A 53,058-nucleotide genomic window follows, 5' to 3' on the forward strand; every position below is an offset into this window, starting at 1 on the left:
TGAGTCGAGCTTGTTTTTGGAAACATCAATTCCGACGAACGCAGAGTCATGGTCCATAGCGTTTTCCTCACGTCCAACCTTGCAGAATCGGGCTTTGCGCCCAGGCAACCGTTCGGACTAGTTTAGGAAGGAACCTGCTCCGACCCATGCTCACTCACGATCTCGAAATCAGAGGGCACTACGGTCTGAAGCAGGTGAAAACAATCTTACAAGGGCACACCGAGCATTAGCGAGGTGCCGAGTGGTGGGGCAAGAGCCTTTTGGTTACTTTTGGGCTCCTTTCAAAAGTGACCCGCTGTAAGAGCGGAACCCATATCAGCCACAACCAAAATAACGGATATGCCCCCGGCCAACTCAGATCACCCCACACACCAATCGCTCACCCCCACCACCCAAAGGCTTGGGCATGTCGGAGTGATTATCCCCCCCGGCATGAATCATCAACGCCCGGCCCTTGATCTGCGCAATGGTCTTCAACCGCGGCGCCAACACCGGGTTAGTCGAAGTCCCGTCCATATTCACATACAGCGCCGGCAAATCCCCCAGATGCCCCTCGGCATACGGCCCCAAATGCTTGCCCGTTTTCTGCGGGTCAAAATGCCCACCGGCGGCCAGCGCCGCCACCTTCACGCCATCCTTCACACCCGCCTCACAGCTGCCGTTCTCATGGATATGAAACCCATGCACCCCCATCGGCAGGGACTTCAAGTCAGGAGTGAAAATCAGGCCGTACGCCGACTCACTGATGGTCACCGTACCAACAGGCTGCGGCGCGCCATCGGCACTGACGAGGTTGACCGGAACTTGCAGGGTCGCCGCCTGAGCGGTGCCAATGACGAGGAGGCTGGCCAGGCTGAGCCAATGAATGCGATTCATGAGAAGTTTCCCGAAAAGTTGATAAAAGTGAGCAGTCTCGGGAAACACAACGACCAGCCAGGCCAAATAATTCCGCTGGAAAAAACATATTTTTCCAACGGAATAATCACCACGGCTCAGCTGTTAAGCCTTTCCTGCCGCACGCTGTGCACCGGCTTCACCTCACTGCCCACACAGCGGCGACAGCTATAAACCCCCAGCACCACCGGTTTTTTCAGCGCCTCGCGCTCCACCCAGGTCGGTGCGACAAACCGATAACCCTGGCCCGTCGCCGTCGCGATATAGACCGAGTCATCGTCCCCCAACGCCCGGCGGATCGCTTTGATCTGCGCCCGCAGGTTGCATTCCTCCACCACCAGCCGTGGCCAGGCGATGTCCAGCAGTTGGGTTTTCTCCAGCAGTTCTCCAGGCCGCGAGGCGAGGGCGATCAGCAAGGTCAGGGCGCGGTTGCCCAGGCTCACCGGTTCACCGTTTTTCAGCAGCAGATGACGTCTGGGCAGCAGTCGATAAGGACCAAAGTGAATTTCAAAAGCGCTGTCTTCAAGGTGGCTGCGTTGTGAATACGTCATGTGATTAACCTTTGTGCGTGTTCAAGACACAGCCCCGCGCGGCTCCCTTTCGCGCAGGGCTGCAAGGGAGGGTCAGGTGTTGATCGCCGGGATCGGGTCGTCCGGATAGTCCCCGGGTTCTGTCGGGCCGCCGGTCAAGCCGTATTGCTTGAGCACTGGCGCCAGCTGGCCGTAGAACGCGTCCTGCGCCTTGCCATGGGCGTCGGCCAGGGCGAAGGGCAGGAAGGCGCTGCCGATGCCGCCGAGAATAGCCGTGGCGCCGCCGAGGATGCCGCTGATGGTCCCGGCCACCGCACCGATTTCCGTGGCGCCGTATAACCCGGCGCCGGCTTCCACCAGGCCGGCCACCGCCGCACCCGTGCCGAGCACGCCGGTGGCGACGGAGAAACTGCCGGTCAGGTAATCACCTTTTTTCAACGAGTCGACACCGCCAATCACCCCGATCACACCGCCGATGATCCCGCCCGCCGAGCCGATGATCTTGCCGGCCGCGCCGAGGTTGGCGATTTGCTGCGGGCTGAGCGGGCCCTTGCCCACCGGCACCTTGCCGGGGAAATCCCCAATGGTGCCGCCGTCCGGACGGTTGACCCAGGTGATGCCGTAGCCCGCTTCCTTGGCGTACTTGGTGCCGCCTTCCATTAACAGCCCGGCAAATTGCAGCCCGGCGGACACCCGGTTGGCGTCCGCCACCGGCGTGTTGCTGCCGCTGGCCGAACGCGCCATCAGCACGCCGCTCATCAGCACCGCACTGCCGATGTGCAGCAGGCCTTGCTTGAACGCCGGGCTGACGTCGCCGAACTTCATGCCTTCGATGGCCTTGGGCAGCGCGTCGGCAATCTTGTCGCCCTGGCGCCCGATGTCCCATACCGAACGCAGCATCGACACCACCTGCGCCGGGTCGATCTTGCCGCCGTCGGAGGTGACGAACATCTCGGGGTCTTTCTGCTGGGCGTCGTTGATCGCGGCGGTCACCTTGGCTTCGTCGAAGTTGCCCTTGCCGTCCCCCAGGGTGATGTTCAGGGTGTCGGTGGTCGCGCCGCCGAGCAGCGCATCGCCGAGGGCTTCGTTGAAATTCACCTGCAAGGTGGCCGCGTCATCCGCCGAGGCTTTGTCGCCAAGGAAGGCCTGGGCCGAGGCGGTGCTGGCGGCGAAGCTGCTGGCCGCCACGGTCGGGTCCATGCCGCCGGCCACCGCGTCGGTGAAGGCTTTGCCGGTCACCAATTCGTTCTTGTAGTACTGCTGGATGTTGTCGCTTTGCCCGGCCTTGTCCGCGATACCGGTCAGGTCCACATGGCCGTTGCCCCCCAGCGCCAGGTTGGCGATGGTCGTATCGTTGGCGGCGTTTTGCAGGCCCATGCCCATGTCGATCTGCTTGCCGTTCTGGTCCTTGGCATTCAGGTTGTCGGTGAGGTTTTTGCCGGTCTCGATATCGTTGGTGTAGTAGTTCTGCATCGCGACTTTCAGGGTCGGGTTGCTGTCGACGATGTCGGCCAGGGCCGGGCCGCGATTGTTTTGCAGGAAGCCTTGCACATCCGGGTCGGCCGAGAGGGTTTCGATGCCGCTTTGCAGCTGTGCCTTGATCTTGTCTTCGTTGGGGTTGAGGCCGTAGTTGGGCGAGGTGTACTTGTCCATCAGGCCGGCGTGGGGCACGTAGTCGCTCACCAGGAGGCGGGTTTGTGCATCGGTCAGTTGCACCAGTACCGCGGCTTTTTGTTCGCCGCTGTAGTTCTGCGGGTTGGCCAGGATGTCGGCGGTCAGGCCCGAGGTGTCGACACCGGCCACGGCATCACGGGTGGCGGCACCGTCGAGGAAGGTCAGGGTGTCGCTGTCGGTTTTCGGCGCCTGTTTTTCCAGCCAGGCGCCGATGTTGTCGCGGGTGCCGATGCCGTCCGACTTGCCGGTGGCCGGGTTGTCGCCGCCGGTTTCCAGGGCGTGGAACATCCCGGGTTTCGACCACATCGCCGCCGCGCCGGTCAGCTCGGTGCTCAGGGCCGAATCGCTGCCCAACGCTGCAAGGTTGTCGTTGCGCAGCATGCCGTCATTGCTGCGCTGGTTGGCGTCACCGGGGCGCATCGCCGAACCGGCGCCGGCGGCCAGGCTCTCGCTGGCCATCAGGATCGCCGCCGACTTGGCGTTGGCCTTGGCCAGGTCGCCGGGGTGGCTGCCGAGGAAACTGCCATAGGATTTCGACGCGGCGCCGAGGTCCTTGCCGGCGTTGTCGATGAAGTGGTCGACATCCGAATGGGTAATGACGTTGTCGGCCTTGCCGCGCCCGCCGGTGTCCAGCGCGGCCATCAGGCTCGGGCTGCTGGCCACGTACTTGAGCACGGCCTGGGCTTCCGGCGGCAGGGTGGTAGGCGGGTTGGCGAAGTCGATCGGTGCACCGTGCAGGCCCCAGGCGTCCCAGTTTTGCGAGAGCAATTGGGCAGCCGCCTTGGGGCGGTTCAGGTCCAGTTCTTCCTTGGTCGGCGTGCCGCTGGTGTTGCCGGTGATGGTGTCCCAGTCCTTGGCGCCCGACACGCCGAACGACGAGGTGTCGATCCAGGAGGTGTCCGAGGCGCCCGCCGCACCGGTGCTGCCGGCATACAGTTTGGCGACCTGGTCGTACAGCGCCGGGGTGATGTCCTGGGACACGATCACCTTGTCGCCGGAGGCGGTGGTGTAGCGAATCAAGCCTGGCCCGACCTCTTCGGGCGGGCCGATGTTCGCCGCCGGGTCCATGGTTTCGGTGGGGCCGGCCAGGCGGTAGCCGTCGGCCTGGCTGGCGTTGATCGCGAACAGCTTGGCCGAGTCGCCGCTGACCTGGGCAAACAGCGCAGGGGTCTCCTTCTGGCTGACCACGATTTTGTCGCCAGCGCTGGTCTCGTAGCGGATCAGCCCCGGGCCCAATTCGGTGGTGCTGCCAATCGCCTTGTAGTTGTCCAGCCCCGGCGCCACGGTGCTGGCGTCGGCTTCCTTGTAGCCGGCGCTTTTGCTGTCGGCCAGGTTCTTTTCAAGGGTCGCATCGCTCTGCTGGGCGTTGTACTGGTTGACCAATTGCTCAAACAGCCTGGGGTTGTCGATCTGCTTGAGGGTCACCGGCTTGTCGCTGCCCAGCGGGGTGTAGGTGATGCTGTTGTTCACCGGTGCCTGGACGTTCTGATAAGGCAGCGGGATGGACGGACCACGGATTTTCGAGGGGTCGAATACCGGCTTGTCGACAGCGGTGAACAGGGCTTTTTCAAACGTGCTCCGGGAGTCATCCGGGCCCTTGTTATCGGCAGGATCAAGGCCATTCGGGATCGCAGTCATAGATCACCTGGAAGTTGTTTTATATAAGTCGATATTTAGTGCAAGTGCACTAACTTGGGCGGGCGAAAGTTACGAAGTGTTATTGAGCAGGCCCGCGCCGAGCTATCAAACGCGATGATCAAGTCGGTTTTGTTACAAATGGCAATATCTGCGAAGTTGGGCAAATGGCTATTAGTTAAAAGTGTGAAGTTGTCGGCTTATTTTCCGAATAATAATGGGCGATCAACGGTTTTGCATGGAATCTGGCGGCATCGAAGTGTTCAAGAACGTTCATTTTAGATGGCGAAAGCCCCGTAATCATTGGGTTGTGGCGTGTATCGGTTTTTCAATAAAAGTTCCGCATCGGCGTGGCGATGAGATTTGCTCAACGGCACGTTGAGCCGGATTTTTCACAGCGCCCGCCGTCAACGTTTCACAAGCTTTCACAGCGAAGGCGTTTTACTCGTGAGTAGTATGGTTCCCATGCAAACCGACGGCTGCATTGCCAACTCACTGTCTGACGCGGGGAGTTCGGTTCGGTTTGCATACCGCTTAACTTCCCTATCGATGCAAGGAGATTGAACATGGCTACTACTCCACCAGTAAGTGCAGGCGGCGCCGACGACGCTATCGCGAAGATGGAAGCAACTTTCAACATGGCCATTGAGAAGTCGGCCAAGATCACCGAGATCAGCACCGCGAAAAAAGCAGAGCTCGACGCCACCAAACAGCGTCCGCAGAACTGATTCGCCATGCGGGCAGCGCCGGCGCTGCCCGCATACCTGCCTCGTCCTGCTTCACCCCGTTGCACCGTTGTTGATCGGCACAGGTGCCGTTGCGGCCTGTGATTCTCAAGGGGGCAAACCCAACCATGACAGCCTTGATTTCCCTGGGCCTGCCCGCCGTGAACGGCGCGCCGACCCTGCTTGTGACCCACGGTTTGCACCAGGGCAGTTCCCTGATGCTCGACCAGCCGGTCTACACCCTTGGCGCCGCACTGGCCGCCGACCTTCAGCTCAGCGATCCCGGGATCGCCGAGTTGCACCTGCGCCTGCGTTTTGACGGTGCCCAGGTGGCCGTCGAAGCCCTCGGCGGCGACGTACTGATCACTGGCACTGCCGGTGATATCCGCATTCCCCAAGGCAGCGGCCATCGCGCGCGGCTGCCGCTGCAACTGCGCATCGGCACGGCGGGTGTGAGCCTGGCGCTGCCGGGCAGCGCTGAAAAACCGCCTGCGGTGACGCGCACCTTCACCCCCTGGATCATCGCCACCGCCTTGCTGTTTGTGTGCGCCGGCGCCCTGGCTTTTCGCAACGATCCGCCTCAAGCGCAAACCGCAAGGCCGGTCGCCGAAAAAGCTGCGGCCAAGCCTTCTCGCGCCGAAGCCAAGGCCTGGTTCGAAGGGCAATTGCAGGCCGCCCACCTGGACGCCGTCAAGGTCAACGACATCGACGGCCAACTCAACGCCACCGGCTCCTTCGAGCGGGCGCAAAAGCCCCAGTGGGTCGCCCTGCAACAAGCGTTCGACCAGCGTTACGGCCAGCAGATCGTGCTCAACCCGCGGGTCGCGGTGCGCGCGGATGCAGCCCGGCCACGGGTGCGCTTTCAAGCGGTGTGGTTCGGCGCCAATCCCTACGTGATCAATGACAGCGGCAAGCGCCTGTACCCCGGCGCGGCCCTGGCAGACAACTGGGTGCTGGAACGCATCGAGAACAATCAGGTGATCCTCGCCCGTGGCGAAGAACGCTTCACCTTCACCCTATGACGCTGCTTTTTTCAGCTAAGGCCCCGGGATGAAAGTCGAACCCCGTCCGTTGATTCCCAGTGAGGTGCGCAGCGCACCGGTCGAGGCGATTCGCCCGGTCAACTCGCGCCAGGCCACTGCTTTTGAAGCGGTGCTGAAAACCCGCAAGGTCCAGTCCCGGCGCTCCCTGCGCAGCGACCTGGAAGAGCTCACCAGCGCTGCCGGTGTCGACTCGCTGCTGTTTGGCAGCGCCCGTTCCCTGGAGCTGCTGGAACACGTGATGCAGCACCTGTTGCCGAACCTCGACGCCGAGCCGGAAATCAAGGCACTGGCCCACGACTTGATCAGCGAGGAAATCGAGATGCGCCGCACCCTCGAACAACAGCGCTCGGAGGTCCAGGCCTGATGCCCCGGGATAACGACGACGCAGTGCAATTGCTCAAGGGCATCGGCGAGTTGTACCGGCGCAACGGCCAGTCCCAGCGCGCCCTGGTGATGCTGCTGATTGCCGTGAGCGTGGCGCCCAACGACGGCCTGCTGCTGCGCTCGCTGGTGCTGGCGTTCACCGACAGCGGTGACGCCACCCGCGCACTGTCGGCCCTGGACCGCCTGGTGGCGCTGGAAGGCGAGTCCGCCAGCCTGTTGCTGCTGCGCGCCCGCGCGCTGTGGTACGGCGAACGCAAGGACGAAGCGCGCCAGTGCTTCAAACGCTACCTGGCTGCACGGAGAGTGACGCCATGAACCTGCTCAATCGCTTGAACGGCATCGCGCGCATGGCCGCCCAGCGCACCGACGTGATCATCGTCGCGTTCATGCTGATGGCGATCGTGATGATGATCATCCCGCTGCCCACCTACCTGGTGGACATGCTGATCGGCCTGAACATCGCCCTGAGCATCCTGATCCTGATCGTCGCCTTCTACATCGGCCATTCGGTGGAATTCTCCGCGCTGCCGCCGCTGATTCTGCTCAGCACCCTGTTTCGCCTGTCGCTGTCCATCACCACCACCCGCTTGATTCTGCTGCACGGCGACGCCGGGCATATCGTCAAGGCCTTCGGTGACTTCGTGATTGCCGGCCAGGTGGTGGTGGGCATGGTGGTGTTCCTGATCATCACCGTGGCGCAGTTTGTGGTGATCACCAAGGGTGCCGAGCGGGTCGCCGAAGTGGCGGCGCGTTTCACCCTGGATGCGATGCCCGGCAAACAGATGAGCATCGACAACGACCTGCGCAACGGCGATATCGACCAGGCCGAAGCCCGCCGCCGGCGTTCGCGCCTGGAGCGTGAAAGCCAGATGTTCGGCGCGATGGACGGTGCGATGAAGTTCGTCAAAGGCGATGCGATTGCCGGGTTGGTGATCCTCGCGGTCAACCTGCTGGGCGGCATGCTGATCGGCATGATCGAGCGCGACATGGCCTTCGGCGCGGCGGTGCACACCTATTCGCTGCTGACCGTGGGTGACGGTTTGATCGCACAGATCCCGGCGCTGTTGATCTCCGTGGCGGCGGGTACCGTGGTCACGCGGGTCAACAGCGACGGCGAGGCGGGCGACCTCGGCAGCGAGATTCTCAAGCAGTTGGGCGCCAGCTACCGGGCCCTCGGTTTGACCGCATTGATCATGGTCGGCGTCAGTGTGATCCCGGGCTTTCCGACCTGGGTGTTCCTCGGGTTGTCGCTGGTGTTCGGCGGCGCGGCGTTCGTGATGTACCGCCGGCATACCCGTGAACATCAGGTAGAGCCTGAAGCCCTGATCGAGACGCTGGAGCCGGTGGTCGAAGCGCAGGCCGAGCAGGACTACGGCGTGGCGCCCGACACCCGCGTGCTGCTGACCCTCGGCAGCGCCCTGGCCCTCAGCGCGCCACGCCAGTTGCTGACCCAGCGCATTGAAGCGCTGTGTCACGACATCCGCAGCGACCTCGGCGTCGACGTGCCGGTGCCGGGCGTGCACATGGACGCCAAGGCCACGCCGGGCAGCTTCCGGGTGTCCCTGGAAGGCGTGCCGGTGAGTGAAGGCGAGATGCCGGTCAACTGCCTGCTGTTGCAGGACGATCCGGTGCACGTGCAACTGTTGGACATCACCACGCTGCACGCCGATTCACCGCTCAACGGCCGCGCTGCGCACTGGATCGAACGCCAGCACGAAGACGTGTTGCGCAACGCCGGCATCGGCTTCCTGCTGCCGGACGAGGTGCTGCGCGGCGTGCTGGAGCGCAGCCTGCGCCGCTACGCTGCAGACTTTTTGGGGATCCAGGAAACCCGCCTGCTGCTCGAACGCACCGAAGCCACGTACGGCGAACTGGTCAAGGAAGCCTTGCGCCTGGTGCCGTTGCAGCGGGTGGCCGAAACCCTGCGCTTGCTGGTGGGCGAGGGCGTGTCGATCCGCAATCAACGGGCCTTGCTCGAAGCCATGGTGGAGTGGGGCGCCCGGGAAACCGATGCCGGCCGCCTGGCCGAACACCTGCGCGCTGCGTTGGCGCGGCAGATCAGCCACCAGTACGCCGACCGCAATCGGGTGATTGGCGCATTGGTATTGGCGCCCGGTCTGGAAGACCAGTTGCGTGCGTCCCTGCGTCGCCAGGAACCCAGCCGTGAAGTGATCCCTGAAGAGGTCAACCGCGCCTTGCTCGCCCAACTGCGCCAGGCCTGCGACAAAACCACCGAAGCCAACAGCGCGGTATTGCTGGTGCACCCGGAATTGCGCCGTAGCCTGCGTCGCCTGGTGCTGCGCGGCGAACTGGAGCTGGCGGTGTTGTCGTTTCGCGAGCTGGCCACTGAATACAACCTGCAAGCGCTGGTGACCATCAGCCTCACCGATATCTCCAACCGCCGTGCACCTGCCGCGGCTTCCGTCACTTCCCTGGCGTCTGCCTCATGATCCGTTTTTGTCTGTTGTTGCTGACGTTGACCTCGTTTTTTTGCAATGCCCAGGACATCGCCAACGGTGCCCAGGGCTCTATCAGCCTGGCTTCCGGTGAAGGCCGGATCCTTCATTTTGTGGCGCCCGTGGAGTCGGTGCTGGTGGCCGAACCGGGGATTGCCGACCTGCAAGTGGTGTCGCCGGGGGTGATTTATATCTTCGGCAAGGCCCCGGGCAATACCAGCCTGATCGCTCTCGGCGGCGACGGCAAACAGCTCGCCAGCCTGACGCTGGCCGTCAGCAGCGCGACCCAGGCGGTGACCGCGCCGATGCAGGAATTGCACCCCGGCAATGGCGCGCAGATCAGCGGTGCCGGCAACCGCCTGATCGCCAAGGGCACGGTGCGTTCGGTGGGCGAAGCGACGGACTTGAACGCGTTGCTCAACCCCCAGGGCCAGGGTTTCCAGAGTGCGGTCAACACCACGGAATATGCCGGTGCGGCCCAGGTCAATTTGCGTGTCAGGTTCGCTGAAGTATCCCGCTCGGAACTGCTGCACTACGGCGTGAACTGGAACGCGATGTTCAGCAACGGCACCTTCTCCTTCGGCCTGATTACCGGCGGGCCGCTGGCAGCAGCCACGGCTGGTGGCCTGGCGGCAGCGGGCAGCGGCTCGGGCAACACCAATATCGACGGCATGCTCGACGCGTTGCAGGCCAACGGGATCCTGCAAATTCTGGCCGAGCCGAATATCACTGCCATGACCGGGCAAACCGCGAGCTTTCTGGCGGGGGGTGAAGTGGCGATTCCGGTACCGGTGAATCGGGACCTGGTGGGCATCGAATACAAGTCCTTCGGCGTGTCGCTGCTTTTCAACCCGACGCTGCTGCCCAACGGCCGGATCGCCCTGCAAGTGCGCCCGGAGGTCAGCAGTGTGGTGAGTGGCGGCACGGTGGATTTCGGCAATTTCCATGTGCCGTCGTTCAGCGTGCGCCGCGCCGATACGCGGGTAGAAGTGGGCAGCGGGCAGACCTTTGCGATTGCCGGCTTGTTCCAGCGCGAGAGCAGCCAGGACATCGAAAAGCTGCCGTTGCTGGGCGACTTGCCGATCCTGGGCAACCTGTTTCGCTCCAAGCGTTTTCAGCGCAACGAAACCGAGTTGGTGATTTTGATCACGCCGTACCTGGTGGAGCCGGTGCGCAGTCGCACCCTGGCCACACCGCTCGACGCGCAGCCCGCGACCGCTGCGGCAACGGGGCCGCGCAGCGGTGGGGCGTTTGGTTTCTACATGAATTGATGAGGGGGCATGGCATGAAAGTTTCGCGTTTGTTGATGTGTTTGCCCCTGTTGGTGATGGGCTGCAAGACGCACCTGGCGCCGGTGTATTACTCGCCGCAGTATCAGGCGGACGGGTTGCCGAGCCAGTGCCAGCAGCCGCCGGCCAAGGATGAGATCGGGCTGGATGAGGATTTCAAGGCGACCTTGCCGTTGGGCTGTGCCAACAATCTGAATCTGATGCAGATGGTGGAGCAGCGCCAGGATTTGAATCAGGGGCGGGCCACCGGGCCTGCGATGGCGGCGCCGGTCGGGCGGGCGGCGCAGGTGTATATCGAGGGGTTTGACCGGGAGCAGTTGCAGCGGCGGCAGGCTCAGCAAGAGGCCAAGGCTGGCGCACCGGGAGGCGAGCAATGACTCCCCGTGCACATTCCCCCTGTAGGAGCTGGCTTGCCAGCGATAGCGGTATTCCAGCCCCAGCAAATCTATCTGTCACACCGCAATTCAAATGTGGGAGCGGGCTTGCTCGCGAAGGCGGCCTAACGGTCGGTGAGTTTCTTGAAGCAGACCGAGTACATATCCATTCCTGCGGTAACGGCCACTTAGGGTTCCGCTCTTACAGCGGGTCACTTTTGGCAAACGCCCCAAAAGTAACCAAAAGGTCTTTGCCCCACCACTCGGTGCCTCGCCCAGGCTCGGCATGCCCGCAATCAGACCCGATTCCGCGGGCCGCCGCGACGGCCCGTCCCTGGCCCGTCGCGGCTAAACCGGCATCCTTGCCGGTTTACCCGCTACACCGGGCCTGCTTGCGGCCATCGTGGTTGACGGGGCCTGATAGATCAAAAGCAACATCAAAAGCAGTGCAACAGCAAGATCAAAAGTTGTTGGGTTTAGTGCGTATCCACCAGCCCCAACTCCCGCGCCTGTGCAACCGGGTCGCTGATGGCTTTGATGCGGTTGGCTTCGGCAACCAGCCGTACTCGCTCAGCCGCCGGGATATCGTCCAGCGGCAAGCTGGCCACTCGTTGTTCGTAACCCGCCAATACCAGCACCAACAACTCATTGCGCTGATGCCGTGGCAAGGCGCGGGGCGATTGGGTGACGGGGGCGATGGTGTCCAACGCCTGCTGCGCCTGGCCGCCCAGGGCGTAGGCCAGGGCCAGGTTGCAGCGGCTGTCGAGGTCGTCGGGTTGCAGGCTCAGGCTTTTGGCGAATGCGGTTTGTGCCGTCATCGCCTGGCCGTTCAGCACGTGGGCAATGCCCAGCCGGGTGTAGGCGACCGGCGAGTGGCTGGCCTCGGCGGCTTGCCCCAGGGCCGTCACGGCGCGCTGGGTTTTGCCCAGTCGCAGTTGCGCGGTGCCCAACCCCAACAAGGCGTCGGCGTTGTGGGCCTGAAGGCCGAGGGCCTGCTGGAAGGCGCGCTCGGCACCGGCCGCATCATTGCCGTCGAGCCGCGCCTGGCCGAGTTTGAGCCACAGGTCGATGCCGGCGCCCGGTTGCTGGGCCGCACGTTCATACAGCGCCGCCGCGCTGGCGTAGTCGCCACGTTTGTTCAGGTCGTTGGCCAGCTTTACCGAGCGGTCGGAATCGCTCGGCGCGGTGCTGGAACAGGCGGCCAGCAGCAGGCTGCCGGCAAGCAAAAAGTGTTTGGTCATCGTCACAACTCGTTGGGCGAAGGCGGACGCCATGTAAGCATATTTTCCATGGCGCTCCTATGTCTGTCGGTGCTGTTTGGCGCCTCGATCGCCCACGCCGACGAAGAGCCCGAATGGTTCGCCAAACCCTACGCCTACGTGCTGGTGGACCAGGACGTGCGCGCCGCCCTCGAAGAGTTCGGCCACAACCTCGACATCCCGCTGGTGCTCTCCGACAAGGTTCGCGGCAAGGCCCGCAGCACTGTGCGCGCCGCCACCGCCGGGGAGTTCCTGCAGACGCTGTGCAGCACCAACGGCCTGACCTGGTACTTCGACGGCAACCTGCTGTACCTCAATGCCAGCGACGAAATCACCACCAAGCTGTTCAAGGCCAGCGCCCTGAACCTGGACCAGCTGCAGGCTTATTTGAACAACCTCGACGTCTTCGGCCAGCAGTTGTCGATGCGCAACGGCCCCGAGGGCGATGAAGTCTTCGTGTCCGGGCCGCCGCCGTACCTGGCGCTGGTCCAGCAGCATGTGGATCACCTGCAACCCAAGGCCGCCGCGCCCGTTGTGGCACGCGAGCAGGGCGTGCGGGTATTTCGCGGCGCCCAGGTGAGCACCGAAACCCCTTGATTTACCTCAACCCCAGCAAAGGAGCATGACCATGTCCGTAACCGCCGTAGACAGCAACCTCGCCCCCGGTGGCGCCAGCCCTGAAGCCAAGTTCAACGCCGCGGTGGATAACGCCAAGAGCGCCGACAAACCGGAGATGACCGACGCCGAGTTCACCGATGCCCTGATCACCCAGGCGGTCACCATCGGCGGTCAATTCATCATCATGCCCAAGGCGCAGGAAATGCTGAATGACGCCATGTCCGATGACGACGAAGAGTAGGGCGCACCCATGACCATCAGTCTCGCAGCCAGCGCCACGGCCTTGCCGCCGTCCGCCGGCGCGGGGCCCGCCGGGGCCTCGCAGAATCTGTTCGAGCACATGGCCAATACGGCCAAGGGCATGCCCGAAGGCGCGAGCCCCCATCAGATCGGCTCGGGCCTGATGGAGCGCCTGAACAGTTTTATCGACCGCTCCCGGACCTTTTCCGAGCGCGCCGATTTGCTCACCAATAACCCGTCGGCGCCACCCCAAGTGGCCGCTGCGGACATCCGCACCTCGGGTGCCTCTTCCACTGCAGAACCGGGCAAGAAAGTCGCCGAGCAGCAGGTCGACCAGATCGTCCATTCACTGGGCAAGATGTTCGACTACTCCATCGAAACCCAGATGGTGGTGCGCGGTGCGACGCAGATTTCCGGTTCCGCCAACACGCTGCTCAAGGGTCAATAACGCCATGCCAAGCCCGAATCGTGCCCTGCGCCTGCTGCTGATCGGCCTGCTCGCCAGCCTCTTGCAGGCCTGCGACATGGACCTCTACACCAACCTCAGCGAGCGCGACGCCAACGCCATGGTCGCCGTGTTGCTGCGCGACGGTATTCCCGCGACGCGCAAGGTGCAGGACAACGGCCAGTTGAAAGTGGTGGTCGACGAACAGCGTTTCGCCGAAGCCATGACCCTGCTGGATAACGCTGGGCTGCCGCAGCAGAGCTTTTCCAACATGGGCGAGGTGTTCAAGGGCAACGGCCTGGTGTCGTCGCCGGTGCAGGAACGGGCGCAGATGATCTACGCCTTGAGCGAAGAGCTGTCCCACTCGGTGTCGCAGATCGACGGCATCGTCTCGGCGCGGGTGCACGTGGTGCTGCCCGACAATGACCTGCTCAAGCGCGTGATCTCACCGTCGTCGGCCTCGGTGCTGGTGCGCTACGACCCGGGCACCGACATCAACACCCTGATCCCGCAGATCAAGACCCTGGTGGCCAACGGCATTTCTGGCCTGAGCTACGAGGGCGTGTCGGTGACGGTGATCAAGGCCGCGGTGTCCGTCAGCCAGAACCCGGCCCAACCGCGACTCGCGCGCTTCATGGGCTTGTGGCTGCTGGAAGACAACCTCAACCAGGCGCGGTTGTTGTTCGGCGGTTTGCTGCTGGTCGCCCTGGGCGCCGGTGGCGTGCTGGCCCGCCAGTATTGGGCGCGCCGCCAGTCCCAGGCGTTGTATGTGCTCAAGGAGGGTGAATGAGCCTGGTTGAACGTTGGCAGGGCCTGATCGCCCAGCCGTTGCAGTTCGTGCGCCAGCAAAGCCTGGGCGAGTGTTTCGGCGAAGGCCTGCCGGCCGAGGTGCTGCAAGCCCTGCACGGGCAGGCGCGGTTTCGGTCGCGGCTGGAGCAGTGGCTGGCCAGTCATTATCAATTGGCGCCGCTGGCGCATCTGGTCACCCCGCCGGCTGCCGATTTACCGGTGTTGCTGCTGAACCCGGCGCAATTCGAGCGGCTGCCGAGGCTGTGTGGCGCGATCTGGCATGCCTCCACCCTGAGCCGGGAGATCCGCCGCGAGGTGGTCAATGAACTGCGCGATGGCCTCGGCCAGGCAGCCTTTGCCCTGGCCCTGGCGCACCGCCAGTTGGGCGGCGCGGCCGACCTGCTGCGCGAGCCCGCCGAGTTGATCGACGCCATCGACCGCGATGGCCTCACCTGTGTCGCGGCCTGGCTGCAGGCCCAGCCCGCCGAGTTGCAGGGCTGGCTGCAACTGCGGTTTGTCGCGCCGAAAGGTTATAGCGGGCGCTTGCCCCGCGACCTGGAAATTGTCCAGACCGTGGCCGCCCGGTTGCTCGCCGAGGAGCTTGCCCATGAGTGAATTACCCAGCCGTCCCGCCGCGCGGATTTTGCGCGCCGAAGAAGCGGCGTTGTGGACCGATGGCTTTGCCTTTGTGCAAGCCGCCAGGGACCACGCCGAGCAGATCAAGGCCGACAGTGACCAGTGGCTGCACAGCGCGCGTGCTGAAGGTTTTGAACGTGCACGCAAAGAAGGCGCAGAGCAGGTCGCGCAGTTGCTGCTGGAGACCCAGGCCCAGGTGCAGCATTACCTCGCCGGGCTGGAAGCGTCGCTGGCGGACCTGGCCCTGGGCATTGTGCGTGAAGTGCTTGGCGAGCTGGACGACACCGACCGTGTGGTGCGTTGCACGCGCCAGGCCCTGAGCGCGTTTCGCCAGGGCCAGGCCTTGACCTTGTGGGTGCCGCCCACCGAAGTGAATGCCTTGCGCCAACAACTCCTCAAGGACGGCATCGCCGTGGAGGCCGACGCGCAACTGAGTGCCGGCCAGGCCCGCCTGAGCAGCCCGGCGGGTTCGGTTGAGCTGGGGCTGGAGGCCCAACTGCAGACCTTGCGCCGCAGCCTGTTGCCCTTCGCCGAAGAGGGCGTGGCATGAACCTCAACCACTTGCTGCCGCGCCTGACCGAGCGGCTGTCCCAGGCGCGCTTGCGTCCGATGCAGGGCACCGTGCTGAGTATTCGCGGGGTGTTGTTGCGGGCCAGTGTGGCCGGCGCGAGCATCGGTGAGCTGTGCCACCTGCGCGACCCGGTCAGCGGCCGCAGCCTCAGTGCCGAGGTGATCGGCTTCGATGGTGACGAAGCGATCCTGTCGCCTATCGGTTCCATGGAAGGCCTGTCGACCCGCACCCAGATCATCGCCACCGGTGAAAGTCTCGGCGTGGCGGTGGGGGATGCGCAACTGGGGCGGGTGATCAGCCCCATGGGCGAGTTTCTCGACGGTGACGGCGTGCCGCCGACCCTGAACTTGCAGACCTATCCCTTGCATGCCGAGCCACCGGCGCCGTTCTCCCGGCAATTGATCGTGCGTTCCATGGCCCTGGGCATTCGCTCCATCGACGGCTTGCTGACCCTCGCCCAGGGCCAGCGCATGGGCATCTTCGGCGAGCCCGGCGTGGGCAAATCCTCGTTGCTGGCGAGCATCATCCGCAACAGCGAGGCCGATGTGATTGTGATCGGCCTGATCGGCGAGCGGGGCAGGGAAGTGCGCGAACTGCTGGACGTGCAACTGGACGCCCAGGCCCGCGCACGTACGGTCGCTGTTGTCGCCACGTCTGATCGTCCCGCCGCCGAGCGGGTGCGTGCGGCCTTTGTCGCCACCACCCTGGCCGAGTACCACCGCGACCAGGGCCGCAACGTGCTACTGCTGATGGACAGCCTCACCCGGTTCGCCCGGGCCCAGCGCGAGATCGGCCTGGCGGTGGGTGAGCCGCCGACCCGGCGCGGTTATCCGCCGTCGTTTTTTGCCACCTTGCCCAAGCTGCTGGAGCGCGCCGGGCCGGGCCCCAGCGGCAGCATCACCGCGCTCTACACCGTGCTCACCGAAGGCGATGCCGCCAGCGATCCGGTGGCCGAGGAAGCGCGTTCGATCCTCGACGGGCATATCGCCCTGAGCGCCGAACTGGCCCAGCGCAACTACTTCCCGGCGGTGGACGTGCTGCGCAGCCGCAGTCGGTTGATGGAGCAGGTGGCCGGTGACGAGCACAAGCGCCTGGCAATGCGCATCCGTGAACTGATGGCGCGCTACGGCGAAATTGAAATGCTGATCCGCGTTGGCGAGTACTCCGCCGGCAGCGACCCGCTGGCCGATGAGGCGATCACTCGCCACAGCGCGATCGAAGCCTTCCTGCGCCAGAACGCCGACGAGCCCAGCAGCCCCGAACACACCTTGATCCGCATGCGCCAGGTGCTGGCATGACGATGGAGAGCAACCCATGAAGACCGAACAACTGCGCACCCTGCAAACCCTGCGGGTGCTGCGTGAACAACGGGCGGCCAGCCAGTTGGCGGCGCAACAGCAACGCTGCGCGCAGACCCACGGCGCCTTGACCGACGCCAAAGAGCAATTGCGCCGGCACCGCGAAGCCGTTGCCCGTGAAGCCGGCGAGATTTACGCCTCGCTGACCGAAGGCCTGTCGGTGGCCAGTTGGCAGGCGGCCCAGGATCGCCTGCGGGGCTTGTCCGACGATGAGCAACTGCTTGAGGGTGACGTCAGCCACGTATCCGGCACCCTGCAAACCCAAGAGCGTGAGCGCGACCTGTTCCGTCAGGAACGCCTGAACCGCCAGCGCCAGTCCGACGCCTGGCAAAGCCTGCTGGACGGCCGCGAAAGCAGCGAGCGGGTCGCCGGTGAATTGCGCGAAGAGCAAGGGCTCGGCACATGATCGTGGCCCTTGCCGACCCGCTGGCGCCCTGGCTTGAACACTACGACCCGGCGTTGCTCGCGGTGCATAACCAACTGCACCGCCGGCGCCACGCGTGGCAGGGCGGGTGCGCCGGCCAGGACCTGAGCGTCGCCTGGGCCGCCGATCCCCAGCCGCTGAAAACACCCCGGGATGTATGGCTGCTACTCGGGCAATCCCCGGCGCGCCTGCGGCTCTCGGCCGACACGGTGGAGCAGGTGCTGGTGCCGTTGGCGTTGCAGTTCGACGCGCAGGTGCTGCCGTCATTGCCGCGCTCGTTGCTGCTGGAGTTGGCGGTGCTGGATTTGATCGAGCGCCTTGAGCAGTTGCTCGGCCACCCGGTGCAGTTGCTCGATGCCAGTGACGATCAGCGGCCTTACGCCGTGCACCTGGCGCTGACCTTGACCTTCGGCAACAGCCCACCCATGGCCGCCCAGTTGGACTTGAGCGAAAGCGCCGCGCTGCTGGTGGCGCAGATGCTGGAGCAACACGGCCAGATTGAGGCCGACCCTTTACCCGCGCTGCGCCAGACCCTGGCGGTGGTGGCCGGGCGGCAATGGCTGAGCCTCGGCGAATTGCGCAGCTTGCAGCCTGGCGATGTGTTGATGCTCGAACCCGGCAGTGGCTGGTTGCTGGACCTTGAGGGCCGCCTGCAAGCCCGCTGCCAGCGCGACGGCTCGTCGCTGCAGCTACAGGAATCTTTGAAATCGCCCCTTTTGGACATGGAGAACACAATGACTGATGTCGATGCCGCCGCGGCCCTGGACGATTTGCCCCTCAAGCTGGTGTGCCAGGTCGGCAGCCTGGAACTGACCCTGGCGCAACTGCGGGAACTGGGCGCGGGCAGCCTGCTGCAACTCAATACCCCCACGGTGGATGGCGTCGACCTGATGGTCAACGGCCGCCGCGTCGGCCAGGGCCAACTGGTGAAAATCGGTGACGGCCTGGGCGTACGCCTGCTGAGTTTCGCCACCCCATGACCGGTTATCAGCCGAACCTGATCGAGATCATCCTGGTGGTCGCCACCATCGGGTTGATCCCGTTGGCGGTGGTGACCCTCACCGGGTTCATGAAAATCTCGGTGGTGCTGTTCCTCATCCGCAACGCCCTGGGCGTGCAGCAGACGCCGCCGAACCTGGTGCTGTACGGCATCGCGCTGATTCTGTCGGTGTACGTCACCACGCCGTTGATTGGCGACATGTACCGCCAGGTGGAGGGGCGCGACCTCAATATCGAGCACGTCGAGCAACTCAAGGACCTTGGCGATGCCTTGCGCCCGCCGTTGCAGGCGCACCTGGCGCGCTTTGCCAACGAGTCCGAGCGCGGTTTTTTCGTGCAGGCCACCGAGACCATCTGGTCGCCGGAAGCCCGTGCCGACTTGCGGGATGACGACCTGGTGGTACTGATCCCGGCGTTCGTCAGCTCGGAACTGACCCGGGCCTTCGAGATCGGGTTCCTGCTGTACATCCCGTTTCTGGTGGTGGACTTGCTGGTGTCCAACGTGTTGATGGCGATGGGCATGTCGATGGTCTCGCCGAACCTGATTTCGATCCCGCTGAAAATCTTCCTGTTCGTGTCATTGAGCGGCTGGTCGCGCCTGATGCACGGTTTGATTCTGAGTTACGGCTGAGGCACGACCCATGGGCCAGGACGTTTTCCTGTCATTGATGAAACAGGCACTGATGACCGTGCTGATGCTCTCTGCGCCGGCGCTGGGGGTGGCGATTATTGTCGGCTTGAGCGTGGGGCTGTTCCAGGCACTGACGCAGATCCAGGACCAGACCCTGCCCCAGGTGGTGAAGCTGGTGGCGGTGTTGCTGACCATCGTGTTCCTGGGCCCTGTGCTGGCCGGGCAAGTGGCGGAGCTTGGTGGCCAGGTGCTGGACAACTTTCCCTTGTGGACGCGCTGACCGCCCATGGATGCCAGCCTTACCGCGCAGTTTCTTGAAGTCGCCTACCCGGTGATCAGCTCGGCCTCGCTGGCGGCGTGCCGGGCCATGGGCGTGGTGGTGATCACCCCGGCGTTCAACCGCCTGGGGCTGACCGGGATGATTCGGGGTTGCGTGGCCGTGGCCATTTCGATCCCGATGTTCATGCCGGTGTTCGACGCCATGACCTCGATGCCCAACCACGGCAGCCTGTTTATCGCCGGGTTGCTGATCAAGGAATTCCTGATCGGCATCCTGATCGGCCTGTTGTTCGGCATCCCGTTCTGGGCGGCGGAAGTGGCGGGGGAGTTGATCGACCTGCAGCGCGGTTCGACCATGGCGCAACTGGTGGACCCGCTGTCCACCGGGGAATCGAGTGTGATGTCCACCTTGCTGACGGTAATGCTGATCACACTGTTCTTCATGTCCGGCGGTTTTATCCTGATGGTCGACGGCTACTACCACAGCTACCAGTTGTGGCCGGTAACCGCGTTTACCCCGGTGTTCGCCAGCTCGGCGTTGCTGGCGGTGCTGTCGATTCTCGACCAGATCATGCGGGTCGGGGTGCTGATGGTGTCGCCGCTGATCATCTCGCTGCTGGTCACCGATTTGATGCTGGCGTACCTGTCGCGGATGGCGCCGAACCTGCATATTTTCGACCTGTCGTTGCCGGTGAAAAATCTGTTTTTCTCGATCCTGATGGTGATCTACATCGGCTTCCTGATTCCGTTGATGCTGGACCAGCTGGCGGAATTTCGCGGCACGGTGGAGCTGCTGAAAACCCTGGCGGGCATGGAGTAGGGCATGGGCGATACCAGCGAAGAAAAATCCCAGCCGGCCACGGACAAAAAACTCAAGGACGCGCGCAAAAAAGGCCAGGTCGCCAAGAGCCAGGACCTGGTCTCGGGCATGGTCATCCTGTTTTGCACCCTGTGCATTTCCATCCTCGCGCCCCGGGCCCAGGCCCAGGTCACGGCGCTGATCGACCTCACCGCACAGATCTACATCGAACCCTTTGCCACCGTGTGGCCACGGGTGCTGGACCATGCCGAGCAACTGGTGATCGGCATCACCCTGCCGGTGATGGCGGTGACGACCGGGGTGGTGATCCTGACCAATATCATCACCATGCGTGGCTTTGTGTTCTCCGTGGAACCGATCAAGCCCGAGTTCAAGCGCATCAACCCGGCGGAAGGCTTCAAGAAGCTGTTTGCCTTGCGCAACTTTGTGGAGTTCATCAAGGGCTTGATCAAGGTGCATGTGCTGGCCGTGGCGTTCTACGTGGTGGGGCGGCATGCGTTGCAGGCGCTGATGGAGTCCTCGCGGTGTGGCGCCGGGTGTATCGAATCGACGTTTTTCCTGGTGCTCAAGCCGCTGGTGTTCACCGTGCTCGCGGCCTTCATCCTGGTGGGCGGGGTGGACGTGCTGATGCAGCGCTGGCTGTTCGGCCGCGACATGAAAATGACCCGCAGCGAGACCAAGCGCGAGCGCAAGGACATTGATGGCGACCCGCTGATCAAGAGCGAACGGCGGCGCCAGCGCCAGGAGATGCAGGCGTTGGCCACCAAACTGGGGCTGGGCCGGGCGTCGATGATGATTGGCACCACCGATGGCTGGGTGATTGGTGTGCGTTATGTACGTGGCGAGACACCGGTGCCGGTGGTGGTATGCCGGGCGGCGCCGGAGGAAGCGTTGGGGATGTTGCAGGAAGCGTTTGACCTCGGCATACCGCAGGCGCCGGACAGGGGGTTGGCGGAGGCGATTGCCAGGAAGACCGTACCGGGAGACCCGGTGCCGGATGCGTCGTTCCAGGCGGTGGCGGACTGGTTGGTGGCAGCGCGGTTGATCTGATCGTTGCGTCTTGCATTGATTGGCTGTTGTGGTGAGCGGGCTTCTTATAGTGATCTGGGCTTTCTGTGGTGAGCCTGGCTTTCTGTGGTGAGCGGGCTTGCTGTGGTGAGCGGGCTTGCCCCGCGCTGGGCTGCGAAGCAGCCCCAAAACCTGACGCTTCAATTTGCCTGGCAAGACGCGGTGTTCTTGATAGGGCCGCTTCGCAGCCCGGCGCGGGGCAAGCCCGCTCACCACAGCAAGCCCAGCCCACTACAACAGTCCTGCTTACCACGGAGGGGAGGTGGCACTCAGTTCCATGAACCCACGCATCAGATATATCCAGTCACCTTGTGCCACTGGCTCACTGGCAACCACGCGCTAGCGTTAATGCTCTTTAGGACCTTTTCCTGGAGCAATGGAATGCGCCCCACCCCCCAATCTCATCGCTTGCGCCAGGGCCGTTACTCAGAGCCCGGACGCAGCTACCTCATCACCATCGTCGTCCATCACCGCCAGCGGCTGTTCCGCGATTTGTTCCTTGGCCGTCTACTGGTTGCCGAGTTCCGGCGGGCTCAAGAGTCAGGGCTGGTCGACTCCCTGGCCTGGGTTATCATGCCTGATCATATCCATTGGTTATTCGAGCTGAAGCAACAAACGTTGGCCGATGTAGTGCGCCGTACCAAATCCCGCAGCACGTTAACCATCAATCAGCGCCGTCACAGCAAAGAGCGGGTGTGGCAGCCGGGTTATCACGATAGGGCTGTGCGGGCAGAGGATGACATTCGCAAAATGGCTCGCTATATCATTGCTAATCCGTTGCGCGCCGGGTTGGTTGAGCATGTAGGCGACTATTCGCTTTGGGATGCCTGCTGGATCTGATGCTTGGGATTAGGCGTGTGGTTGGTGGCGCTGTTGTGGTGAGCCTGGCTTTCTGTGGTGAGCTGGGCTTTCTGTGGTGAGCGGGCTTGCCCCGCGCTGGGCTGCGAAGCAGCCCCAAAACCTGACACCCCAATTTGCCTGGCAAGACGCGGTATTCTTGATAGGGCCGCTTCGCAGCCCAGCGCGGGGCAAGCCCGCTCACCACAGAAAGCCAGGCTCACCACAGAAAAGCGGTTCACCCAGAAAGCCAGGCTCACCACAGAAAAGCGGCTCACCCAGAAAGCCAGGCTCACCACAGAAAGCCCAGCTCAGCCCAGAAAGCCCAGCTCACCACTGGAAGCGCCCGGGGACATTCGATCTTCCGGGTGTCAGGAGGTTAAGTCAGGGCTTATCCACATCATGATACTCACCCCCATACCCATCCCCCACCCGCCAGATAATGTCGTGGTTCTCATTGGTCCATTCGGACGGTTTCAGCGAGTACTTGTAGTCCTCTGAATTGCGGTTGTTCCCGTCGCCGATAAAGTCCGGATGGTCCCGCCGATGGTCGCCTCCGCGAATGCTTGAGCGCGCATCCCACTCTTCCTTGCGGAAGTCAAAAATACTCTGGTCCTGTGGCGCATCCCGCTGGCCCCAGTCGGACAGGTACGTCTGCAACCACACATACGCCTCATCACCGTTGGGCTTGAGCAACCCGTCCTGCTTGAAGTCCTGGATCTGGTCCCAGTTCTGCATCGAGATCTTGTGCAGTTTGTGGGACTGCACCGTGCTGAGGATCGCCCCGACAAACGACAACGCGCCGGAGATCAAGAAGCCCACCGGCCCCAGGAACGGAATGATTCGCCCTGTCACCCCCAGGGTGCCCAGCACGCCGCCTGCCGCGCCCACCAGGCTGCTGACGCCACCGGCCATGGACAGCGAGCCGGAAGCGATTTTCACCGGGTCTTTCTCGCGCACACCATCACGCAGGGTAAACGCCGCCTGGACCACGCTGATCACGCCGCCCGCCACGTCGGTGGCCATGCCGATCACCTTGATCGCGCTGCTGGCGAACTTCGCGCCAAACCCCGCACCGGCCACGCCGCCCCGGCTGGCGATGCCTTTTTCGATGCCTTCCTGGACCTTCTTCGCGCCTTCATCACTCCAGCCGCCGCTGTTGAGGGCCTTGCCCACGTCCTTGCCGTCGTCCATGGCCTGGTCGACGATCTCGAAGTACTTCTTCTGCACCGCCTCGGCGTCCTTGGGCAGGGCGTGGTAACCCTCGCCGGGCTTGGCCCAGAGGTCGGGCAGGGAGCGGTCGAAGCCCATCAGTTTGTAGGCGTTGGTGCCGCGCAATTTGTCGTAGACCTTCAAGCCCAGCGTGGCGAAGTGCGAGCCGGTGCCCAGGAAGCCGAGGAAGTCGTTGGCGATGCCCAGGCGCTTCATCGGCGTATCCGCCAGCTTGCCGCCCTGGCCGGCGAGTTGGTAAACGATACGGCCCATGCCGATTGCGCCACCCACCGAGCCGAGTACGCCGTTGTCCTTGAGGAAGTTGAGGTTCTTCACGAACGCGCTGCGGTTCTCTTCGCTGAGGCCGGGCATGATCTCCTTGCACACGGCCTTGTCGATGTCGCTGAAGCTGATCACGCCATTTTTCTGCCAGGTGTCGCCGAGGGAAATCATCGCCTTGCCGAAGTCGGCGGCGGCGTTTTTGTCCTTGAGCAGCTGGTCGACGAACTTCGAATACACCCCCAGCGCCTGGCGCGGCAGGCCGTCGGCGCTGCCCTTGAGCATCGACAGGATCGCCATGGTGTTGTCGGTGGTGGCCAGCGCAGTGTTGTCGTCGGAGATCTTGGTCGGGTCGTCCATCAGCTTTTCAACGGCGTCGGTGTAGCCGTCGATTTGCAGGTTTTGCAGGAAGCTGTCGGCCTTGGCCGGGTCGATGTCGGCCAGCGCGGTGTAGGCGGTCTGGATCTCCTGGGTGGCCAGTTCGGTCTTGCCGCTGTCCTGCAGGGACTTGATGTATTTGGTGAAGTTCTCCGAGGAGGTGCTGTCGATCAGCTTCTGCCTGGTCTCATCGACCTTGGCCTGGCCGCCGTCGACCTTGCCCAGCGCCGCGTCGTGGTTGGCCTTGATGTCGTGCTGGATGGTCGAGTCGCCGAGCAGGTCGTTGATGGTCTGGTCGATGGCCTTGGTGTCGAAGATGTTGTCGCGTACGTCCCGCGAGGTCACGTCGATGGGCGTGGTGGCGATGCCCTGGTTGCCGAACCCGTGCTCGGGAATGATCGACATGCCGTTGTCGGCCATGCTCCGGGCTTCCACCGCCCGCAGGAACTTGGCGCGCGGGTCGTCCTTGCCGATGCTGCCGTCCTTGACCCCGGCGCGGTAGCTGTCCACCAGGGTCTTCATCGACAGGTCCTGCACCGACAGCGGGTTGCCGCTGTCATCTTTCTCGGTGGTGGTCAGGTTGTCGACGGAGACGTCCTTGAGGGGCGGCAGGCCGTTGTCGGTGCGCAGCTTGTCGACGTCGGTGGTTTGCGCGGCGATGTCGCTGCGGTAGCCGGAAATCTGTTCGAACATCTGCGGGTTGCTGTCTTCCGACACCACGATCTTCTCTTCGCTGCCGCCGGGCTTGTGCTGGGTGAAGGCGATCAGCCCCGGGCCATAATCCCCGGCGCCGCCGACGCTCATGATGTCTTCGGTAGAGGCCAGGTAAGCGTCCGGGCCTGCGAGGGTGTAGCCGTCGCCCTTGGCTTTTTCGATGCCGGCCAGGGTTTGACCCTTGGAGGTGTAGGCGGCAAAGGCCTCGGGGGTGATGTCTTTGGACACCACCAGCAATTTGCCGTCGGCCTGGTTGACCACCAGGATGCCGTCCATGGGCGCGTCGACCTTGCTGATGTCCCCCAGCTTCAGGCTGGCCTCGTCCTTGCGCAGCAGTTCCTGGCCGGGCAGGGACTGGGCGTTCTTGATGTAGTCGAAGGCTTGCGAGCCTTCACTGGCGTGCACGGCATGCAGGAAGTTGTAGAAGGTGCCGCCGGCGTTTGGGTTCGGGTTGCTGAGGTCGGCGCCGGGTTGCGGCAGGTCGGCTTCGGACTTGCTGATCGCGTATTTGTGGCCCTGATGTTCGAACAGGATCACCCCGGCGCCGCTGTCTTCGGAGACGACTTTCAACTGGCTGAAATCAAGGTCTCCCGGCAGGCTGGTGACTTCCTCATAGCCCTTGGCCTTGCCCTCATTGAGGGCCTGCTTGGTCACCCCGGCCTGGGTGTAGGTGCTGAACGCCTGGGGCGTGAGCTGTTCGGAGATGACCAGGGTCTTGCCGTTTTCCAGGCTGACCTTGAGGATGCCGTCTTCGGCCTTGCCCACGGATTTGATATTGGCCAGGCGTACGCCGTCGCCGTCTTCGCGCAGCAGCTGCTGGTCGGGGTTCTTCAGGCTTTCGACGATGGCCTTGCCGGCCGGGGTGCCCTGGGTTTCGGCCAGGGTCTGGAGGAAGGTGTACAACGGCGTGCCTTCGTCGGGGCCGCCCTGGTTGACGGGGGCCACGGCATGGCCGAAGCGCAGGTTTTTCAATACGTCGAAACCGTCCTGGGCGTTGGCCGCACCCTCGGCGCTGATCTTGTATTTGGCGCCGTCCTGTTCGAAGTAGATCACCCCGGCGTCTTTGTCTTCGGAAATGACCTTGAGCTTGTCGATGTCGAGTTTGGCCGGGAGGGCGGTGACCTCCTTGTAGTCCTCGGGCTTGACGGTTTTGTCGCCCGGCCCGGTATTGGCAAGGATTCTGGCTTTGTTCAGGACAGCGTCGAAAACGCGCTCGGGCGCTTTGGGTTGATCGACGCGGGGCGAGGCGGATTTTTCGGGGCGGGTGATCATCGGTTCAGTCCATGTGATGGGGCGCACGAGGACTCGATATTAGGGGCTGGCAGCGGGTGAAAACGGGTTTATTGGCAACAAGTCACAAGCTTTCACAGGTGTGAAATTCACGTGCCGGGGTAGCGCGTCTCCATCACGATCGACAACGCATCCGGGCGCCAGAACTCCTGGTCGAACTCCACCGGCTGGTCATCCTCGCCAAAGTTCAAGCGCTCCAGGTACACGCTGGTGGACCCCTGCGACAATTGCAGCAGCTCTGCCTGTTCTTCATTCACCGTGCCAATGTGCATCTCCAGCTCACACCGCGATTGCACCCGGGAAAACCGCTCCCGCAGCAGTTGGGTCAGCGAGGTATTCAAGTCGGCCTCCAGCAGCCCCGGGCACCAGCTTGCCAGCAGCGCGTTGAACTCCAGCAGCACCGGCCGCCGGTCAATCCAGCGCCGCCGTTGCAGGAAAAACACCGGCTCATCCGCCGAGGCGAGGCCCATCCGCCTGGCCAGCCAGTCGCCCGCCGGGCGCAGCTCTGCGTGCAGGCATTCGGTGCGGGGCGTACGGCCCTGGGCACTTACGTAATCCATAAAACCGCTGATGCGCGTCGGGTCATAGCGGATACGCCGGGGGCTGACAAACCAGCCGCGACGGTTTTCCCTGTACACCAGGCCTTCCGCTTCCAACTGCTGCAAAGCCTGGCGCAAGGTGACCCGGGTGCAGCCGAAGCGCTCGATCATCTCCCGTTCGGACGGGAATTTCTCATCGGCCTGGGGCACGCCCGCCGCAATATCGTTGGCGATTTGTTCGCGAATGCGCTGGTAGTGCGGTGAAATCGGGTCGAAAGGCATCCTGGGTTCCGTGTACAGGCCGGGCTTGGGCGTGACTTTACCGTTCCTGTTTGCGCAGGTCACGCAGTGCCCACCAGCACCTTACTCAAAGCGGAACGAAGCCCCATGGGCCGAGGCTGGCAAGCGGTCACTGCCCTCGGCGCTGAGCCGCGAACGCAGGGTGCCGGTCTGCGGCGTGGTGCGATACAGCCCACGTTTTTGCAGGGCCGGGATCACCAGTTCGACAAAGTCATTCAGCGAGCCGGGGCTGATCAACGGGTTGAGCATGTAGCCGCTGGTGCCGGAAATTCTGGCGTGTTCCTCGATTTTTTCCGCCACCTGCTCCGGCGTGCCCACCAGGATCAGGTCGCTGCCCCGCGTCACGTTGGCGAAGCGATGCTTGACCTCGCCGGCGGTCAGCGGTTGGCCGCTGCCATCGGGTTTCATCACGTAGGAGGTCATGCCTTCGGTGTGGGTGGACAGTGCTTCGCTGTCGGCGTAGCGGCTGATATCGATACCGGTGTCGCCCGCGTAGCTCACCAACTGCGCCTGCAGGTGATAGTTGCTTTGCAGGGTCTCGTATTTCTTTTGTGCTTCGATGGCGGTGGGGGCGGTGACGATGCGCAACACGGTCAGGGATTTGACGTCTTGCTGCCTGCGCCCGCGGGCCTCGGCCTGGCGCCAGATATCTTCCAGCCCCTGGCGTATCTCCAGCGGGTTGGATTTGGCGATAAACACCAGCTCTGCATGTTTGGCCGCGAACTGCCGGCCACGGCCCGACCAACCCGCCTGGATCAGCAGCGGCGTGCGTTGCGGCGAGGGTGACGTGAGGTGCGGGCCGGCCACCCGGTAATGGTCGCCGGCATGCTGGATCGGTCGAACACGCGCGCCATCGGCATAGGTGCGTGCGAGTTTGTCGGCGAGCACCGCGTCATCGGCCCAACTGCCTTCCCAGAGCTTGTACACCACGTCGAGAAACTCTTCGGCGCGTTCGTAACGGTCGTCGTGCTTGATCATCTGCTCCAGGCCGAAATTGCGTGCGGCGCTGGACAGGTAAGAGGTGACGATATTCCAGCCGATACGCCCGTCGGACAAATGGTCCAGGGTGCTGAAGCGCCGGGCGTGGGTGAATGGGTGTTCGTAGGTGGTGCTGACCGTGACGCCAAAGGCGAGCTTTTCGGTCAGGGCCACCAGTGCGGGAATGATCGTCAGCGGGTCGTTGGCCGGCGCTTCCACCGCCCATTTCAACGCCGCCGCTTCGGACCCGCCAAACACATCGTAGAAGCCCAGCACATCGCCGAAGAACATCAGGTCGAGGTTGGCTTCATCTGCCGTGCGGGCCAGGTTCGACCAGTACTTGAGGGTGTTGATGCCCAGGCGTTCATCCGCCGGGTGGGTCCACAGGCTGGGCGCACCGCCGCAGCCGACACTGGCTTGTTCGTACAGGCCGAATAACAACGGGGTTGGATCAGACATGGTGCTTCCTGCAGGTAAAAAGCGGTTATCGCCCGTGAAGGTAGGCCTTGCCGTAGTGCCGCTCCAGGCGCGCCTGGATCAGTTCCAGGCCAATGGAGAGCAGCCAGTAGATGACGGCAGCGGTGGTGAGCATTTCGATATAGCGGTATGAGGAGCGCCCGTAGGACTGCGCGAGGAACATCACTTCCCAGACGCCCATGACCGAGACCAGCGATGAGTCCTTGAGCATCGAAATGAACTGGCTGGTGGTCGGTGGAATGATGGTGCGCATCGCCTGGGGAAGCACGATCTGCCAGAACGTCACCGCCGGGCCCATGCCCAGCGCCGCCGCAGCATTACGTTGGCCCTGGGACACTCCGATGATGCCGGCGCGAAAGATCTCGCTCAGGTACGCCCCGTAGTTCAACGACAGTGCAATGATCCCGGCGCTGATGGCGCCCGGCACTACGCCCAACTGGGGCAGGCCGAGGTAGATCAGCAAAATCTGGATCAGCAGCGGCGTGCCGCGAAAGAACGAGGCGTAAAAACTGGCAATCCCGAACGCCACCGCGCTGTTCGACAAGCGCGCCAGGGCCGTCGCAAACCCCAGGGCCAGGGACAGCCAGATCGAGCAGAAGCACAGGAACAGCGTCAGCGCCGCACCCTGCAGAAAGCCGTTGGGCGACAGGTGCAGGCCCACCAGGTTCTGCCACTTGGCCGCGACGATCGCAAACTGCAGGTCGAAGCTCATGAACAGCCCGGCGAACAGGCACAGCATCACGCCCCAGGTCAGCCACAGGCGCACCTGGAAGGGCAACCACTGGCGTTTGACGGGCGGCGGTTTCAACACAGAGGGCGGGGTGGGGAAAACGCTCATTGGGTGATGTCTGCGCCAATCCATTTCTGGGAGATCTTCGTCAGCGTGCCGTCGCTTTTAAGGTCGGCCAGCACTTGGGTCAGCCTCGCGTCCCATTGGGGGTCGCCTTTTTCGGTGGCGACCACGTTGGGCTCGCTGTACAGCTGTTTGCCGACGACCTTGAAGCGTGGGTCATGCTTGATTCGCTCATTGGCGGTCACCAGGTTGGTGAGCATTGCGTCCAGGCGTTTGCCGGTGCCGAGCGCCAAGTCCTGGAAGGCCACGATTTCATTGTCGTAAGGCACGGCTTGAATCTGGCTGAACGGGTATTCGATTGGCGTGTTGGCGCCTTCGATCACCAGGTCTTTGTTCAGGTAGGCCTCGTAGGTCGAGGCGCTGCCGACGCCGACTTTTTTCCCGGAAAGGTCACTGGCCGAGTGAATGGAAGATTCATCGGCGTTGACCACGATGACCGCCGGTGAGGCGTAATACTCGACAGGAAAATTGAACACTTGGCCACGGGCGGCACTTGGGGTCATGGAGCAGATGCACACGTCATAACGGCCCTGCCAGCGGCCAGCGGCGATCACTTCCCAAGAGGGTGTTTCCAACTTCAGGGTGACGCCAAGTTTGTCAGCCACGGCTTTGGCCACGTCGACGTCGAAGCCATCCAGCCGGTTTTGTTCATTGAGAAAAGAGAAGGGCGGATAGTTCTCCATCAGCACGCCAACCAACTGTTTGGATTGCGTGATGCGATCCAGCGTTGCCCCGGCGAACACCGCCGGGCTGGCCACTAACAGGGCCAGGCCCAAGGTCACGACAGTACGTAAATTCATAAATATACCCATGGGATTTTTTATATTTAAACGCGATAAGGGCTTTATGTTTAATGATTTTATGTACTGTAATGCGTTGTTTTAGTTATATGTTTTCCCAGCTGTTGGCCTGGCAACAGTTGGGAAACAAACACCGTGTTCAAGCAACTGAAAGTTGCTGTTCCTGTTGGCGCAAATCACGCCGCCAGGACACCAGCCCATACGCCGCCAGCACCACAAACCCGGCATACAACGCGGCGGTCAATTGCAAATCCTTGTACACAAACAATCCCACGTAGACCGTATCCAGCACGATCCACAGCCACCAACTCACCACGTACTTGCGCGCCGCCCACAGGCTGGCCACCAGGCTGAAGGCAGTCAGCAGCGAGTCCAGCCACGGCAATGCGGCATCGGTGAAGTGGTGCATGGCGGCGCCCAGCAGCAGGGCGCCGATCACGCCTGCGAATAAATGACGCCAGGCTTCCTGGACTGGCAGACGCTCGACCCGCACCTTGCCCGCGTCGATGCGCCCGGTGCTCCAGCGCCACCAGCCGTAGCCCTGCAATACGGCGAAGACCAGTTGCAGGAGCATGTCGGAATACAGCTTCACGTCGAAGAAGATCCAGCCGTACAACAACACCGCGACCACACTGACCGGCCAGCACCAGCGCACCCGTCGGGCGGTAAGCCACACCCCGGCGATATTGAAGATTACAGCGACTATTTCCAGCGGCGTCATACGGTTTCCCCAGGGTCAATTTTGCAGGTGCAGCGCCTGTTGCTTGAGCTGGCGCTTGCGTTCAAAGGGCAGTTTTTCCTGATCGCCATACGGCGCGCTGTACCAGTTGCCGTAGGTCGGGTTGGGCAGCACGAACCAGCGTTGGCCGAGCCAGCCAAGGTAGGGTTCGGCGGCCTTTCGCTGGGCCTCCAGGGTGTTGTGTTCGGCCTGCACGAAATCCCCCAGGGAGTCACCGGCCAGGATCAGCACACGGGCGTGCTGGGCGACCCATTGGCGGCGGCAGTTCTTGCCGTAGCCGGCCTGTTCGCAGCCGCCAATCGGGGTGCCGGCGGCCAGTACCTGCTGGTCGCTGTCTACCGGAAAGCCCCGCAGGCGCAGGTTGTCGACGGTGGCCTGCACCTGGCTTTGTTCACGGTTGGTGATGTAGTACACCGTGATGCCTTTGTGCTTGGCCGCCTGCAGGAACGCGACGGCGCCGGGCAGCGCCTGGGCCTTGGCCTGGTCGACCCAGGTGTTCCAGCGGTCGTAGGAGTAGACCTGGTTATTGACGACGTCCCGGGCATTCAGCGGGATGTTGTCGAGCACGGTTTCGTCGATGTCGACAATCACCGCCGGCGGCAAACCGGAGAGGTTGCGCGGGGGCAAGGGCAGGGCGTCCCAGTCCGGGGTGTTGAGGGCCACGTCCAGTTGCCGGGTGGCGTTGGCGAATACCTGGCGGTAAATCAGCTCGTGCTCGATTGAGGTCTGGGTCCACAGCACCGCATCCAGCTGGTCGTTGGCGGGTGGTTGCTGCTGGCAGCCGACCAGGGCAGTCGAGAGCAGGCACACACTGGCAAAAATCAGATTACGCATGAACAGTCAGCCTCAAAAATTGACGGTGGCGGATAGCCGCGCGGTGCGTGGCGCGCCCAGGAACAGGTAGCCATCGCCCGCCGATTCACCCACATCGCGCCAGTAGCGTTTGTCGAACAGGTTGTCGACGGTCAGGCGCAGCACAGTATCGTAATCACCGACTTTGGTGCTGTAGCGACCACCCACATCGAACACCGCATAGTCGTCGACCTTCACGCTGGCCTCGCGGTTTGCGTACTTGCTGCCGCTGTATTGCACCCCGCCGAGCAGGGCCAGGCCCTTGATTCCGGGAATGCTGTAGTCGCCGTGCAGGCTGGCGCGCAGCTTGGGCACGTTGATCGCCTGGTGGCCGTCGTAGTCGTCAGTGCCGCTGCCACTGACCCGGGCGCGTATCGCCGCGACGCTGGCCGACACTTGCAGGTTATCGGTCACTCGGCCGTTGGCGGAGAGTTCCAGGCCCACGTTCTTCTGCTTGCCTTGCTGCACAAAGGTAATGGTGCCGTCATCGTTGGGCCGGTTGTATTGCAGGTCCTGGGTGATCTGGAACAGTGCGGCGGTCAGGCTCAGGCGCTGGAAGTCGCGCTTGATCCCCACTTCCAGCTGGCGCGAAGTAGTCGGCGGCAATACCTCATCGGCGTTGCTGCTGAACCACGCAGCCGTACCGCCCAGGGACAGGCCCTTGCTGTAGCTGGCATACAGGGTCGTGTCCGGGCGCGGCTTGTAGATCAGCGCCACCTGAGGCAGGAACACGCTGCGCTGGGTATGGCGGGTGGTGTCGCCGGCCTGGTCGTAGGTTTCTTCGTCGAGGCGCACCTGGCGCCCGCCGAGGATGGTTTGCCACTGCTCGTTGAAGCTGATGCGGTCGCTGGCGAACAGCCCGTATTGGCGGCTGTCCAGGCGCCGGTAGGTATGGCCCAGCGGCCCCTGGTAGGGTTCAAGCACCGGCGGTTTTTCGTAGATATTGCCCTCGCCGATGTACTCGTTGACCGACTGGCGACGGTCCACCAGGCGGCGGAACGCAGTGGTGCCGAAGGTCAGGTCATGCTTGAGAAACCCGGTGTCGAATTGGCCATTGAGCGCGGCCTGGGCTTCTTCGTTGCTGCGGGTGTCGTCAGGGCTGCGGTAGTCCGAGATGTCGTAGTCGCCCTCGGCGCTGAAGTGGTTGGGCACTGCGGTGTTGGCGCAACTGGCGGCGCCGTAGCAGCCCCAGGCGAAGGTGCTGTAGTCGTCGATCACCACGCGGCTGCGGGAGGCGCTGAAGCTGGCTTTCCAGGCCTCGTTGAAGCGGTATTCGAACAGGCCGTCGAGGTTCAGCGACTTGATGCCCACCGGGTTCGACCAGCTCTGGTAGCCCAGCAAGTCCCGTGGCGACACGTTGTGGGGCACGGTGGTGCCGCCGAGCAATTGATAACCGGGCACCGAGCGTTGCTCGCGGTTCTGGTACTCGGCGTTCAGTTGCAGCAGGGCGTTGGGGCTGATGTTCCAGTCGAGGGCCAGGGACGCAAAATCACGCTGGCCGTCAGCGTGGTCGACGTAGGAGCGGATGTCTTCGTGGGCCAGGTTGACCCGCACGCCCACCTGCTGTTCGGCGCCGAGCCAGCCGCCGACGTCGGTGGCCAGGTAGCGCTCGCCGTGTTCGTTGGTGGACACGGTCACCGAGCGCACATTCTCCGGGCGCTTGCTCACGTAGTTCACCAGGCCGCCGGGCTCGGACACGCCGCTTTGCAGCCCGGACAGGCCCTTGAGCACTTCCACTTGCTGCTTGTTTTCCAGTGCGACGTTCTGTTCGCCGGTGATGGTGCGGCCGTTGATCTTGTAGCTGCTGGCCGGGTTCAGCGAGAAGCCGCGTACCACGAAATTCTCGTAGTAGCCCACCGGCGCGTAGCTGTCGCCGACCGAGGCGTCGTTCTTCAACACCTCGCTCAGCAGGCGGGCTTGCTGGTCTTTCAGGCGGCCTTCGGTGATCACCGCCACCGACGCCGGGGTGTCCAGCAACGGCGCGTTATCGAAGCCGGCGACGGCGGCTTTTTTGGCCTGGTAATCGGTGGCCTGTTCGCCGACCACCGTGACGGTGTCCAGGGTCGCCTCCTGGGCATGGGTGGCCGTGGCGGCGAGGGTGATGCTCAGGGCGAGCAGGGTGTGACGGTACGGTGTTGCCATAAAAGGAGCGCTCCAAGGGCCTGCCCGCTGGCACATCACGCTTTATCGGGCGCAAAAGGGCCCAGCGCTGCGCAACGGACAGGTTGCCAGTACGAAATTAAAAAGCCGGGGTCGCCACAAAGGGCGTCAGGCCGGAGCTGCTCCGGTAGTCATTGGTAGGCGTGCATCGGCGGCCCATTCCTGGAGCGAGCCGTCGTAGAGTGCGATGTCCTGGCGACCCAGCAGGGTCAGGGCCAGGGCGTTGGCCGCCGCGGAAATTCCGCCGCCGCAATAGAGCATCAACGGACCGTCGCTGTGCAGCAGCGTGGGTCCGATGGCCAGGGCCAGGGCGTCCTTGGGCAGGTAGCGACCCTGGGCATCAAACAGCGTGCGCGCCGGCAGGTTATGGCTGCCGGGAATGTGCCCGCGCCTGGCGTAGCGAGTGGGTGCGCTGCCTTCGAACAAGGCGGCGCCCAATGCGCAGACCAGTACGCCGGGTGAGTCTCCTGCGACCACCGCTTCAACGCCTGCGCGGTCGATCCACAGTGGCGCATAGGCGTTGATTGGCCAGGGTTCGACGGCGCTGGTTGTTGCCGGCTGCCCGCTGTGTTGCGGTAATCCCGCCCGTTGCCAGGCGTTGAAACCACCGTCCAGCACCGACGCATCAATGCCCAGCCCGCGCAACATCCACCACAGGCGCGCGGCCCAGAAACCGTCGGCGCGGTCGTAGATCACCACGTTGCTGCCGGTGCCTGCGCCCAGGTCGGCCAGTGCCTGAACCAGGGCTTGCGGGGTTGGCAGGGCGAAGCTGTAGCTGGCGTGGGCGTCCGCAAAGTCGGTCAACAAATCGGCATGCCGTGCGCCGGGGATATGCGCTTGCAGCCAGCCGGCATGGCCACTGGCGACCCGGTAATCACCGTCAAAACGCGGCGACGGCAGCACCACGGTAGCGTCCAGTATCACCAGCCCTGGCTCCCCGAGGCGGGCATGCAGCCAATCGGTATCGACCAGGATGCTCATACGGATTTGCGCCGGATATGACCGAGCAAGCGTTGCCCCTGGGCACCGGCAAACCACTGCAAATGGCCCAGCAGGTAGGCGTGATAGGCCACATCGGCGCTGCTGGTAGAACCCACCACGCCGTGGTAGTACGCGACCTCGGACAGGGCGAAATCCACATGCACCAACGGCAGCAGGGCGCTCAGGGTGTGCAGGTCTTGCGCGCTCAGTGGCCGGATTTGGTGGTAGCCGGCAAGCAGTGCGTCGACGCTGTCGAGGTCCGCGATGGCCGGGCCACCGCTGTCCAGGTCCAGCCAGGGCACGGCGTTGCGTTCGATGGCGGTGGCCAGGTCGTAGAGCGCGAAAGTGCGGTCGGCGAGGCCGAAATCCAGCACGCTGGACACGCTGCCGTCTTCATTCCATAGCAGGTTCGAGGCGTGCCAGTCGTTGTGGGTCCAGAGCGCCGGTTGCTGTTGCAGCAAGGGTTGCAACGGTGCGTGCCAGGGCAACAGCAGCTCGGTGAGTCGTGCGTGCCAATCCTTGTCGGCCAGGTACTCGGTGAGTGCCGGGGTGTTGGCGATCGCGGCCAGTGGCGCGGGTTGTTCGATCAGCCGGGCGTTGGCCAGCAGCACTTGGGTTTGGCGGCGTGGCGCGGTGTAACCTTCGGCCGCGTGGTGCAGCCGAGCCAGGGCAACGCCGGCCGCCAGGGCGTGTTCGGTCGTCTGGAACGGCGACCACGACAGCGCATCCCGGTACAGGTCCAGGCCCTCGGCGACACGATGAATCTCGTAGGTCCATTCGCCCTGCGTCGTGGCCGTCGTCCCGTGGCGGTTGGGCACCACTGCGGCAACCGGCGCGCCCTGGCGATGCAGGTGAGCGATCAGGCGGTGTTCTTCTTCCAGCCACGCCGCTTGCCGCACCTGTTGGTGATGCCGTTTGATGAACAGGGTCGCGCTGCGGGTAGTGATCAGCCCGGCAGCGGAAAACGGTCGCGGGCTGTGCCAATGCAAACTGCGCAGTTGCCCGAGGTGCGGGTACTCGCGCAGCAGGTGCTGGATATCCGCTTCGTGCAGCGCTGGCCAGTCGGCAGCCACCGGATCAAGCCCCAGGCCATGGGCCGTGCGTTGTGGGTTCATGCCGCCGCTCCGGGCAGATAGGCGTTGCTGGTCGCCCCTTGCCATACCTGGGGATTGTCGAGCACCGCGTGCTCGTGCAGCCACTCGGCGTAAGGCTTGAGCAGCGCCTGGCGTTGCTCGCCCCAGCGGCCGTCATGCAGCCAGGTCGGGGCGATTTTATGCAGGGACGCGCTGAGCAATTCCGCCGGGAAATACGGTGTGGTGTGCTCGTAGGCCGCCAGCGCAATCGCCGGCTCCTCGGCCACGGCGAGATAGCCCCGGGCAGTGGCCGCGAGGAAATCACGCACGCACTCGGGCCGCTCGACGAGGGTCCGTTCATGGGCGCCCAACAGGTAGCTGTGATACGCCGGTGCACCGATCTCATCCACCGGCAACACCACCCGGCGCTCGGCCTCGATAGGGCTGTGCATCAGGGCTTCCCAGGCCCAGTAGCCACCGAAACTGGCATCGGCGATGCCTTCGGCCAACTGCTCGGGGCGTAGCTCACGCACGCCGCTGTCCACCAGGATCACGCCATCGGGATCGCCACCGTCGTTGCTCACCAGATGGCGCACCATCGCCAAACCCCGTGGTGTGGGATTGAGCGCCAGGCGCTTGCCCACCAGGTCCCGAGGACGCTGGATACCGGAGTCGGTCAGGGTTTGAATCGACTCAAGCCCCGCATGATTGATCGCCGCGATGCCTTGCAGCGCTTGCCCCAGGCCGCGCCGGACCAGCAGCCGGTTGCTCGGGAAAATGCCGAAGTCCGCCGCGCCGGTCAGCAGGTGTTCAAGGGTGTCGCCACGATAGGGATCGTGCACCACCAACTCCACATCCAGGCCCAGCTCGGCGTACCAACCGCGTTCCCGCGCCAGGTACAAACCCGCCGAATTCGGCCAGGGATGAAAGTACTCCAGCATTACCTTTACCGACACCATCGCTTGCTACTCCAGCTTGCAGTCTTGTGATGGGGGCGATTTATAAGGGAGCAATCTGGTATATACCAATATCGTTTTTTGCTATGGATATGCCCTAAACGTTGAACGCAGGCATCGCACTATGCACGTGGCAGCGCCGATTCAGTGTTGGGTGAGTGCATCCGGCGCAGGGCAATCCACAGGGCGGGCATCAGCAATGCCAGTAACAGCCACGGAAACCACGCGGGTCCGCGAGTCGCCAGTACCACGCCGCCAATCACTCCACTGCCGGCAAATGCCAGGTTGAATGCAGTCACCAGCATCGACTGCGCCACATCGGCACCGTCCCCAGCCATTTCTGCCAGGGCGGTCTGCAGCAAGGTCGGTGCACCACCAAAGCTCAAACCCCATACGGCCATGGCGATGCAGGTGAGGATGACGGGTAAATGGCCGAGCCCGAGCATAAGCGTTACCAGGGCAAACGCGACGAGACTGAGCAGGACCAGCCGCCGCAGCCAGCGATCAATCAACACACCGGTGACCCAGATGCCAAGCAGTGCGGCGAGGCCGAAAATCAGTAAGGCGGCGTCCACATGCTCGCCCAGACCGACAGACGCCAGGAACGCCGTGATGTAGGTGTAGAGAATGTAATGGGCCATGATCCAGAGCATGACCACCAGCAGCACAGGCCGCACGCCGGGTGTTTGCACAACCGTCGACAGAGGCAGGCGTCGGTCGGCTTTTTGCCCGGGATAGTCGGGCACGTTCACGCGTATCCACAGCATGAGCATCAGGCTGGCCGCCGAGAGTATCCCGAACACACTGCGCCAGCCCGACAGCTTGCCGAGCCACGCCCCCAGCGGTACGCCCACGGCCAGCGCCAGGGGAATGCCGAGCATGGCCACGGCCATCGCGCGCCCTTGCAACGGGCGTGGTGCCATGCGCCGGGCGTAACCCGCCAGCAGGCTCCAGGCCAGTCCGGTGGCGAGGCCCACCACCAGGCGCGCCGCCAGGGTCAGGCCGAACCAGGGCGATAGTGCGGTCACGGCATTGCACACAAAAAACACGCCGACAGCCAACAACAGCACACGCCGACGGCGCCAGCCCTGCAGGGCCAGTGTCAATGGAATAGCCGCCAGCCCCGAGCCCAGCGCGCAGAAGGTTACCCATTGGCCGGCCCAGGCTTGCGACACATTGAAGGCTTGGGCGATCTGGGGTAGCAGGCCGGCGGGCATGGTTTCATTGGCGGTGGCAATAAAGCTGCTGAGGGTCAGCGCCAGCAGGGCGATCAGCGGAAGCCGTTCAGCCGGGGGAGGGGTAGCCGTTTCGGCTGCCGATAGCGCGTCGATGTCGGTCATGACCTGTACTCGTTGGAAGGCAAGGACGCGAGTGTGGTGGCTTGTAGAGAAATTGATAATTGGCCTACCATTTGATGAACTTTCAAATCTGAATTGAAATGGCCACAGACCGATTGGGTGATATGCGTTTGTTCGTCGAGGCGGCAGCCTTGGGCAGTCTCACGGCTGCCGGGCGCAAGCTGGCGTTGTCGCCTGCTGCCGCCAGCGCACGGCTGATCAAGCTTGAAGCGGCACTGCGCACCAAACTGTTCGAACGCACCACCCGCCAGTTGCGCTTGACTGACGAAGGCCGGTTTTACCTGCAGCAGTGTGCGATTGCGTTGGCGGCGATTGATGAGGCCGAGGCAGGGCTTCAAGCCAGCCAGCAAGAGGTGCGTGGCAAGGTGCGGATTTCTGCGTCGGCGGATTTTGGCCGGCATCTGCTGAACGACTGGCTTGAAGCCTTCAGCCGCCAGCATCCGCAGGTGAAGGTGGCGTTGACGTTGTCCGACTCCATGTCGAACCTGGTGCAGGACGATGTGGACCTCGCCATCCGCTTTGGTGCCCTGCGTGACAGCTCGCTGGTTGCGCGACACCTGGCGCCCAATTGGCGCGTGCTGTGTGCCTCGCCTGACTACCTGGCGCGGCACGGCGAACCGCAAACGCCGGCGGACCTCGCTCGGCATCAGTTCATCGTGCTGGTGACCGGGGCGGGGCCGCTGAACACATTTCACTTCAGGGTGGATGGCCAGGCCCGGGACCATACAGTGGCGATGGACCAGGCCTGGGAAACCAACGACGGCGCCCTCGCGCGCGCCTGGGCGCTGGCCGGCCATGGCATTGCGCGCAAGACCATTTGGGATGCGGCTGACGATATCCGTGAGGGGCGGCTGAAGGTCCTGTTATCGGAGTTCAGCGTGCGTGAGGCGGGTGTGTATGCGTTGTTGCACGGCACTCACTACCGCTCGCCCCGTGTGCGTGTGCTGCTGGATTTTTTGGTCGAGCGCTTCAGTCACGCAACAGACGAGCTGTTGCGTGACATAGAGGCGCCGCGCCTTTAGGTGCGCCAGGCGGGAGCCAGATGCTCGTCAATCATCCAGTGAGGTTTGCCTGGGCGGATGCAGGTGCCGCCGATCCAGCGCTCATGGGTGGCGTGATCCGGCCAGTAGGCTGCGCCGTTCAGAACCTGGCGACCCAGTGCAGTCAATGCCAACACCCGTTGAGGCCATGGCAATTGAGCCTCGGACTCGATCAACAGCGGATTCTCGCCATCAATCAACGGCCGCATCAGCGCATGAAACATCATGTCCCCCAGGTACGGCAGCGGCTCACGCTTGGCCATCAACTCGGCAAACACCCTGCCGAACGGCACGGGACCGGCCTCGTCCACGTAGTGCAGGGCCAGGCGTTCGGTCAGTGATAAACCGTCCTGCGTCCCCGGAAATTCCTGCAACTGCCGGCGCAACGCCGGGGCCAGGAAGGGCAGGGATGGGTGGTTGCCCTGGGCCAGTTCCGCGAGTTTGACCGGCGAGCTGGCGCAATACGCCAGCCAGGCCTGTCGCGCCAGTTGCAGCATGTCCTCGTCGACCTGCCGGCGCTGCGGCCACAACCACGCCAATATGTCGGGTGCCAGTTGGCCGATGCCGATAAAACGCTGCACGCCGGGGATACGGTCGACTTCGATCAACTCAAGCTTTTCAGGCAAGCGCTCAAGCCCCGCCAATGCGCGAATCAGGAACAACTGATCGTACGCATCCGCCTCACACCACAACACGCTGTGCCCGGCGCTGCCCAGCTGTTCAAGATGGGTGTATTCGTCTGCGTGCCGGCGCGCCACTTCGGCCTCATCCATGGCAAACACCTGGCTGATGTAGCGGCTGCGTATGGCCTGGTATTGGTCGGCTGGCAGGTCCTGGACAGGGCCCATGCACAATGGGTCAATCAGCATCCGGAAGCGGCCCTTGAACCCCGCCAGGCCCAGGCTGTGGGCGATGTCGTTGCCGCAGCGCCAGTGGGTGGTGCGGGCTTCATCGCTGGCGTCGAAGCCCGGATGGCGGGCGGCAAAATCCACCGCATCGACGTGGGCCTTGAGCTTGGGCCAGCTGGGGAAGCCGAGTTCCTTGGCGATCAGCCATTGAGCCTCGGACAAGGTCGGGGTTGCGGCGGTATCGGCGTTTTTCAGGCGCTGCAAAAGCTCCTTGGCGCGCTTGCGTTGCTGCTCAAGGTTGATACGGCCGTTGGTGGACGAGAATGATTGCGACATACGATCTCCTTGCACAAACCTTGTCCGCTTTAAGGTTGGGAGTCGTAGAAATGTGATATTCAGTCAAGGTCTTGGGCGCAGCCCTTTCCGCGGATGGTGGCGTAGATGACGCCAGGCGGGAAATATAGGCAGTGCACTGTTGGATTGCAAGCCGCCCGGCGGACAGCGCCGGTGTCGTGCACAGGAGATGTTCATGAAAGTTGGTGTGATTTCCGATACCCACGGCCTGCTCCGCGCCGAGGCCCTGGCCGCCCTGGAGGGGTGCGAGCAGATTGTTCACGCCGGGGATATCGGCAGCCCGGAAATTCTTGAGCTGCTGGCCTCGATTGCACCGTTGCATGTGGTGCGCGGCAATAACGACCTCGACGCGGCCTGGGCAGAGCATCTGGCTGACCGGCTGGATTTCGACCTGAATGGCTGGCGGGCGCTGCTGGTGCATGACATTGCCGATGTACCGAAGGCGCTTGATCCGGGCATCAGGCTCGTGATCACCGGCCACTCCCACAAGCCATTGATCGAGTGGCACGGCGAGCGGCTGTTTCTCAACCCCGGCAGTGCAGGGCGGCGGCGTTTCAAATTGCCGGTGACCCTCGCGTTGCTTGAGGTGCGCGAGAAATCCATCAAGCCGCGCCTGGTGTCGCTGGAGCCCAAGCGCTGAGGAACACCTGTGGCGAGGGGGCTTGTCCCCCGTCGGGTTGCGAAGCAACCCCAGCAAATTCAGCGAGTTTTTTCAGGTGTACCGGAGTTGCCTTATTGGGGCCGCTTCGCAGCCCAACGGGGGACAAGCCCCCTCGCCACAGGGTTGCTTATCCTGCTTGGCCATTGTGTATAAACCAGAGGTAAGGATTTCAATTCCATGAGCGTATTAGTCGAAACCCGGGCGCTCACGCGGATGGACGAGCGCCGCCAGCTCCAACTGCTGCACCCGACGAACTTTCAGCTGCACCGCGCCGACCGCCTCTCCATCACCGGTTCATCCGGCTCCGGCAAAAGTGTGTTCCTGCGGGCGCTGGCCCTGCTTGATGCACCGACCTCCGGGGATATCCTCTGGAATGGGCAACCCATCGCCAATGCGCAAATCCCGCAGTACCGCAGCCGCATCAGCTACCTTTCCCAGCGTCCGGCGCTGATCGAGGGCAGCGTGGAAGACAATCTGCGTTTCCCCTACAGCCTCAAGGCCTTGCATCACCTGAATTTCGACCCGCAGGCGGTCAATGCGCTGCTGGCCCACGCAGGAAAAGAGCCGGGCTTCCTGGCAAAAAATGCCGGGGATTTATCCGGCGGCGAGTCCCAGGTGGTGTCGCTGATCCGCACCCTGCAACTCAATCCCGATGTGCTGTTGCTGGACGAACCCACCGCCGCCCTCGACCCGGCGTCATCCCGGGAAGTCGAGGCGTTGATCAACGCCTGGGCCGAAGCGGACAAAGACCACGCCTATGTCTGGGTGTCCCACGACCTTGAGCAGGCGCAACGCATGAGCACCACCCGCCTGCACATGGACGCCGGCGTGCTGACGAGGGCCGTGCAGCCATGAACTATCATGACCTGACGGCCCTGGACATGGCCATCGCCGCCTCGCTGATCCTGATCAATGGCGCGCTGTCACTGCTGTTGCGCCTGGGCCTGGAACGCCAACTGTTCTGGGCCGCCGTGCGCACGGTGGTGCAGTTGCTGGCGATCGGTTACCTGTTGGGCTGGGTCTTTGAATTCGCCTACTGGTACGTGGTGCTGCCGCTGATGTGCCTGATGACCCTGATCGCCGGCCTCTCGGCAGCCGGGCGCGGCAAGCGCACCTACGCCGGCCAGCGGGCCGACAGCATCGTGTCGGTGTGGGGCAGTTCGTGGCTGGTGACGGCCATCGGCCTGTTCGCGATCATCCGGATTCACCCGTGGTACGAGCCGCAGTATGCGATCCCGATCCTCGGCATGATTCTCGGCAATACCCTCACCGGCGTGTCCCTGGGGATTGAGCGTATGACCCAGGAACTGACTTCGGGGCGCAATACCATCGAGATGATCCTGGCCCTGGGTGGCTCACGTTGGGAAGCGGCCCAGGACGCGATTCGCCAGGCCGTGCGGGCCGGGATGATCCCGACCCTGAACCAGATGACGGTGGTAGGGATTGTCAGCCTGCCGGGGATGATGACCGGCCAGGTGCTGGCCGGGGAAAGCCCGGTGGACGCGGTGCGGTACCAGATCGTGATCATGTTTTTGATCGCCGCGTCGTCGGCGCTGGGCACGGTAGGTGCGGTGTTGCTGACCTACCGGCGGTTGTTTTCTCCGGGGCATCGGTTTTTGCGTTATCGGCTTGAAGAGCGGGTGTGAGTTGGGTGGGGGCTTTTGTGTACATATCCGTTATTTGGGTAACGGCTGCCTATGGTTTCGCTCTTACAGCGACTCACTTTGGAAAAGCCCCAAAGTAAGCAAAGGGCTCTGCCCCGCCTGTCGGCACCTCGCTAAGGCTCGGTGTTCCCTCACTCCGGCGCTGCTCCGCGGCGGCCCGCGGAGTAATGCCGGAGTGCGGGCACACCGAGCCTAAGCGAGGTGCCGAGTGGTGGGGCAAGAGCGTTTTGCTTACTTTTGCGCTGTTCAAAAGTGAGCCGCTGTAAGAGCGGAACCAATCTCAGCCATCACCTAAATAACGGATATACACCCAGCCCATCCCCAAACACCCCCATCCACCAGCCAAATCGCCGCCGCTGTGATGCAGGGCCAGGTGGCGCGGGACAATATGTCCGAACACAGGAACGTCGGTTTGGATGGCCCGGCTCAATCACCCACGCCGAAATCCAGCAGCACCTTCATTGCCTGGCTCTTGTCCGCCGCCAGTTCAAAGGCCTGAACCGCCTCGCTGAACGGCACGGTATGGGAGATCACCGGGCGCACATCAATCACCTGGCGGTTGAGCAAATCCACCGCCTGGGCAAACTCCGAATGGAAGCGGAACGTGCCACGCAAGTCGATCTCCCGGCTCACCAGCATATTCAGCGGCAGCGAGACTTCACCGCCCAACCCGACCGTCACCAGCACGCTGCGCGGGGCCATGCATTCGAGGCCGTTGCGCAGGGCCTGGGCGCTGCCGGAGACTTCGAACATCACGTCGAAGTAGCCTTTTTCGGCGGTGTAGCGCTTCAACGCGTCGGCGTCTTCCGCCAGGTTATGGGTGCGGCTGGCACCCATTTTTTCGGCGCAGGCCAAGGGGCCGGCGGCCAGGTCCACTGCGACGATTTCTCCCGCGCCCGCTGCCCGAAGGCTACCGATCAACAGGTTGCCGATGGGGCCACAGCCGGTGACCAGCACCCGTTTGCCGAAGACCGCCCCGGCGCGCTGGATGGCGTGCAAGCCCACGGACAACGGTTCGGCCATCGCACCTTCGGCAAGGCTGACATGATCGGCCAGCAGATGCGCCTGGTGCGTCTCGATCACCAGGGTTTGTTGAAACGCACCTTGCACGTGAGGGAAGGGCATCGCGCTGCCGTAAAAGCGCATGTTCAGGCAGTGGTTCGGCAACCCTTGATGGCAATAACGGCAACCCCCGCAAGGCCGCGACGGCGAGACCGACAAGCGTTGGCCGACCGTGAAGGGTCCGTCTTCACGGCCCACGGCCTCGATCACCGCCGACACTTCGTGGCCCAGCACCATCGGCTCGCGCAGGCGCACGGTGCCGAAGCCGCCGTGCTGGTAGTAATGCAGGTCCGAGCCGCAAATCCCGCCCCGGGCAATGCGCACCCGCAGTTGGTCGGGGGCGAGTGCCCGGGGTTCGGTTTGCGGTTCTACCCGCAGGTCTTTTGAGGCATGGCAGACGATAGCGTGCATGAAATTCTCCGGGTTACAGCGAGGCGGTGATGCCACCGTCCACGTACAGGATATGACCGTTGACGAAGCTCGCCGCGTCGCTGGCCAGGAACACCGCAGCGCCGGCCAGTTCGGCCACGTCACCCCAGCGTCGGCTCGGCGTGCGTTGCACCAGCCAGTCGCTGAACTCGGGGTTGGCCACCAGGTTGGCGTTCAGTTCGGTCTTGAAGTAGCCGGGGCCGATGCCATTGACCGTCAGCCCGTGGGGGCCCCAATCGATGGCCATGCCTTTGGTGAGCATCTTCAGCGCGCCTTTGCTGGCGGCATACGGCGCGATGCCCGGGCGGCCCAATTCGCTTTGCACCGAGCAGATATTGATGATGCGCCCGCGCTTGCGCGGGATCATCGCCCGGGCCACGGCCTGGCCGACGAGGAAGGCGCTGTCGAGGTTGGTGCTCATCAACTCGCGCCAGTGGGTTTCGCTGTAGTCCTCCAGCGGCCCGCGCCGTTGCATGCCGGCGTTGTTCACGAGGATGTCCAGCGGGCCCAGGCGCTCTTCGATATCCGCCACGGCGGCCAGCACCGCCGCGCCGTCGGTGACGTCGAACGCCTGGGTGTGCACCTCAAGGCCTTCCGCCGCCAGCAATGCGGCACTGTCACGCAAGGTGCTGCGGTTGCGCCCGTTGAGCACCACCCGTGCACCGGCCTGGGCCAGGCCACGGGCAATGGCCAGGCCGATACCGGCGCTGGAGCCGGTAATCAACGCCAGGCGGCCGTCGAGGCGGAAGTTGTCTAAAACGCTTTGCATGGGTCGATCTCCTAAAGCTTCACACCACCAACGACAGCAGCATGATGAACCCCAGGGCGGCGAAGGAGAGCACGGTCTCCATCAGCGTCCAGGTCTTGAATGTCTCGACGACGGTCATGTTGAAGTACTGCTTGACCAGCCAGAACCCGGCGTCGTTGACATGGGACAGCACCAGCGAACCGGCGCCTGTGGCGAGCACCAGCAGCTCCCGGTTGACCCCGGGCATCAAGCCGATCACCGGCGCGACAATCCCGGCGCCAGTGATGGTTGCCACGGTGGCCGAGCCGGTCGCTACGCGAATCACCGCCGCTACCAGCCACGCCAGCAGAATCGGTGAGATCTCGGCGCGCACCGCCATATGCCCGATCACGTCGCCCACGCCGCTGGCCACCAGCATCTGTTTGAAACCACCGCCGGCGCCGACGATCAGCACGATGGCAGCGGTGGGTGCGAGGCTCGAATCCAGCAGCTTGCTCAGTTGCTCCCGGGAAAATCCCCGGGCGGCCCCAAAGGTATAGAACGCCAGGAGCAAGGCGGCGAGAAGGGCGGTGATCGGGTGGCCGATCAGGTCCATCCACACGCGGAAGGTGCTGTCGGCGGCGAACGCCACATCGGCGAAGGTCTTGAGCAGCATCAGGAACACCGGCAGCAGGATCGTGGTCACGGTGATGCCGAAACCCGGCAGGTTCTCGCTGGAGGATTCCTTGGCCAGTTGCTCCATCAATTCCGGGGACGGGCTGCCCGGCACGTAGCGTGAGATCAGGTTGCCGAACAGCGGCCCGGCGATGATTGCCGTGGGCAGGCCGACCACCAGCCCGTAGAAAATCGTCTTGCCGATATCCGCGCCGAAGATCCCGATGGCCAGCAACGGCCCCGGGTGCGGCGGCACCAGGCCGTGCACCACCGACAATCCGGCCAGCAGCGGCATGCCGATCTTGATCAGCGACAGCCCGGTACGCCGGGCCACGATGAACACCAGCGGAATCAACAGCACAAAGCCGATTTCAAAAAACAGCGGGATGCCCACCAGGAACGCGGAAAACATCATTGCCCAGTGCACCCGCTGTTTGCCGAAAGCGCGGATCAGCGTGCGGGCAATCTGGTCGGCGCCACCGGAATCCGCCATCAGCTTGCCGAGCATGGTGCCCAGGCCGAGGATGATCCCGACAAACCCCAGCACTCCGCCAAAGCCGTCCTGGAACGCTTTCATGACCTTGTCCACCGGCATGCCGGAGGTCAGGCCGAGAAAACCGGCGGCGAGGGTCAAGGCGACGAAGGGGTGAACCTTGAAATGGGTGATCAACAATATCAATCCGATAATCGTGACCAGCGCGTCCAGTAGCAGATAGGTGTCGTTAGCCATGCCGAGCATGGTGCCTCCTTGTTCTCATTGTTATAGGCCAAACCCTGTCATATCGTGTATGACGGGCCTTACTTCACCGCAGCCCGGGTTCAGCGTCCAATTTTCATTTGTGATCGGGTGATCAAAAACCGTGATAACCGGAGCCTCCTGATGGAACTCAAGCACCTGCGCGCCTTCGTCGTGCTCGCCCAGGAACTGCATTTCGGCCGGGCCGCCGCGCAGCTGTCGATCGTGCAACCGGCCTTGAGCATGCAGATCAAATTGCTCGAAGACGGCCTGGGCGTGCGTCTGCTCGACCGCAACCGGCACTCGGTGACGCTGACCGAAGCCGGGCGGGTGTTTCTGCCCGAAGCCCAGGCCACCCTGCACCAGGCCGCCCGCGCCGCCGATGCCGCCCGGGCGTCGAACCGTGGGGAGATCGGCCGGGTGCGCCTGGGGTTTGTCTCGTCGGTGTTGCCGGAATTGCTGCCGGGGTTGATTCGCGCGGTGCATCAGCGCTACCCGCGCATTGAACTGGAGCTCAAGGACATGCCCGGCCCGGACCAGGCGGCGGCGTTGAAAAACGGCCAGCTGGATTTTGGCCTGATGCGCTTGCCGGCGGCCTATCCCGGCGTGCACACCCGGGCGGTGCTGCAAGAAAGTTTTGTGGTGGCCTTGCCCAGCGATCATCCGTTGGCGGCGCAGGACGTCATCCAGCCAGACGACTTGCTCAAGGTCCCGGTGTTCATCCTGGCCCGGCGCTATGCCCCGGGGTTCTACGACGAGTTCGTTCAGGCCGTGGGCGTGCCCCTGGAAATCGCCTCTGAACTTGGGGAGTTCACCACCATGCTGGCGCTGGTCTCGGCCGGGCTGGGCGTGGGTGTGCTGCCGTTGCAGGCCGCCCGGGCGCTGCCGGCCAATTGTGTGTCCCGGCACCTGCAGTTGGGTGCGTTCCAGGCCAGGACCGGCCTGGCCTGGACCGAACTCGACAGCGCGGTAAAAACCACCTTGTTCAACCTGATCGACGAGTTGTTTGGCGAGTGATTGTTTCACCGGGTGAAATGCTGGATTGCAAAAGCTGGCTATTCTGTTGCGTGCCGTAGCGGCGGAAGATGGCGCCATCGACACGATCACCGGGTCGAGTCCCTGGCACACCGCGGAGCCTGTCATGATCAAACTCTACCAATACCCATTGTCCGGCCATTCCCACCGGGTCCAATTGATGCTGTCGCTGCTGGGCGTACCGGCCGAGTTGGTGCTGGTCGACCTCAAGCAAGGCGCACACAAAACCCCCGAGTTCCTGGCCACCCTCAATAGCTTTGGCCAGGTGCCGGTGATCGATGACAACGGTGTGGTGCTGGCGGACTCCAACGCGATCCTGGTGTACCTCGCCGGCCACTATGGCAACCCACAGTGGCTGCCGACCGAGCCCTTGGCCCTGGCCCGCGTGCAGCGCTGGCTCTCGGCCGCAGCGGGGCCACTGCACGTCGGCCCGGCTGCCGCCCGATTGGTCACGGTGTTTGGCGCGGCGCTGGATGCCGAGGCAGCCATCAACCGCTCCCATGCCTTCCTCAATGTGGTGGAGCAACAGTTGGCGCAGAGCCGCTTCCTGACCGGCGACCTGCCGTCGATTGCCGATATCGCGCACTACACCTACATCGCCCATGCGCCGGAAGGTAACGTCGCGCTGAACGACTACCCGCACGTTCGTGCCTGGCTGGGCAGCATCGAGGCGCTGCCGGGGTTTGTCGGCATGCAACGCACGGCCGTAGGTTTAACAAAGGATTAAAGGTTTTTGTGGCGAGGGCGCTTGCTGTGGTAAGGGAGCTTGCTGTGGCGAGGGAGCTTGCTCCCGCTGGAGTGCGCAGCGCTCCCAAGATTTTGGGGCCGCTTCGCAGCCCAGCGGGAGCAAGCTCCCTCGCCACAGCAAGCTCCCTCGCCACAACCGCTCCCAAACCACAGGGTTGGCGTATGACATTCGATTAAAGGGGACCCATGGACCGTTTCCAGGAAATGCAGATTTTCCTCGCCGTTGCCGAAGAGCAGGGCTTTGCGGCGGCGGCCCGGCGCCTGAATATCTCGCCCCCCAGTGTGACCCGCGCGATCGCCGCGATGGAGGCGCGTATCGGCACGCAGTTACTGTCGCGCACCACCCGTAGCCTGCACCTGAGCGAGGCCGGCCAGCGTTACCTGGACGATTGCCGACGTATCCTCGCCGAACTGACAGAGGCCGAAGAGGCCGCCGCCGGCAGCTTCTCGGTGCCGTGGGGACACCTGACGGTCACCGCGCCGGTGTTGTTCGGCGAATTGTTTGTCGCGCCGGTCCTGGGGGAATACCTGGACCTGTTTGCCCAGGTCAACATCAACGCCTTGCTGGTGGACCGCGTGGTCAACATGACTGACGAAGGCGTGGATGTGGCCGTGCGCATAGGGCATTTGCAGGAAACCGGCCAGCAGGCGATCAAGGTCGGCGAGGTGCGCCGCGTGGTCTGCGCCGCGCCGGCGTACCTTGAGCGGCACGGCCGGCCGCTGCACCCCGGGCAACTGCGAGAGGCGAAGATTGTCACGTCGTCTTCCAGCCAATTGGTCAGCGAATGGCAGTTCATCGAAGGTGGCCAGCCGCTGAACGTGGCCGTTGATCCACGCCTGGTGGTCACCGCCAACAACGCGGCCATCAACCTGGCGCGCCTGGGCTGGGGCGTCACGCGGGTGCTGTCCTATCAGGTGGCCAGCGATGTGCGTGCCGGCGCACTGGAAATCATCCTGCAAGACTTCGAGCCACCGGCATTGCCGATCCACGTGGTGTTCCAGAACAGCGCCCGGGTACCGGCGAAGGTCAACACCTTCGTGGACTTCCTGGTCAGTCGGCTGGGGCAGGATGCAGCGCTCAACCCCGCGATGCAGTGGCCTGCCTGATGGACCGCTATCGCGACATGCAGATTTTCCAGGCGCTGTCCCGGCAGCCGAGCCTGGCGGCGGCGGCCCGTGGCCTGGGCGTCTCGGGGCCCACGGTGATCCGCGCGATTGCCCGTCTGGAGGCGCGCTTGCGGGTGGAATTACTGGAGCGCAGCACCCGGGGCATTCGCCTCACCGAAGCGGGCGTGAGGTTCATGGCGGACTGTTCGCGGATCCTTGACGGCGTGAGCGCCGCCGAAGCCTCTGCCAAGGGCGCGCACGTGCAGGCCGAGGGCAATCTGCGGGTGTTTTTCCCGTTTCTGTTCAGCCGTTATGTGATGGCGCCGCTGTTGGCCGACTACCTGGAGCGCTATCCCGGGGTCCGGGTGTTTGCCCACTACCACGATCATTTTCCGAACCTGAATGAAGACGGCCTGGACGTAGCGGTGGTGGTGGGAGAACTGCCTGGATCATCCCTGATCGCGAGGCCTGTGGGCCATGTGCGCAACATCGTCTGCGCCAGCCCCGGCTATCTGCACACCCATGGTGAACCGCTGCAACCCGAGGCGCTCAAGCAACATCGGCTGGTCGCAACCCAGGCGTATTCGGATTGGGTGCAATGGGATTTCCAAGGCACCAGCATCAAGGCCCGGGCGCGCCTCGGCTGCACCACGGTGCAGGGCGCGATCAATGCGGCGGTGCAGGGGGCCGGGTTGATCCGTTGCCTGAGTTATCCGGTCCACGAGCACTTGGCCGGCGGCCAACTGCGTCGGGTATTGCAGGCCTATGAACCGCCGCCGCTGCCGGTGCATGTGGTCTACCGCGAAGGGCGCAATGCGTCGATGCGGGTGCGCAGTTTTGTTGATTTCAGCGTGGCGGCATTGCGTGAACAACCGGCGTTTCATCCACCGAGGGCTTGAGCATGAATCATCTGGACGCGTCTCCCGTATCGCCATGGCATGCCGGCGAACGGCAACTGCAGCAAAGTGCCGGCGTGGCCGAGCGCATGGAGGTGATTGGCGCCAAGGTCATACGTGATCATTTGCCGGAACAGCATCGGGCGTTTTATGAGTTGTTGCCCTATCTGGTGGTGGGTGCCGTGGATGCTCAGGGGCTGCCCTGGGCCACGCTGCTGGAAGGCTCGCCGGGGTTTGTCTACTCGCCCGATCCTTACCGTCTACGCATCGACAGCCTGCCTGCCGTGGGTGACCCCGCCGCGGCCGGTTTGAAGAGTGGCGCGGCCGTTGGGCTGTTGGGCATCGATCTGAACACGCGGCGGCGCAACCGCATGAACGGAGTCGTGGCTTCGGCGGGCACCGATGGTTTTGCCGTGGAGGTGGTGCACACCTTTGGCAACTGCCCGAAGTACATCCAGCTGCGTGCGGTGGACCCGGGTGCCTCGGGGCGGCGCCTGGCCCAAGGCGCCGTGCAGCGCGCCCATTCACTCGATGAAGCCGACCGGGCGGTGATTCGCAATGCCGACACCTTCTTCGTCGCCAGCTATGTGGACCTGGAGGGCRATGCGGCCAAGCGTTCGGTGGACGTTTCACACCGGGGTGGCAATACCGGGTTTGTGCGGGTGGACGGTGATGTGCTGACGATTCCCGACTTTACCGGCAACTCGTTTTTCAACACCTTGGGCAATTTGCAGGTCAACCCGGTGGCGGGGTTGTTGTTCGTGGATTTTGCTTCGGGTGATGTGTTGCAGGTTGTCGGGCGTGCCGAGGTGATACTGGGCGGGGCGGAGTTGGCCACGTTCGAGGGCGCGGAGCGGTTGTGGCGGGTGACCGTGGAGCAGGTGGTTCGGCGGGAGGCGGCGTTGGCGTTGCGTTGGCAGTTCGAGGGATTTTCTCCCTACAGCCTGCCGTTGGGGCCCTGGAAAGCGTGAGAGGCGCTGCCGAGCCACTCGTGCGACTGAGTTAAAACTCAATTGCGTGGGAGGCGGTGTTTGGTGCCGGGGAATGACGCAATACTTCGTCGGGATTTTGCCTGCCCAATGATGGGCTGTACCGAGGTTTCCCAATGAATGCACCAAGCCGCCTTGCGCTGCTGATCACCGCCACTGCTGCCCTCAGCGCTTGTGGTGAGTCCTCCAAACTGCCGTTTCAGGCCGGCGTGGGGCCAGGCCCGCAACTGCCCGAACCCACCACCTCGCTGATCCCGACGCTCAAGGTGTCCAAGGCCGTGGGCTGGCCGGAACATGCCCAGCCCAAGGCACCCGAGGGATTCACGGTGACGGCGCTGGCCGCGGACCTTGAACACCCGCGCTGGGTGTACACCTTGCCCAACGGTGACGTACTGGTCGCCGAGAGTAACCATCCGCCCATGCCTGAAGGGGCCACCGACGGCGGCACTGGTCTGCTCGCCTGGGCGCGTCGTACGGCGATGGGGTTTGTGATGGGCCGGGTGGGTGCCGATGCGCCGAGTGCTGATCGCATTACCCTGCTGCGGGACGCCGATGGCGATGGGCGTGCCGAGGTGAAAAGCATTTTTCTCAGTGGTCTGACCTCGCCGTTCGGCATGGCATTGGTGGGGGATGAGTTGTATATCGGGAATGCCGATGCGGTGGTCAAGGTGCCTTATGTTCAGGGCCAGACTCACATCGATGCGACCCCGATCAAGGTCACCGATCTGCCGGCCGGGATCAATCATCACTGGACCAAAAACGTTCTTGCCAATCCTCAGGGCACCAGGCTTTACGTGACCGTGGGGTCCAACAGCAATGCGGGTGAGAACGGGCTTGAAGCCGAGGACGGACGTGCGGCGATCTGGGAGGTGGACCTTGGCAGGGGCCAGAAACGGCTGTTTGCCAGTGGGTTGCGTAACCCCAATGGACTGGCGTGGAAGCCTGGCTCTACGCAATTGTGGACGGTGGTCAACGAGCGGGATGAGATTGGCAGTGACCTGGTGCCGGATTACCTGACGTCGGTGCAGGATGGCGCGTTCTACGGTTGGCCGTGGAGTTATTACGGGGCGCATGTCGATAGCCGGGTGCAGCCGCCGCGTCCGGACAAGGTGGCCCAGGCGATTGCGCCGGACTACGCGCTGGGGACGCATGTTGCGCCGTTGGGTTTGACCTTTTCTGATGCGCGGGGGATGCCTGCCGTGTTCGCGGATGGGGTGTTTGTGGGGGAGCATGGGTCCTGGAACCGTAATCCGCAGGCGGGGTACAAGGTGGTGTTTGTTCCGTTCAAGGACGGTAAGCCTGCGGGGACGCCTGTTGATTTTCTGACCGGGTTTTTGAATGGTGATGGGGAGGCTCAGGGGCGTCCGGTGGGGGTGACGCTGGACGGGCAGGGTGCGTTGCTGGTGGCGGATGATGTGGGGAACACGGTGTGGCGGGTGGCGCGGGTGAAGCCCTAAGGTTTTGCTGATGTTGGGGGCATATCCGTTATTTTGGTTATGGCGGGTATGGGTTCCGCTCTTACAGCGGGTCACTTTTGAAAGGAGCCCAAAAGTAACCAAAAGGCTCTTGCCCCACCACTCGGCACCTCGCCTAGGCTCGGTGTGCCCTCACTCCGGCTTTGGACCGTGGGCCGCCGCGATGGGCCATCCTTGGCCCAGCGCGGCTAACCCGGCGTCCTGCCGGGTTACCCACGCTCCAAAGCCTGCGTTCGGCCAGCGTGGTTTAACGGGGCGCCTAAGATCAAGATCAAAAGCAGATCAACAGCACAGCGGCCTACAGGCCGGCTTGAGTGGTGTGAAGCAAAGGCAACATCAAGATCAAGATCAAAATCTAAAGCGGGGCACGGTCAAATGTGGGAGCTGGCTTGCCTGCGATGGCCTCGCCTCGGTGTACCTGAGAGACCGAGTTGTCTGCATCGCAGGCAAGCCAGCTCCCACAGAAAAGCAGAGCTGCATCCGTTTCAGATTTGGTTTTCGCTCTGGCTTTTGATCTGGCTTCTACCACTCAAGCCGGCCTGTAGGCCGCTGTGCTGTTGCTTTTGATTTTGATCTGACTGCCCCATTCAGCCCGAGGCCGAACGCAGGTGGTGCGGAGCGGGTAAACCGGCAGGACGCCGGTTTAGCCGCGCTGGGCCAAGGATGGCCCATCGCGGCGGCCCGCGGAGCAGCGCC

Annotated in this window: 51 protein-coding genes; 31 read left to right on the top strand and 20 right to left on the bottom strand. The window is 63.4% G+C overall.

Annotation, left to right across the window (positions count from 1 at the left end):
- Nucleotides 1-354: 354 nt before the first annotated feature.
- The 3 genes from sodC to P3C29_RS28205 all read right to left on the bottom strand — a co-directional run bounded on the left by sodC (nucleotide 355) and on the right by P3C29_RS28205 (nucleotide 4,736).
- Entirely contained in the window at nucleotides 355-876 is a 522-nt protein-coding gene (sodC, locus tag P3C29_RS28195) for a superoxide dismutase family protein (protein ID WP_010167047.1), read from the bottom strand.
- A 116-nt stretch (nucleotides 877-992) separates the two neighbouring features.
- On the bottom strand, nucleotides 993-1,445 hold the full coding sequence (locus P3C29_RS28200) for a winged helix-turn-helix domain-containing protein (RefSeq protein WP_275965995.1): 453 nt from the start codon (nucleotides 1,443-1,445) through the stop codon (nucleotides 993-995).
- Nucleotides 1,446-1,517: 72 nt separating this feature from the next.
- Nucleotides 1,518-4,736 carry a type III effector HrpK domain-containing protein gene (locus P3C29_RS28205; RefSeq protein ID WP_275965996.1) on the bottom strand — a complete coding sequence of 1,073 codons (3,219 nt, stop codon included), beginning with the start codon at nucleotides 4,734-4,736 and terminating at the stop codon, nucleotides 1,518-1,520.
- 563 nt (nucleotides 4,737-5,299) lie between these two features.
- Here P3C29_RS28205 and P3C29_RS28210 point away from each other — a divergent pair.
- The 7 genes from P3C29_RS28210 (at nucleotide 5,300) to P3C29_RS28240 (ending at nucleotide 11,007) form a co-directional block, all read left to right on the top strand.
- Nucleotides 5,300-5,461, top strand: coding sequence for a hypothetical protein (locus P3C29_RS28210; protein WP_003207273.1), 162 nt, complete (start codon nucleotides 5,300-5,302; stop codon nucleotides 5,459-5,461).
- 125 nt (nucleotides 5,462-5,586) lie between these two features.
- On the top strand, nucleotides 5,587-6,480 hold the full coding sequence (locus P3C29_RS28215) for an FHA domain-containing protein (RefSeq protein ID WP_275965997.1): 894 nt from the start codon (nucleotides 5,587-5,589) through the stop codon (nucleotides 6,478-6,480).
- A gap of 28 nt (nucleotides 6,481-6,508) precedes the next feature.
- Nucleotides 6,509-6,865, top strand: coding sequence for a hypothetical protein (locus tag P3C29_RS28220; protein WP_010167059.1), 357 nt, complete (start codon nucleotides 6,509-6,511; stop codon nucleotides 6,863-6,865).
- Nucleotides 6,865-7,200 carry a tetratricopeptide repeat protein gene (locus tag P3C29_RS28225; RefSeq protein ID WP_010167061.1) on the top strand — a complete coding sequence of 112 codons (336 nt, stop codon included), beginning with the start codon at nucleotides 6,865-6,867 and terminating at the stop codon, nucleotides 7,198-7,200. The genes P3C29_RS28220 and P3C29_RS28225 overlap by 1 nt, the downstream gene beginning before the upstream one ends.
- Complete coding sequence (sctV, locus tag P3C29_RS28230; protein WP_275965998.1) at nucleotides 7,197-9,335, top strand: type III secretion system export apparatus subunit SctV; 2,139 nt, start codon at nucleotides 7,197-7,199, stop codon at nucleotides 9,333-9,335. Before P3C29_RS28225 ends, sctV begins: the two co-directional genes overlap by 4 nt.
- Nucleotides 9,332-10,612: a type II and III secretion system protein family protein gene (locus P3C29_RS28235; protein WP_010167065.1), complete on the top strand. Its 1,281-nt coding sequence runs from the start codon at nucleotides 9,332-9,334 to the stop codon at nucleotides 10,610-10,612. The genes sctV and P3C29_RS28235 overlap by 4 nt, the downstream gene beginning before the upstream one ends.
- A 14-nt stretch (nucleotides 10,613-10,626) precedes the next feature.
- Entirely contained in the window at nucleotides 10,627-11,007 is a 381-nt protein-coding gene (locus P3C29_RS28240) for a hypothetical protein (RefSeq protein ID WP_169389109.1), read from the top strand.
- 473 nt (nucleotides 11,008-11,480) lie between these two features.
- Here P3C29_RS28240 and P3C29_RS28245 read toward each other — a convergent pair whose 3' ends face one another.
- On the bottom strand, nucleotides 11,481-12,245 hold the full coding sequence (locus P3C29_RS28245) for a tetratricopeptide repeat protein (protein WP_275965999.1): 765 nt from the start codon (nucleotides 12,243-12,245) through the stop codon (nucleotides 11,481-11,483).
- 48 nt (nucleotides 12,246-12,293) lie between these two features.
- Here P3C29_RS28245 and P3C29_RS28250 point away from each other — a divergent pair, with 48 nt between their 5' ends.
- The 14 genes from P3C29_RS28250 (at nucleotide 12,294) to P3C29_RS28315 (ending at nucleotide 21,981) form a co-directional block, all read left to right on the top strand.
- A complete protein-coding gene (locus P3C29_RS28250; RefSeq protein WP_275966000.1) occupies nucleotides 12,294-12,860 on the top strand; it encodes a type III secretion protein in 567 nt (188 codons plus the stop codon).
- A 31-nt stretch (nucleotides 12,861-12,891) separates the two neighbouring features.
- Nucleotides 12,892-13,122, top strand: coding sequence for a hypothetical protein (locus P3C29_RS28255; protein WP_003208330.1), 231 nt, complete (start codon nucleotides 12,892-12,894; stop codon nucleotides 13,120-13,122).
- Between the two features lie 9 nt (nucleotides 13,123-13,131).
- Entirely contained in the window at nucleotides 13,132-13,569 is a 438-nt protein-coding gene (locus P3C29_RS28260) for a hypothetical protein (protein WP_169389107.1), read from the top strand.
- A gap of 4 nt (nucleotides 13,570-13,573) precedes the next feature.
- Nucleotides 13,574-14,356, top strand: coding sequence for a type III secretion inner membrane ring lipoprotein SctJ (sctJ, locus tag P3C29_RS28265; protein WP_201124787.1), 783 nt, complete (start codon nucleotides 13,574-13,576; stop codon nucleotides 14,354-14,356).
- Entirely contained in the window at nucleotides 14,353-14,970 is a 618-nt protein-coding gene (locus tag P3C29_RS28270; RefSeq protein ID WP_275966001.1) for a type III secretion protein, read from the top strand. Before sctJ ends, P3C29_RS28270 begins: the two co-directional genes overlap by 4 nt.
- Complete coding sequence (locus P3C29_RS28275; protein WP_275966002.1) at nucleotides 14,963-15,541, top strand: FliH/SctL family protein; 579 nt, start codon at nucleotides 14,963-14,965, stop codon at nucleotides 15,539-15,541. The genes P3C29_RS28270 and P3C29_RS28275 overlap by 8 nt, the downstream gene beginning before the upstream one ends.
- Nucleotides 15,538-16,860 (top strand): FliI/YscN family ATPase, encoded by a 1,323-nt coding sequence (locus tag P3C29_RS28280; protein WP_275966003.1) that lies wholly within the window; start codon nucleotides 15,538-15,540, stop codon nucleotides 16,858-16,860. Before P3C29_RS28275 ends, P3C29_RS28280 begins: the two co-directional genes overlap by 4 nt.
- A 16-nt stretch (nucleotides 16,861-16,876) precedes the next feature.
- Nucleotides 16,877-17,326 (top strand): hypothetical protein, encoded by a 450-nt coding sequence (locus P3C29_RS28285; RefSeq protein WP_275966004.1) that lies wholly within the window; start codon nucleotides 16,877-16,879, stop codon nucleotides 17,324-17,326.
- Nucleotides 17,323-18,324, top strand: coding sequence for a type III secretion system cytoplasmic ring protein SctQ (gene sctQ, locus P3C29_RS28290; protein WP_201124782.1), 1,002 nt, complete (start codon nucleotides 17,323-17,325; stop codon nucleotides 18,322-18,324). Before P3C29_RS28285 ends, sctQ begins: the two co-directional genes overlap by 4 nt.
- Nucleotides 18,321-18,974: a type III secretion system export apparatus subunit SctR gene (gene sctR, locus P3C29_RS28295; RefSeq protein WP_003208316.1), complete on the top strand. Its 654-nt coding sequence runs from the start codon at nucleotides 18,321-18,323 to the stop codon at nucleotides 18,972-18,974. The genes sctQ and sctR overlap by 4 nt, the downstream gene beginning before the upstream one ends.
- 10 nt (nucleotides 18,975-18,984) lie before the next feature.
- A complete protein-coding gene (locus P3C29_RS28300) occupies nucleotides 18,985-19,254 on the top strand; it encodes a flagellar biosynthetic protein FliQ (protein WP_010167085.1) in 270 nt (89 codons plus the stop codon).
- Nucleotides 19,255-19,260: 6 nt separating this feature from the next.
- Nucleotides 19,261-20,073 (top strand): type III secretion system export apparatus subunit SctT, encoded by an 813-nt coding sequence (sctT, locus tag P3C29_RS28305; protein WP_003208312.1) that lies wholly within the window; start codon nucleotides 19,261-19,263, stop codon nucleotides 20,071-20,073.
- Nucleotides 20,074-20,076: 3 nt separating this feature from the next.
- Nucleotides 20,077-21,123: an EscU/YscU/HrcU family type III secretion system export apparatus switch protein gene (locus P3C29_RS28310; RefSeq protein ID WP_169389100.1), complete on the top strand. Its 1,047-nt coding sequence runs from the start codon at nucleotides 20,077-20,079 to the stop codon at nucleotides 21,121-21,123.
- A gap of 399 nt (nucleotides 21,124-21,522) precedes the next feature.
- Nucleotides 21,523-21,981, top strand: a complete 459-nt coding sequence (locus tag P3C29_RS28315) for a transposase (RefSeq protein ID WP_275966005.1) — start codon at nucleotides 21,523-21,525, stop codon at nucleotides 21,979-21,981.
- 381 nt (nucleotides 21,982-22,362) lie between these two features.
- Here P3C29_RS28315 and P3C29_RS28320 read toward each other — a convergent pair whose 3' ends face one another.
- From P3C29_RS28320 to P3C29_RS28375, 12 genes are all read right to left on the bottom strand, one after another.
- Nucleotides 22,363-25,833 (bottom strand): hypothetical protein, encoded by a 3,471-nt coding sequence (locus P3C29_RS28320; protein ID WP_275966006.1) that lies wholly within the window; start codon nucleotides 25,831-25,833, stop codon nucleotides 22,363-22,365.
- A 107-nt stretch (nucleotides 25,834-25,940) separates the two neighbouring features.
- Nucleotides 25,941-26,672 carry a UTRA domain-containing protein gene (locus tag P3C29_RS28325; RefSeq protein ID WP_275966007.1) on the bottom strand — a complete coding sequence of 244 codons (732 nt, stop codon included), beginning with the start codon at nucleotides 26,670-26,672 and terminating at the stop codon, nucleotides 25,941-25,943.
- A gap of 81 nt (nucleotides 26,673-26,753) precedes the next feature.
- Nucleotides 26,754-28,127, bottom strand: coding sequence for an LLM class flavin-dependent oxidoreductase (locus P3C29_RS28330; RefSeq protein ID WP_275966008.1), 1,374 nt, complete (start codon nucleotides 28,125-28,127; stop codon nucleotides 26,754-26,756).
- 25 nt (nucleotides 28,128-28,152) lie between these two features.
- Nucleotides 28,153-28,983, bottom strand: a complete 831-nt coding sequence (locus P3C29_RS28335; protein ID WP_275966009.1) for an amino acid ABC transporter permease — start codon at nucleotides 28,981-28,983, stop codon at nucleotides 28,153-28,155.
- Nucleotides 28,980-29,798, bottom strand: a complete 819-nt coding sequence (locus P3C29_RS28340; protein WP_275966010.1) for a transporter substrate-binding domain-containing protein — start codon at nucleotides 29,796-29,798, stop codon at nucleotides 28,980-28,982. Before P3C29_RS28340 ends, P3C29_RS28335 begins: the two co-directional genes overlap by 4 nt.
- Before the next feature lie 139 nt (nucleotides 29,799-29,937).
- Nucleotides 29,938-30,519 carry a nicotinamide riboside transporter PnuC gene (gene pnuC, locus P3C29_RS28345; RefSeq protein WP_275966011.1) on the bottom strand — a complete coding sequence of 194 codons (582 nt, stop codon included), beginning with the start codon at nucleotides 30,517-30,519 and terminating at the stop codon, nucleotides 29,938-29,940.
- A 15-nt stretch (nucleotides 30,520-30,534) separates the two neighbouring features.
- Nucleotides 30,535-31,371, bottom strand: coding sequence for an HAD family acid phosphatase (locus P3C29_RS28350; RefSeq protein ID WP_275966012.1), 837 nt, complete (start codon nucleotides 31,369-31,371; stop codon nucleotides 30,535-30,537).
- Nucleotides 31,372-31,383: 12 nt separating this feature from the next.
- Nucleotides 31,384-33,531 (bottom strand): TonB-dependent siderophore receptor, encoded by a 2,148-nt coding sequence (locus P3C29_RS28355; protein ID WP_275966013.1) that lies wholly within the window; start codon nucleotides 33,529-33,531, stop codon nucleotides 31,384-31,386.
- A 126-nt stretch (nucleotides 33,532-33,657) separates the two neighbouring features.
- The gene (locus P3C29_RS28360; RefSeq protein WP_275966014.1) at nucleotides 33,658-34,530 is read right to left on the bottom strand and encodes a rhodanese-like domain-containing protein; all 873 of its coding nucleotides are present in this window, start codon (nucleotides 34,528-34,530) and stop codon (nucleotides 33,658-33,660) included.
- Entirely contained in the window at nucleotides 34,527-35,645 is a 1,119-nt protein-coding gene (locus P3C29_RS28365; RefSeq protein WP_275966015.1) for a phosphotransferase, read from the bottom strand. The genes P3C29_RS28360 and P3C29_RS28365 overlap by 4 nt, the downstream gene beginning before the upstream one ends.
- On the bottom strand, nucleotides 35,642-36,562 hold the full coding sequence (locus P3C29_RS28370) for an ABC transporter substrate-binding protein (RefSeq protein WP_010167111.1): 921 nt from the start codon (nucleotides 36,560-36,562) through the stop codon (nucleotides 35,642-35,644). The genes P3C29_RS28365 and P3C29_RS28370 overlap by 4 nt, the downstream gene beginning before the upstream one ends.
- Before the next feature lie 119 nt (nucleotides 36,563-36,681).
- Nucleotides 36,682-37,899, bottom strand: a complete 1,218-nt coding sequence (locus tag P3C29_RS28375; RefSeq protein WP_275966016.1) for an MFS transporter — start codon at nucleotides 37,897-37,899, stop codon at nucleotides 36,682-36,684.
- 98 nt (nucleotides 37,900-37,997) lie between these two features.
- On the opposite strand from P3C29_RS28375, the gene P3C29_RS28380 reads away from it, so the two are divergent.
- On the top strand, nucleotides 37,998-38,939 hold the full coding sequence (locus tag P3C29_RS28380) for a LysR family transcriptional regulator (RefSeq protein ID WP_275966017.1): 942 nt from the start codon (nucleotides 37,998-38,000) through the stop codon (nucleotides 38,937-38,939).
- Here P3C29_RS28380 and P3C29_RS28385 read toward each other — a convergent pair.
- The gene (locus P3C29_RS28385; protein WP_275966018.1) at nucleotides 38,936-40,141 is read right to left on the bottom strand and encodes a DUF1835 domain-containing protein; all 1,206 of its coding nucleotides are present in this window, start codon (nucleotides 40,139-40,141) and stop codon (nucleotides 38,936-38,938) included. The two genes, P3C29_RS28380 and P3C29_RS28385, sit on opposite strands and share 4 nt — an antisense overlap.
- A 193-nt stretch (nucleotides 40,142-40,334) precedes the next feature.
- Between P3C29_RS28385 and P3C29_RS28390 the strand changes: the two genes are divergently transcribed.
- The 3 genes from P3C29_RS28390 to fetB all read left to right on the top strand — a co-directional run bounded on the left by P3C29_RS28390 (nucleotide 40,335) and on the right by fetB (nucleotide 42,466).
- Nucleotides 40,335-40,799 (top strand): metallophosphoesterase family protein, encoded by a 465-nt coding sequence (locus P3C29_RS28390; protein ID WP_201124770.1) that lies wholly within the window; start codon nucleotides 40,335-40,337, stop codon nucleotides 40,797-40,799.
- 198 nt (nucleotides 40,800-40,997) lie between these two features.
- Entirely contained in the window at nucleotides 40,998-41,675 is a 678-nt protein-coding gene (locus tag P3C29_RS28395) for an ATP-binding cassette domain-containing protein (protein WP_275966019.1), read from the top strand.
- Nucleotides 41,672-42,466: an iron export ABC transporter permease subunit FetB gene (gene fetB, locus P3C29_RS28400; RefSeq protein WP_010167123.1), complete on the top strand. Its 795-nt coding sequence runs from the start codon at nucleotides 41,672-41,674 to the stop codon at nucleotides 42,464-42,466. Before P3C29_RS28395 ends, fetB begins: the two co-directional genes overlap by 4 nt.
- A gap of 444 nt (nucleotides 42,467-42,910) precedes the next feature.
- Here fetB and P3C29_RS28405 read toward each other — a convergent pair whose 3' ends face one another.
- Genes P3C29_RS28405 through P3C29_RS28415 form a run of 3 tightly spaced genes read right to left on the bottom strand, consistent with a single transcriptional unit; the run spans nucleotide 42,911 to nucleotide 46,116 of the window.
- Complete coding sequence (locus tag P3C29_RS28405) at nucleotides 42,911-43,957, bottom strand: L-idonate 5-dehydrogenase (protein ID WP_275966020.1); 1,047 nt, start codon at nucleotides 43,955-43,957, stop codon at nucleotides 42,911-42,913.
- Nucleotides 43,958-43,970: 13 nt separating this feature from the next.
- The gene (locus P3C29_RS28410) at nucleotides 43,971-44,744 is read right to left on the bottom strand and encodes a glucose 1-dehydrogenase (protein ID WP_010167132.1); all 774 of its coding nucleotides are present in this window, start codon (nucleotides 44,742-44,744) and stop codon (nucleotides 43,971-43,973) included.
- A 19-nt stretch (nucleotides 44,745-44,763) separates the two neighbouring features.
- Complete coding sequence (locus tag P3C29_RS28415; protein ID WP_201124767.1) at nucleotides 44,764-46,116, bottom strand: GntP family permease; 1,353 nt, start codon at nucleotides 46,114-46,116, stop codon at nucleotides 44,764-44,766.
- A 141-nt stretch (nucleotides 46,117-46,257) separates the two neighbouring features.
- Between P3C29_RS28415 and P3C29_RS28420 the strand changes: the two genes are divergently transcribed.
- From P3C29_RS28420 to P3C29_RS28445, 6 genes are all read left to right on the top strand, one after another.
- On the top strand, nucleotides 46,258-47,130 hold the full coding sequence (locus P3C29_RS28420) for a LysR family transcriptional regulator (RefSeq protein WP_275966021.1): 873 nt from the start codon (nucleotides 46,258-46,260) through the stop codon (nucleotides 47,128-47,130).
- A 124-nt stretch (nucleotides 47,131-47,254) separates the two neighbouring features.
- Complete coding sequence (locus P3C29_RS28425) at nucleotides 47,255-47,875, top strand: glutathione S-transferase (protein ID WP_275966022.1); 621 nt, start codon at nucleotides 47,255-47,257, stop codon at nucleotides 47,873-47,875.
- 206 nt (nucleotides 47,876-48,081) lie between these two features.
- Complete coding sequence (locus P3C29_RS28430; RefSeq protein WP_275966023.1) at nucleotides 48,082-49,002, top strand: LysR family transcriptional regulator; 921 nt, start codon at nucleotides 48,082-48,084, stop codon at nucleotides 49,000-49,002.
- Nucleotides 49,002-49,901, top strand: coding sequence for a LysR family transcriptional regulator (locus P3C29_RS28435; RefSeq protein WP_275966024.1), 900 nt, complete (start codon nucleotides 49,002-49,004; stop codon nucleotides 49,899-49,901). The genes P3C29_RS28430 and P3C29_RS28435 overlap by 1 nt, the downstream gene beginning before the upstream one ends.
- Before the next feature lie 2 nt (nucleotides 49,902-49,903).
- On the top strand, nucleotides 49,904-50,869 hold the full coding sequence (locus P3C29_RS28440) for a pyridoxamine 5'-phosphate oxidase family protein (protein WP_275966025.1): 966 nt from the start codon (nucleotides 49,904-49,906) through the stop codon (nucleotides 50,867-50,869).
- A 134-nt stretch (nucleotides 50,870-51,003) separates the two neighbouring features.
- Nucleotides 51,004-52,344 carry a sorbosone dehydrogenase family protein gene (locus P3C29_RS28445; RefSeq protein ID WP_275966026.1) on the top strand — a complete coding sequence of 447 codons (1,341 nt, stop codon included), beginning with the start codon at nucleotides 51,004-51,006 and terminating at the stop codon, nucleotides 52,342-52,344.
- Nucleotides 52,345-53,058: the final 714 nt, after the last annotated feature.

The sequence above is a fragment of the Pseudomonas sp. 1912-s genome, assembly GCF_029269205.1.
Classification (GTDB): domain Bacteria; phylum Pseudomonadota; class Gammaproteobacteria; order Pseudomonadales; family Pseudomonadaceae; genus Aquipseudomonas.

Excerpts from the sequence above, each read along its gene's own strand:
- P3C29_RS28275 (WP_275966002.1), top strand. The coding sequence starts at position 14,963 with ATGAGTGAATTACCCAGCCGTCCCGCCGCGCGGATTTTGCGCGCCGAA.
- P3C29_RS28240 (WP_169389109.1), top strand. The coding sequence starts at position 10,627 with ATGAAAGTTTCGCGTTTGTTGATGTGTTTGCCCCTGTTGGTGATGGGC.
- P3C29_RS28205 (WP_275965996.1), bottom strand. The coding sequence starts at position 4,736 with ATGACTGCGATCCCGAATGGCCTTGATCCTGCCGATAACAAGGGCCCG.
- P3C29_RS28365 (WP_275966015.1), bottom strand. The coding sequence starts at position 35,645 with ATGAACCCACAACGCACGGCCCATGGCCTGGGGCTTGATCCGGTGGCT.
- P3C29_RS28375 (WP_275966016.1), bottom strand. The coding sequence starts at position 37,899 with ATGACCGACATCGACGCGCTATCGGCAGCCGAAACGGCTACCCCTCCC.
- sctQ (WP_201124782.1), top strand. The coding sequence starts at position 17,323 with ATGATCGTGGCCCTTGCCGACCCGCTGGCGCCCTGGCTTGAACACTAC.
- P3C29_RS28215 (WP_275965997.1), top strand. The coding sequence starts at position 5,587 with ATGACAGCCTTGATTTCCCTGGGCCTGCCCGCCGTGAACGGCGCGCCG.
- P3C29_RS28435 (WP_275966024.1), top strand. The coding sequence starts at position 49,002 with ATGGACCGCTATCGCGACATGCAGATTTTCCAGGCGCTGTCCCGGCAG.
- P3C29_RS28200 (WP_275965995.1), bottom strand. The coding sequence starts at position 1,445 with ATGACGTATTCACAACGCAGCCACCTTGAAGACAGCGCTTTTGAAATT.
- P3C29_RS28350 (WP_275966012.1), bottom strand. The coding sequence starts at position 31,371 with ATGCGTAATCTGATTTTTGCCAGTGTGTGCCTGCTCTCGACTGCCCTG.
- P3C29_RS28325 (WP_275966007.1), bottom strand. The coding sequence starts at position 26,672 with ATGCCTTTCGACCCGATTTCACCGCACTACCAGCGCATTCGCGAACAA.
- P3C29_RS28420 (WP_275966021.1), top strand. The coding sequence starts at position 46,258 with ATGGAACTCAAGCACCTGCGCGCCTTCGTCGTGCTCGCCCAGGAACTG.
- P3C29_RS28255 (WP_003208330.1), top strand. The coding sequence starts at position 12,892 with ATGTCCGTAACCGCCGTAGACAGCAACCTCGCCCCCGGTGGCGCCAGC.
- P3C29_RS28300 (WP_010167085.1), top strand. The coding sequence starts at position 18,985 with ATGGGCCAGGACGTTTTCCTGTCATTGATGAAACAGGCACTGATGACC.
- sodC (WP_010167047.1), bottom strand. The coding sequence starts at position 876 with ATGAATCGCATTCATTGGCTCAGCCTGGCCAGCCTCCTCGTCATTGGC.
- P3C29_RS28360 (WP_275966014.1), bottom strand. The coding sequence starts at position 34,530 with ATGAGCATCCTGGTCGATACCGATTGGCTGCATGCCCGCCTCGGGGAG.
- P3C29_RS28270 (WP_275966001.1), top strand. The coding sequence starts at position 14,353 with ATGAGCCTGGTTGAACGTTGGCAGGGCCTGATCGCCCAGCCGTTGCAG.
- P3C29_RS28430 (WP_275966023.1), top strand. The coding sequence starts at position 48,082 with ATGGACCGTTTCCAGGAAATGCAGATTTTCCTCGCCGTTGCCGAAGAG.
- P3C29_RS28330 (WP_275966008.1), bottom strand. The coding sequence starts at position 28,127 with ATGTCTGATCCAACCCCGTTGTTATTCGGCCTGTACGAACAAGCCAGT.
- P3C29_RS28445 (WP_275966026.1), top strand. The coding sequence starts at position 51,004 with ATGAATGCACCAAGCCGCCTTGCGCTGCTGATCACCGCCACTGCTGCC.
- sctJ (WP_201124787.1), top strand. The coding sequence starts at position 13,574 with ATGCCAAGCCCGAATCGTGCCCTGCGCCTGCTGCTGATCGGCCTGCTC.
- P3C29_RS28355 (WP_275966013.1), bottom strand. The coding sequence starts at position 33,531 with ATGGCAACACCGTACCGTCACACCCTGCTCGCCCTGAGCATCACCCTC.
- P3C29_RS28425 (WP_275966022.1), top strand. The coding sequence starts at position 47,255 with ATGATCAAACTCTACCAATACCCATTGTCCGGCCATTCCCACCGGGTC.
- P3C29_RS28235 (WP_010167065.1), top strand. The coding sequence starts at position 9,332 with ATGATCCGTTTTTGTCTGTTGTTGCTGACGTTGACCTCGTTTTTTTGC.
- P3C29_RS28225 (WP_010167061.1), top strand. The coding sequence starts at position 6,865 with ATGCCCCGGGATAACGACGACGCAGTGCAATTGCTCAAGGGCATCGGC.
- P3C29_RS28395 (WP_275966019.1), top strand. The coding sequence starts at position 40,998 with ATGAGCGTATTAGTCGAAACCCGGGCGCTCACGCGGATGGACGAGCGC.
- sctT (WP_003208312.1), top strand. The coding sequence starts at position 19,261 with ATGGATGCCAGCCTTACCGCGCAGTTTCTTGAAGTCGCCTACCCGGTG.
- sctV (WP_275965998.1), top strand. The coding sequence starts at position 7,197 with ATGAACCTGCTCAATCGCTTGAACGGCATCGCGCGCATGGCCGCCCAG.
- fetB (WP_010167123.1), top strand. The coding sequence starts at position 41,672 with ATGAACTATCATGACCTGACGGCCCTGGACATGGCCATCGCCGCCTCG.
- P3C29_RS28260 (WP_169389107.1), top strand. The coding sequence starts at position 13,132 with ATGACCATCAGTCTCGCAGCCAGCGCCACGGCCTTGCCGCCGTCCGCC.
- P3C29_RS28320 (WP_275966006.1), bottom strand. The coding sequence starts at position 25,833 with ATGATCACCCGCCCCGAAAAATCCGCCTCGCCCCGCGTCGATCAACCC.
- P3C29_RS28315 (WP_275966005.1), top strand. The coding sequence starts at position 21,523 with ATGCGCCCCACCCCCCAATCTCATCGCTTGCGCCAGGGCCGTTACTCA.
- P3C29_RS28310 (WP_169389100.1), top strand. The coding sequence starts at position 20,077 with ATGGGCGATACCAGCGAAGAAAAATCCCAGCCGGCCACGGACAAAAAA.
- P3C29_RS28335 (WP_275966009.1), bottom strand. The coding sequence starts at position 28,983 with ATGAGCGTTTTCCCCACCCCGCCCTCTGTGTTGAAACCGCCGCCCGTC.
- P3C29_RS28245 (WP_275965999.1), bottom strand. The coding sequence starts at position 12,245 with ATGACCAAACACTTTTTGCTTGCCGGCAGCCTGCTGCTGGCCGCCTGT.
- P3C29_RS28410 (WP_010167132.1), bottom strand. The coding sequence starts at position 44,744 with ATGCAAAGCGTTTTAGACAACTTCCGCCTCGACGGCCGCCTGGCGTTG.
- P3C29_RS28390 (WP_201124770.1), top strand. The coding sequence starts at position 40,335 with ATGAAAGTTGGTGTGATTTCCGATACCCACGGCCTGCTCCGCGCCGAG.
- pnuC (WP_275966011.1), bottom strand. The coding sequence starts at position 30,519 with ATGACGCCGCTGGAAATAGTCGCTGTAATCTTCAATATCGCCGGGGTG.
- P3C29_RS28340 (WP_275966010.1), bottom strand. The coding sequence starts at position 29,798 with ATGAATTTACGTACTGTCGTGACCTTGGGCCTGGCCCTGTTAGTGGCC.
- P3C29_RS28380 (WP_275966017.1), top strand. The coding sequence starts at position 37,998 with ATGGCCACAGACCGATTGGGTGATATGCGTTTGTTCGTCGAGGCGGCA.
- P3C29_RS28405 (WP_275966020.1), bottom strand. The coding sequence starts at position 43,957 with ATGCACGCTATCGTCTGCCATGCCTCAAAAGACCTGCGGGTAGAACCG.
- P3C29_RS28250 (WP_275966000.1), top strand. The coding sequence starts at position 12,294 with ATGGCGCTCCTATGTCTGTCGGTGCTGTTTGGCGCCTCGATCGCCCAC.
- P3C29_RS28280 (WP_275966003.1), top strand. The coding sequence starts at position 15,538 with ATGAACCTCAACCACTTGCTGCCGCGCCTGACCGAGCGGCTGTCCCAG.
- sctR (WP_003208316.1), top strand. The coding sequence starts at position 18,321 with ATGACCGGTTATCAGCCGAACCTGATCGAGATCATCCTGGTGGTCGCC.
- P3C29_RS28285 (WP_275966004.1), top strand. The coding sequence starts at position 16,877 with ATGAAGACCGAACAACTGCGCACCCTGCAAACCCTGCGGGTGCTGCGT.
- P3C29_RS28210 (WP_003207273.1), top strand. The coding sequence starts at position 5,300 with ATGGCTACTACTCCACCAGTAAGTGCAGGCGGCGCCGACGACGCTATC.
- P3C29_RS28220 (WP_010167059.1), top strand. The coding sequence starts at position 6,509 with ATGAAAGTCGAACCCCGTCCGTTGATTCCCAGTGAGGTGCGCAGCGCA.
- P3C29_RS28385 (WP_275966018.1), bottom strand. The coding sequence starts at position 40,141 with ATGTCGCAATCATTCTCGTCCACCAACGGCCGTATCAACCTTGAGCAG.
- P3C29_RS28370 (WP_010167111.1), bottom strand. The coding sequence starts at position 36,562 with ATGGTGTCGGTAAAGGTAATGCTGGAGTACTTTCATCCCTGGCCGAAT.
- P3C29_RS28415 (WP_201124767.1), bottom strand. The coding sequence starts at position 46,116 with ATGCTCGGCATGGCTAACGACACCTATCTGCTACTGGACGCGCTGGTC.